Origin of the sequence: Pedobacter sp. Leaf194 (assembly GCF_001423945.1) — a bacterium.
Classification (GTDB): Bacteria; Bacteroidota; Bacteroidia; order Sphingobacteriales; family Sphingobacteriaceae; genus Pedobacter.
Genome location: NZ_LMPU01000003.1, coordinates 1 through 57,166, shown reverse-complemented (window position 1 = coordinate 57,166; position 57,166 = coordinate 1). Strand labels below are relative to the sequence as shown.

The window sequence follows — 57,166 nt, the reverse complement described above, 5'->3', positions numbered from 1 at the left end:
TCCTATAGACTTTATATATTAATAAATATATTTGTTCAGTTATCAATTTATAATAATAGATTTTGCTCAAAAACAATTAACATGTCGGTCGAGGTTCAATATTTTACCATAAGTGATTATCCAAACATCGATAATAAGTTTGATAAAAGGAAAATTGATGCTGAACAAGCCGAAGTCGAAACTTTAATAATGAAAGCAGAGCTAGATGATTTGAGCGCATTTTTAAACCTGAAACCTGTTTGAAAGCAAGGCCAGTTGACCGATTGGGAGGTTGAAGTCTCCTTTGACTTTATATAATGGTTCGAATCCATTACTAGGCCGCTAAGTGATTTGTTAGCACTTAATCCTGATTCTGCTCAATCAGGCAAGATTTGGTTATCTTATATTTGTTTTGTTGTTAGCAAAGGTTATCCGCGATGGATAACCTTTTATTTTAATCGACTTTCATGCTTGACTCAAACCTGGTTCGCGGGGAAAGTAATTGTGTTTGACCAACATTTCTGTGTTATCATCGTCCTTTTAAAAAGCAATCAAGTTGCAAGAAATAAAAAAATAAAAAATCTTAAAACATTTTTTCAACTTGTAGGTTATTTATACAATTCACATTATACTAATCTTTTACAGATTAATTTGTTTGGTTTAAAAAAGGGATTTATGGATATAAATCCCTTTTCTTTTACACAATATTTTTAAAGCTTATATTAGCCGTTCAAAACACACATCTTTAAGTTAGATGAACAGAAAATATTTCCTTTCTTCAATAATTGCTTCAGCAACACTCCTACCTGCATTTAAAGCGTTTTCGAAAAACGACAATGAGTTACCGGCATTTAAAATTCCTCCTTATTTAAAGCCTGGCGACACAATCGGAATAACCAGTCCTGCAGGTTACATTACCCTGGAACAAATCCAGCCAGCCGTGTTGCAAATGCAAAGTTGGGGTTTTCAAGTTAAAATTGGCGGCAGTATTGGCAAACGTGATTTTACTTATGGTGGAACTGATGAAGAAAGGCTGGCCGATTTCCAGCAGATGATTGATGACCCAGCGGTTGGTGCCATAATGTGCGCCAGGGGTGGTTATGGTTTCGTGCGGATAATTGATAAAATCGACTTCTCGATGTTCAAACGAAATCCAAAGTGGATTATTGGCTTTAGCGACGTCACCGTTTTGCATTGCCACCTTGCAAAAAAATACGGCATTGCTTCAATTCATTCTAAAATGTGTAACAGTTTTCCGGATGATTGGGCAAAGGCTGAACCCATTCAAATCGAAACCATCTTATCAATAAAAAATGCATTAACTGGCGAGGCAATGCGCTACAATGCTCCTGCTAATGTTAATAACAAACCGGGAAAAGCCGTTGGAATACTTGTTGGCGGTAATCTAAGCATTATAGAAACACTTGCTGGAAGTGAGTCTGACCTAGACACCAAAAATAGAATCCTTTTTATTGAGGACACTGGCGAATACCTTTACAGCATAGACAGGATGCTTTGGAATTTGAAGCGCAGTGGTAAACTGAAAGCTATACGGGGTTTAATAGTTGGGGGTTTCAAAGTTAAACCAGATGATGTTGGCGGGGAGTTTGGTAAAACCATTTATGAGATAGTTTTGGAAAAAGTAAAAGAGTACGATTATCCGGTAGCGTTTGATTTTCCGGTCGGCCATCAACGCAATAATTTTGCCCTCAAGTGTGGTGTAAACCATGCCTTAGATGTAAGCAAAAGTATTTCTACGCTCAACAGTCTTTAATTTGAATATACAGTTAATTTCTGTATAGTAGCAGAAAAAAGCACTTTACGCTGAAAGAAGGACGTATTTTTAAGCTCTCGCAATTACCAAACGCTAAACTGTCTTCACTTCATCGTCTGCATAATCTTCAATATCAGTAATGTAGCCATTTACTAGAAGGAAGTCGAACAGTGGTTTTGCCTCTGGAGTAACCGGCATATTACCGGTGGTAATCACTTCGTTGGTTTTTTTATCTAAAAAAGGATAAGCAAACAGGCGCACATTTGTGTTAAACATGTCGTTAACGTAACTCAGCAACTGACCCGAATAATTCTCACCCTTAAAGTTTGTTGAATTAAATACGAACTTCAAATTGTTGATATTCGTAGCCAAGCCAACACTTTTTGGTTTACAACGTGCTAAGTATTTTGCCAAACGGTTGTGGCGGGTAAAATTCGAAACGATTACAATATTTCCCGTATCACACATTTCCTGCGCACGTTTCGCAACCGCTTCCAAGTCAATATCATCGGGTGTTTCCTGGTCGTCGGTTAAAACATTTGTTAATAAAACCTCAATCATCACCGCCAGATTTCCATCTTCAACTTTGTTTGTACGTTTAAACTGGTCGGTCGCTTTATTAAATAAATTAAAGTTTGGTAACGATTTTTGTCCGTATTTCGTCCTTAAAATCATTATGTCCTTTTTATACAATAAGTCTTTTGCCTGTCTGGGATGCGCATCTGAATCAAAAATTGCAGCAGCAGAAAAATCCTTCATAATCATATAAAGATTAAGAAGAATATTATCAACGTCGGGAAATGCGGGGCCTTTAACTGAAATCAGGTCTATTTCTACCGAACCGATCGTTAAGTTATCTGCTAAAGATTCGACCATCAATTTCGGATCGCGATAATGGTAAAACGCCGCGTATAGCAAATTCACACCTATAATGCCCAATACACGCTGCTGCATGTTCACATCTGTATCAAGCAAGCGAACGTGAAAAAATATTTCGTTTGGTAAACCTCCCGGCTCGTTCTGGAAACGAATTCCAACCCAGCCGTGTGGCTCGTTGGTACGTTTATAATTCAGAGTAGTTACGGTATCGGCAAATGCGAAGAAAGTTCTGCTTTCGTATTTCTCGCCAGACAAACGCTCATTTAAAAGACCGAACTCATGGTCGAGCATTTGCAAAAGCCTGTTTTGAGATACATAACGCCCATTTGATTCTGCTCCGTAAATCGCATCACTAAAAGTCATATCGTAAGCCGACATCGTTTTAGCGACCGTTCCGGATGCTGCACCGGCGTTGAAAAAGTTTCTTGACACCTCCTGCCCCGCTCCAATTTCAGCGAAAGTGCCGTAAATTCTTGGGTCAAGATTTATCTTAAGGGCTTTACGTTTTGTATCCAAAATTTCTCTCTCCATGGCGCAAAAATAGTAAAAATCATTAGTTCAATCGCATCATTGGTTATTTGTTTAGTTACGATTTAACGTGAGCGGTTGCAAACCCCATACAGCCTAAAACAAAATAAGGTTAACGCTATCCAGCGTTAACCTTATAAAACCTAAACTTAAACTATTATGAAAAACCCTCTTTCGAGAATACTTTTATTACGATACAACAATTTCTTTGTGTTGTAATTTCGCATCGTCTTTTTTATTGATGTTAATGCTCAATATGCCGTCTTTATATTCAGCAGTAATTTTATCGCCATCAGCTGTTTCAGGTAAGTTAAATGAGCGGGCAAAAGAGCTGTAGTCAAATTCTTTACGTGTAAAATCTTTAGCAACCTGTGCTTCATCTTTCTTAACTTCTGCCCAAACAGAGAGCGTGTCTTTTTTCAAGTTGATTTGAAAATCTTCTTTTTTCAACCCTGGGGCAGCTAACTCGATAACAAATGAAGTTTCATTTTCATAAATGTTTACGTTTGGCGATTTATCAACCATTTTGTTTTTAGTTACTGCATCGCTAAACAATGAATCGAAAACATTGTTAAAATAAGGGGCTGTGTTACGGGTTCTGTTGTTAAAATTTACAAGTGTCATATCTCTAATTTTTTATTTTTTTTAATTGATATTAATCCTTATTCAACTTATATACCAAACCGAATTATTATGATATTTAAGACATTATGGCAAAATATTACCAAAACTAAAGACAAACTGGCAGATGTTCGAGAATTTTCAGCGCAATTCAACTATAAAACCAATATTCATACCCGTTTTATGGATTTTGATATGATGGGCCACGTTAACAACTCCGTTTACTTTACATACCTGGAGATTGCCAGATCCAAATATTGGGAGGAGATTGTAAAATGGGACTGGAAAAAGACCGGGATTGTAATTGCCCACGCTGAACTGGATTATATTTTACCTATTGTTATGAATGATAAAATCGCAGTGCATGTAAAAACCTCGAGAATTGGCAATACAAGTTTCGATTTGGAGTACCAGATTGTCAAAATAAAAGGTGCAGAAGAAGTGATTTGCAGCAAAGGAAAAACCGTCTGCATTGCGGTGGATTACGCAACAAACCGGCCAACGGCTGTCCCGGAAGCGGAAAAGCAGAAGATGCTTGGTTTTGAACAACTGGCGCAGTAAACCGTTATTAAATTTTAAGCCGGTTATTAAGAAACCGACATTTCTATAAAGTGATTGCTATTTTTAAATGTTTACAGCGTCTGGCATTATCTTGCCGGGATTGAGTATACCATTTGGGTCGAAAACATTTTTTATACCCCGCATCAGGTTCAAATGAATTTCAGAGTATTTAATTGGCATAAATTCCTTTTGTACTAACCCAATTCCATGCTCCCCGGATAAAGTGCCGCCTAACGCTGTAGTCAGTTCGAAAATCTCGGCAATCCCAAATTTGAGTTTGTCTTTCCAATCTCCATCACTCATTCCAGCCTTAATAATATTTACATGAAGATTTCCATCGCCTGCGTGTCCATAACAAACACTTTCAAACCCATACTTGCCACCAATTTGTTTTATTCCATTTATTAGTTTTGGCAAAGCAGCACGCGGCACAACTGTATCTTCCTCTTTGTAAACAGAGTTTGATTTAACAGATTCAGCCATCGTTCTTCTCATTCTCCAGAGCTCTTCTTTCTGCGCTGCAGTATCTGCAAACAAAACTTCAGTACATTTATGTTCTTCTAAAACGAGATTGGTTTTTTCACAGTTTTTAAAAATATCATCTAAATCATCACCATCAAATTCAATCATGAGCAGGGCGGCTACATCATCTTTCAAATCAAATTTTATATCATCGAATTGTATTACCCACTCTACCCCTTTCCGCTCCATAAATTCCAGCGCAGATGGTGTTACTCCTGCTCTAAAAATTGCTGAAACCGCTGCGCAGGCATCCTCATTTGTATTAAAAGAACCCATCATCAAAACCGACTGACTTGGTTTCGGCAATAGTTTAGTTACAATTTTAGTTACAACGCCTAAAGTGCCTTCAGAGCCAATCATCAATTGGGTCAAATTATATCCGGAAGCATATTTCAATGTGTTTGCACCAGTCCAAATGATTTCGCCATTTGGCAGAACAACCTCGAGATTCAAAATATACTCACGAATCGTTCCGTACTTCACGACTCTCGGTCCGCCAGAACCATGGGCGACATTGCCGCCGATAAAACAAGAGCCTTTGCTGCTTGGATCAACCGGATAAAGCAAGCCTTTTTCGCCAACGGCATTGATAAACTCTTCAGTAATTACCCCAGGTTCAACCGTGGCCTGCAGGTTTTCGGTGTCGATATCTATGATTGCTTTGAAACGCTCCATAGAAAGCGAAACGCCACCATATATCGGTAATGCGGCGCCGCTTAAGCCTGTACCACCACCTCGTGGCGTAACAGGAACGTGATGCGCATTACAAATTTTTAGTATTGCGGAAATGTCTTCCGGCGATACTGGTTTTACCACAATTTCTGGCTGATAACGTAAGTCTTCCGTTTCGTCGTGACTATAACTATCTAAGCTTTCTGCATCCGTAAACACATTTTCTTCGCCTATGGCTAACTTAATTTCTGCTAAAATATCTGGAGTAATTTTGGTAAAGTTCATTTTTTATTTGGCTGAAGTATAAGATAGTTTCACAAAAGAATGCCCAACTTGCCCTGGCATTGGCGGGTTAAGCTTTTTCAGGCTTACGGTAACATGATCTACAAAAGGGTAAAGTGCAATAACTTTCGAAATTATATTATTCAAAACTGTTTCCAGCAGTTTTTGTGTGTTTTTCATCTCGTCCTGTACAATTGTGTTTAAATGTTCATAATTCACAGTTTTTGCAAGTTGATCGTCAAAAGCCTGTGGCGTAAACTCCGTTTCTAAATCGACAACAAAGTGATTTCCTATCAATTGCTCTTCTGGATAATAGCCATGTAGTGCAAAACATTTTACATCTTTTAAAGCTACAGTTTGTTTGAATTGACTCATCTATATTTTGTAATGCTGCAAAATTAAATTTTTATTCATGAATTTAATGCCCCTTGCGGTAAATTGTTACCTTTGAAATGAACTCTTTTTCTTAACCAGATAACACGAAATTAAATGAGCAAATCAACAAAGAAAGACTTATACGAGGCACCAGACTATTATTTACTGGATGAATTGTTAACCGATGAGCACAAATTAATTCGTGCAACGGCAAGAGAATGGGTGAAAAAAGAAGTAAGTCCGGTTATTGAAGATTACGCTCAAAAGGCAGAATTTCCGAAGCATTTAATAAAAGGATTGGCGGATATCGGCGCTTTTGGTCCAACAATTCCAGTTGAATATGGAGGTGCAGGATTAGATTACATCGCCTATGGCATCTTAATGCAGGAAATCGAACGTGGCGATTCTGGTATTCGCTCTACGGCATCTGTTCAGGGTTCGCTGGTTATGTACCCTATTTACGCCTACGGAAGTGAAGAACAACGCAAAAAATATTTACCCAAGCTGGCCAGTGGTGAAATGATGGGTTGCTTCGGTTTAACAGAACCAGACCACGGTTCCAATCCAGGGGGGATGGTCACTAACATTAAAGACGCAGGCTCACACTATATTTTAAACGGTGCGAAAATGTGGATTAGCAATGCGCCCTTTGCAGATATTGCAGTAGTTTGGGGGAAAGATGAATCTGGCAAAATACGTGGAATGGTTGTTGAACGTGGAATGACTGGCTTTTCGACGCCAGAAACCCACAACAAATGGAGTTTGAGAGCATCCGCTACCGGGGAATTGGTTTTTGATAATGTTGAGATTCCAAAGGAAAATGTTTTCCCTGAGATTAGTGGTTTAAAAGGTCCGTTAGGGTGTTTAAACCAAGCCAGATATGGTATAGCATGGGGCGCTTTGGGCGCTGCAATGGACTGTTATGATACGGCGTTGCGTTATTCAAAAGAACGAATACAATTCGGGAAACCGATTGGTGGCTTTCAGTTACAGCAAAAGAAACTCGCGGAAATGGTTACTGAAATTACCAAAGCCCAGCTTTTGGTTTGGCGCTTAGGCGTCTTGAAAAGCGAAGGACGAGCCACGGCAGAGCAGATTTCGATGGCAAAAAGAAACAGTGTGGAAGTTGCGCTCGACATTGCCAGAAATGCCCGGCAAATGCTAGGTGGCATGGGCATTACGGGAGAATATTCAATTATGCGCCATATGATGAACCTTGAATCTGTGGTTACCTATGAAGGAACCCACGATATACATTTATTGATTACCGGCATGGATGTTACGGGCTTAAATGCCTTTAAGTAAGCATTATTACATGATAAAAAGATAGAAATTGAATGAAAGATTACAAAAAATATACCTACATCCCCGCTTCTCCTGAAGAGGTTTATTTAGCACTAACAAAGGATATTAGCATAAAATTATGGACTGGTGCCGAGGTTGAGTTTGAGGAGCAACCTGGCACAGAATTTTCCTTCTGGGATGGTGACATCGTAGGGAAAAATCTCGAGTTTGAGCCAAATAAAAAGATTGTGCAACAATGGTATTTTGGAGAAACTGAAGAGCCTTCAATCGTTACTATAAAGTTGCACGAAGATAAGAAAGGGACTTCATTAGAGTTTAAACAAACCAATATACCCGAAGCAGACTACAAGGACTTTACCGAAGGCATCGAAGAATATTTTATTGGCGGATTGGTTGATTTTTTTGACGAATAAAACATTAAGTGTGCGTTACTGTTTAGATTTTAACTAGAAAATGAAATCATGAACAGAACTGTAGGCATAATTTTAATGATTGTTGGTATCGCAATGCTTGTTTGGACAGGCTTCACGTATACCAAAAAAGAAAAAGTTGTTGATGCTGGTCCAATTCAAATATCGGCCGACAAGGAAAAATCTGTAAACTGGCCGCCTTATGCCGGGGGAATAATTTTGGTAGCGGGTGTTTTCGTTTTTGTTGCTTCCAAGCGGAAGTAAGTCAACAAAATTGCGAGGCTCGAGCTAATCATTCTTGTTAAAAGATTACTTCGAGCCTTGCAACACTTAAATTCTAGCTAAAGCTCATTACTGTAAACGGATCTAATTGCATCTCGCAAATTATATTTTGATGCCATTACTTCGCCATAAGCTCCGGCGCTTCTTATCGCGAACAGATCGCCTCTAAACGATACCGGCTGTTCTACTTCCTTGCCAAAACAATCCGTACTTTCACAAATTGGCCCAACAATATCATATTTGATTTCAGTTTGATTTCCACGGGTCAAATTTTCAATTTTATGGTAAGCCTGGTATAAAGCAGGGCGCATTAACTCCGTCATGCCTGCATCCAAAACAACGAAATTTTTCTTTTTCCCATTTTTGATGTACAAAGCCCTGCTAATTAATGAAGCAGATTGGCCAACCAACGCTCTTCCCAATTCAAAATGAACTTCCTGACTAGGTTTGATTTCGAGAAAATCACTAAAGATTTTGAAATAAGCATTAAAGTCAGGTATTTGATTATCAGGACTATAATAGTCGATACCTAAACCTCCACCCACATTTAAAACTTCTACTATAAAGCCTTTATCTTCAAACCATGCACAGAATTCGTTCACACGAACACACAGGTTTTTATAAACATCGAGGTTAGTGATTTGCGAACCAATATGGAAATGGATTCCAATGAATTTAAGGTTTTTAGCTCCTTTCAAAGTTTCTGCACATTCTGGCAAATCCCATGAATTGATGCCGAACTTGTTCTCGTCAAGGCCTGTAGTGATGTTGTGGTGTGTGTGCGCATCAACATTAGGGTTTATGCGGATGGCCACCTGTGCAACCTTACCCTTGGCTGCTGCAAGCTCATTTAATACTTCTAATTCCTGAATAGATTCGACATTAAAGCAGAAAATATCCAAATCCAGCCCTTCATTTATCTCTTTGTCAGATTTGCCAACACCGGCAAAAACGATTTTTTTGTTATCGAACCCTACTTCAACAGCTCTTCTCACCTCGCCTGCGCTTACACAATCGGCTCCAAAACCAATTTTTTTAATTTCCTGAAGCAAAACCGAGTTAAAATTTGCTTTCAAGGCATAGTGAATATGAAACTGATAAGGTGCAGCAGCTCCGGCACAAGTGCTCAATGTTTTCTGCAGCAAATCCGTATCGTAATAGTAAAAAGGCGTTTCTATATTATTAAACTTTGATATATCTTTATCGGCAAACATGTTCAAATTCCTTATTATAATTTTAATTTTATTCTTTGGGTTGGTTTATTGGGGCAATCACCTCGACTTAAAGCACGGAAGAATTACCCAGAAACAATACAACGGGAAAGTGCGGTTTTTCATCGTTTTGCTGCTTATTGTATTGTTCCTTTTATTTATTCGCAAATGAAAATTGTTGCTGCCGTATTTATCGTTACCATAATCCTTTTGGGTTTGTATAACTCTTACAAGAAATACAAAAACCAATTATTACCAACAAGCGTTCTGGTTTTTCATTTATTGATTGGTTTGCTGGTAATTGCCGGCAGCTTTTATTTTCTATTCGAATAATCTATTGTGCAGGCTTCTAAGTGCTTCAGTTTTATACTCGCTTAAAATCAAAAGAGAAACGTTATAATTACTACCTCCATAAGAAATCATCCGAATTGGAATGTGTTTCAAACCCTCTAAAACCCTGCTTGCGAAACCATGTTTTTCCGAACCAAAATCGCCGACTACACACACAATGCTATGGTCTTTATCAACTTCAACTGTGCCGAAGCTTTCTAATTCTTCAATGATTTTAGGAAGGTTGCCAACTTCATCTATCGTTAGCGAAACCGCAACTTCAGATGTTGTAATCATATCTATTGGTGTTTTATACCGCTCAAAAACTTCAAAAACCCGGCGTAAAAAGCCATAAGCCAATAGCATTCGGCTAGATTGTATCCGAATTGCTGTGATGCCATCTTTAGCTGCAATCGATTTAATTTTGCCTTTTTCACTATCGTGCGTAATCAACGTTCCTGCTGCAGAAGGCTCCATCGTATTTAATAAGCGAACGGGAATTTTATATTTCTGTGCCGGAAATACCGATTGGGGATGCAAAATTTTGGCTCCAAAATAAGCCAGCTCAGCTGCTTCATCGAAAGATAATTGAGCGATTGGTTTGGTTCCTTTTACAATTCGAGGGTCGTTATTGTGCATTCCGTCAATATCCGTCCATATTTGAACCTCTTCTGCCAGAATAGCTGCGCCCAATAATGATGCAGTATAATCACTTCCACCACGACGCAGATTATCCACTTCGCCAAAACTGTTCCGGCAGATAAAACCTTGGGTAATGAACAACTTATTTCCTTTATTCGCTTCTAATAATGGTGTTAAATGCTTCGTTGTAAACGGAATATCAGGCTCATTATCTTCATCCGTTTTCATAAAATCTAAGGCCGGTAATAGAACGGATTCTACACCTATGGATTTTAAGTAAATATGATATAATGTTGTTGATAGTAATTCGCCTTGCGCCAAAACAACTTTTTCTTCGATTGAAGTGAAAATATCATTGGTTAAAACAGCTAAGAAGCTGAAATGATAATCAATAACTTCATTACCCATTTCCTGAAAATCAGTAGCAGGTAAAAGTTCAATTACAAAATCCTTATATTTTTGATACAAATTTTCAACGCACTCGCTACCCTTCTTCTTATCTCCAGCTAAAAAATAATTAGAAATTTCTACTAAACTATTTGTAGTGCCAGACACGGCTGATAACACCACAATTTGTTCTTCATCTGGATTTATGATATCCAGTAACTTCGTCATGCGCTCGGGACTACCTACTGAAGTACCCCCAAATTTTAATATTTTCATCTATTAGTAAATTGTTTAGTCCATATTTAAGCTCACTTAATTTTATTGCTGGCTTAGCCATTTAAAAATCAAGCTGCTTTCACTTTAATACTGGATTTTCATTATTATTGTATCGGGGCGTGAAAATAAGCAAAAGCAGCTTAAAACCAACATCCTCAACAAAATAAAATTTGGGAGAATGCAAATAATTCGAATCTCGCCAAACTTCATTGCGTAAATTTTGTTCAACAGCAGATATTAAATTAAAAATACACCTCAATGCAATCAATTGACCAATCAACCCAAGCCACGATTAATCAGTGGTTAAGCGGAAATTACGACGAAAAAACAAAATCAGAAATCCAGGCACTTGTAGATAGCAATTCAACCACCGAACTTACAGACGCTTTTTACAAAAGCCTGGAGTTTGGTACGGGCGGTTTACGTGGTATTATGGGTGCGGGTTCTAACCGTATAAATAAATACACCATAGGCACAGCAACCCAGGGCCTTGCGAACTACCTCAATAGCAAATATCCCGGAGAAAAAATTAGTGTTGCCATTGCTCATGACAGTAGAAATAACTCTGATTATTTCGCAGGAATTACTGCTGATGTTTTTTCTGCAAACGGTATCCATGTTTACTTTTTCGAAGCATTGAGGCCTACACCAGAACTTTCTTTCGCGGTGCGTCATTTTGGTTGTAAAAGCGGGGTTATGTTAACGGCATCACACAATCCTAAAGAATATAATGGTTACAAAGCTTATGGTGCTGATGGTGGCCAGTTTACCTCTCCTGATGATAAACTCGTTATCGATGAGGTTAATAAGATTAAAAGTATTGATGAGGTGAAATTTGACCGCGTCGAAGCAAATGTAGAAACAATCGGCGAAGCTGTTGATAAGCTTTATCTGGACGGCATTACGGCGCTTTCGATTTCGCCTGATGCAATTAAGAGACAACATGATTTGAAAATTGTGTACTCTCCTATTCATGGCACTGGCATCACTTTGGTTCCAAAAGCGCTTGAGCAATTTGGTTTCACTAACGTAACGGTTGTTGAAGAACAAAGTAAACCGGATGGTAATTTTCCAACGGTTGTATACCCAAATCCTGAGGAAAAAGAAGCTTTGACCTTGGCCATGAATAAAGCTAAAGAAATTGATGCCGATTTGGTTTTAGCAACCGATCCTGATGCCGACCGTGTTGGTATTGCTGTTAAAGATAATGAGGGCGAATGGGTGTTGTTGAATGGAAATCAGACGGGAAGTTTGTTAATTAATTACCTGTTAACTGCATGGCAGGAAAGTGGTAAACTAGATGGTAATCAATTCATTGTGAAAACAATTGTAACTTCAAATTTGATTGAAGAAATTGCCAAAAAGAAAAATGTAACCTATTACAACACCTTAACAGGATTTAAGTATATCGGTCAGTTAATGACGGAGTTACAGGGTAAAAAGTATTTTATTGGTGGTGGCGAAGAAAGTTATGGCTACTTAATAGGCGATTTGGTTCGCGATAAGGATGCTGTAGTATCATCAGCATTTATTTCGGAAATGACCGCGTATTACAAAGATAAAGGCGCAAGTTTATACAACGCATTATTAGATATGTACGTTGAATACGGTTTATATAAAGAAGATTTAGTTTCACTAACTAAAAAAGGTAAAACTGGAGCCGAAGAAATTAAAGCCATGATGATAAAATTCCGTGAGAATCCACCGGCGACATTAGGCGGCTCAAAAGTTTCTATTTTGAAAGACTATGAACTGGGACAGGAAACTGATTTATCAACAGGAAAGGTAACGAAACTAGATTATCCAACATCGGATGTGTTGCAATTTATCACCGAAGATGGAAGCATCGTTTCTGCTCGTCCGAGTGGTACCGAGCCAAAAATTAAATTTTACTGCAGTGTTAATGCACCGTTGGCAAACCGTGCCGATTTTGCTAAAGTAAATGAAGAATTAGGCCAAAAAATTAAAGCTGTAATGACTGATTTACAAGCTTAAATTTTTACTAAAGGCTAATTTACAGGCACAGGTGGATAGTTCCATCTGTGCCTTTTTTTTAACATCGATTTATCTGCTTAATCAAGTGGAAAACAATCATTATCATTCTATTTATTTTTTCTTTTGCGGCAACCAATTTCTTTAATACTTTTGCAGCAATACATGTTCAAAAAAATCCTGATATATCTTTTGGTAATTTGCTCCGTTTCGAATGGCGCAATGCAGCTTATCGTTTATTCTGGTTACAAAATGAACAAAGAGTACATTACCAGTGTGTTCTGTATAAATAAGGAACATCCTGAGCTGCACTGCGACGGGCAGTGTTTCCTGGCTAAAAAGTTGAAAGAATTAGATGGCCGGAACAAGCAGGTTCAGGAAAACCTAAAGCGGGTTACAGAAGCTGACCCAAAATTTCAAACTATCGTACTCAATCATCAAATTCCATTTTTCATTTTTAAAGCAGAAAGCGGTTACTTCGAGAAACCGGTAAAGGACCTTTCTGTATCCATTTTCCATCCACCGAAAACGGTCTAAGTAAACTATTTTTTATACGACGCTCCTGCGTCGTAGGTTCAGGCAATTTGCCATTCTTAGCTTAGCGTAGAATCTTGTTGTTGCGAACCAAAAATTGCCTTTAATGTGAAATTTTCAAATTGGTTAATGCCATTTTTTGATTGTTTCATACTGAATGACAATGGTTTATCTTTTACTTATCACTATTCGAAAAAATGAAAATAGCTAAATACTTACTGGCATTTTTATGCCCAATCATACTTTTATCATCATGCAAAAAAAGCGATGATACACTTGCAGTACAAACAAAATCAAGCTTTACCATAGAATTTGAGCATCAGGTTAATGGTGCAGCTTTGGCTTTAAACACAGCAACCTACAAAAATGCAAAAGGCGAAGATTTTAAATTGAACATTTTTAAATATTATGTAAGCAACATCAAATTAAGCAAAGCGGATGGAACAGCTTATCTGGTGCCCGAAAGTTATTTCTTAATTGATGAATCGAAAAGTTCATCGAAACTGATTACAATTAACGATGTGCCGACAGGCGACTATACCAGAATTGAATACACTATTGGTGTAGATTATGCACGCAATTTTGCAGGTGCACAAACCGGTGCTCTTGACCCGATTAACGGTATGTTTTGGACCTGGAACAGTGGATACATCTTTGTCAAATTAGAAGGAACATCACCACAATCTACAGCGGCAAATAATGCGCTAACGTTTCATATAGGTGGTGTTATCGATCCAAATAATACGATTAGAACATTTTCTGCAGAAATTAATCCTGCCAATCCGCTACGGGTAAGAACTGATTCGAAACCCGATATGCACTTTATTGTTAACGCAGCAGCACTTTTTACAGGGAAAACTGATATCAGCTTTGCGACCCTGAATTTTACTATGGGTGGGGCAAATTCGGTTATCGTTGCAGATAATTATGCGAAGGGCTTGTTTCGTTTAGATCATATTCACAATTAATATGAGCAGGAAATTCACCGTCTTTGCAATGCTTTTTCTGAGCATTGCATTGATGTATGCCTGCAGCAAGGATGGAGACGAAATTGTTCCGGCAGCGGAAAAAATAACATTTTCAGTTCCGTCAAATTTTTCTGCCCCGGCTTACAATTTTGAAAATAACAAACTCACCAACGCAGGTTTTGCGCTTGGGAAGAAATTATTTTACGATGCTAGGCTCGCGGCAGATAAAAGTGTTTCCTGCGGAAGCTGTCATCAACAATTTGCTGCATTTGCAAACCTCGATCATAAAGTAAGTCATGGTGTAAATAATTGCCAGGGAAAACGAAATGCACCGCCGCTTTTTAATTTGGCCTGGCAAAAAGCTTTTTTTTGGGATGGAGGTGTGAAAAATATCGAAACTTCACCACTCAATGCAATTACGGATGCCTGTGAGATGGGAACGGATATCGAAACCATTATTACTCTCCTAAAAAATACGGCTCCTTACCCCGATTTATTTAAACAGGCATTTGGCTCAACAGAAATAAATTCGCAACTGGTTCTTAAATCGATTACACAGTTCACCGCAGTTTTAGTTTCTGCGAATTCGAAATATGATAAAGTGATGCGAAAAGAAGGTGCAGCAACTTTCACGTCTGCTGAGTTAACGGGTTACAATTTATTTAAAGAAAAATGTTCATCGTGTCATGCAGAACCTTTTTTTACTGACTTCTCTTATCGCAGCAACGGCTTAGACTTAGCAAGCGCAGACGAAGGCCGGTCGCACATTACAGGATTGAGCACCGATTTTGGAAAATTTCGTGTCCCAACGTTACGAAATATAGAATTTACCGGTCCATACATGCACGATGGCAGGTTTTACAGCCTTGATGAAGTGATGGAACACTATAACTCCGGCGTTAAACCAGCATCGAATTTGGATGTAAAGCTAAAAGGCGGAATCCAGCTTAGCACAACAGAAAAAGAACAAATTAAGGCTTTTTTAAAAACACTTACAGACAATGATTTTATCAAAAACAAATTATATAGCGAGTCGTAACCTTGTTGCAATCGTATTCATTTTCATGAGCAGCCAGGTTTTTGCTTGCGATATTTGTGGCTGCTTTATGGGCATTACACCCTATTATAATCGCAACAGCATTAGTCTACTATATCGCTACCGGTCATTTAATGGCTACAATGGACAATCACATTCGCTATTTCCTAACGGCGGGAAATTTTTTATTCCGGCAAGAAGCCAGAACTCGCCAATTACCAGTCATGCCGGCAACCCGGACGATTACGAACTCTATCGCTCGATGGAAATTAGAGGTAAATATTTTATTACTAGCCGATTGGAAATAAATGCCATCCTTCCCTATGTGTCAAATAGTGAACGATATAATGGATATACTTCATCCATTTCGGGAATTGGAGATGTAAATGTTTATGCGGGTTATCATCTTGTTCGAAAACTCGAAGATAATTTCAAACAACAATTAATAGCCGGTGCGGGAATTAAGCTCCCGACGGGGAAAAACGATTTCAAAAACAACTCAGGAATCCGGTATTCATCTCTTATGCAGGCCGGAACCGGAAGCACTGATGGTTTCGTTTACCTCAACTACCTGGTTGGACTTGGAAAATTCGGTGCAAGTTTAAATACTTCATATAAGGTAAATGGAACAAATAGTCGAGAAGAGGGAATTGCGAATAGCACAACCAGTTTTTTAAATGTCTTTTATACACAACGTATTGGTAAAGATGTGCAAGTGATGCCCTCTGCCCAGTTTTTTTATGAGTATTCTGGCGGCGAGAAGTACCAGGGTGTTAAAACCGGCGAGCACGTGATGAATAATTTAATGGGTGGCTTAGGTGCAGACATTTTCTACAAAATTGTGGCGTTAAATGCGGGCATCCAAAAAAACATTTGGGAGGGAGAAACTGACCATCCCATGAGCGCCGGAAAGGTCTATGTTGGTGTTACTTACAATTTTTAAAAACGAAAATTATGGAAAAATCGATAATCTCAACCATTTGCCTCATTATTCTTATCTTTTCTGCATGCAAGACAGAACCCGATTCAAGCGCCGTAAAAAAGGAGCTTCTGAATATACATGATAAACTTATGCTTGATGGAGAAAAAGTGGTTAAAAATAGAATGGCGCTGGATTCCCTATTGAAATCTGGCAAAATAAAAGATGCTAAAGATTCAACAGAATTAGCTGATTTGATAACCGGGTTGAATAAAGCTGATGAAAACATGATGGATTGGATGCACTTTTTTAAAGACGATTTTAAGGGGAAGGATGAAAAGGAAGCGCTGACTTATTATAAGTCTGAGATGGTGAAAATTAGAGGAGTTGAAGACAATTACATTAAGGTAACCAGAACATCTGATTCACTTTTGAAAATTTACAACGTTAAACCATTCCAGAAACCGGAGCGTCATAAGCATTAATTTCCTTTTCGCGGGCGGCACAGACAAACGCAGAAATAAAAAATCTGCGTTTGTCTTTTCAAGTCTGCAGAATAACTTAATCAGCGTAACAAAACCACAATTAATTCCCTCCTACAAAACAGAGGTTGTATATTTACCAAGTTAAAAAAATATCATGAACAAAATTATTTCTTTGGTAGCATGTTGTGTGCTATCGGCTGCCATACTTTCTTCTTGCCAACAAGATAAAAAACTTCCTTTTTATGGTGAGCGCCATGCAGAAACGGTTAAAGATGCTGATGGTACCGAAAAAGTTGACACAGTATATCAAACCATTCCCAACTGGTCGTTTCTGAATCAGGATAGTGTAGTAACCACCAATAAAATTACCGACGGCAAAATCTATGTGGCAGATTTTTTCTTCACTTCCTGTACTACAATTTGCCCCACTATGCATCGGAATTTAATGACCATTTATAAGGAATTTAAAAACAACCCGGATGTAATGTTTATATCACATACCATTGATTTTAAGTATGATAAGCCTTCTGCATTAAAAAAATATGCGCAGAAACTGGGGGTAGACGGACCTAAGTGGCAATTTTTATATGGCAGTAAAGACAGCGTTTATACTCTGGCAGAAAAAAGCTACCTAGTTGCCGTGGGTGAAGACAGCACGGCGAAAGATGGCTATATCCACCAAGGCTACCTGGTTTTAGTTGATAAAGACAGGCGAATTCGTGGCGCATATGATGGAACAAAGGAAGACCAGGTTGAGCAGTTGAAGAAAGATATTCCGGTTTTGTTGGCGGAGTATAAAAAATAGAACGTTTCTTCTTTCTTGAAAGCAAAGCGGCTAGCAAATTAATTTAAAAACGTACTGGTTACAATTTAGTTCGTTTGAAATTACGGATACTTTAATTAAACAATTATGCGCAAATACATTATATCTTGTGTTTTTCTTCTTTCCGTTATTTCTATAATTGTTTCCTGCCAAAACCAGGAAACAATTGATTTGCAGAACTACATGTCGAACGGCAAAGACATTTACAAAGCAAAATGCCAAAATTGCCATGGCCAAAACGGTGAAGGTTTAGGCCAGCTTGCGCCTCCTTTAACTGATTCGGTTTTTTTAAAAACGAACAAAAATCGGTTAGCCTGCATAATTAAAAACGGTGCAAATGAAACATTGGTTATCCACGGAAAAACTTATAAAGAGAAAATGCCCGCTTTTCCGGAGCTGGCCGACATTGATGTAGCACAGGTGATGGTCTTTATCACAAACTCGTTTGGGAATAAGCAGGGTTTTGTATTATACACTAAGGTTGCTTCGCAGCTGCAAAACTGCAAATAGGATAAAAAATTTATATTTTGAGGTAGTTGTGCATAAAAACAAGCATCTTTGCAAAAAATGCAGGTTGTTCTATCGCTGTTTCAAGTAAAATTGAGAGAGAGGAAAGTCCGGGCAACGCAGGGCATCCCGCTTTCTAACGGAAAGGAATGCAGGAATGAAAACCTGTATTACGGATTAGTGCAACAGAAAATATACCACCCGGCGCAAGTTGGGAAAGGGTGAAAACGTGCGGTAAGAGCGCACGAGCATTGCAGGCGACTGTAGTGTTTGTAAACCCCGGGAGTTGAAAGACCAAATAGGCTAACGTCCTGATTTTATTAGGATAAGGGCTGCCCGTCCGATGTTAGTGGGTAGGTCGTTAGAGGTAAACGGCAACGTTTACAGTGGATTAATGATAGAAAGCCTGAGTAATCAGGCGACAGAACCCGGCTTATAGACCTGCATTTTTTTTCTTTTCAAAACACGTTGTTTCTAAACCAGATGAAAATGGCAGCCCCCGATTTTTTCTATCGGGGCTACAATGAACAGCAGGGCTATCTTAGCCGATGAAATCCAGACTCCAGTTTTTCAATTAAAACTTAAAGCTTGGCTCGAAATACTAATTTTAGCCACAAATGGTTGTATAAAAAACTATACATTAACTAAAAAATAATATATTCGCATTTCAATTAGAATAAACAACTACCAAATGGCCAAACTGTTAATTATTGATGATGAGCGGGCGATAAGAAGCACCTTACGCGAAATCCTGGAATACGAAAATTACGACGTTGAAGATATTGACAATGGTATCGATGGCCTCGAAATGATTAAAAAAGGCAATTTCGACCTTGTACTTTGCGACATTAAAATGAATAAGATGGATGGTATGGAAGTGCTGGAGCAAGCACAGCTTATCAAGCCTGATTTACCATTTATTATGATTTCTGGCCACGGAACCGTTGAAACCGCTATCGAAGCGAGTAAAAAAGGGGCTTTCGACTTTATCTCAAAACCACCAGATTTAAACCGGCTGTTAATTACAGTTCGCAATGGTTTAGACCGCGGGAACTTAGTAACTGAAACAAAAGTATTAAAGCGTAAAGCAAGCAAAACACGCGAAATTTTAGGCGAATCTGAGAGTATTTCAAAGATTAAGGAAACTATAGAACGTGTGGCACCTACTGAGGCACGAGTTTTAATAACCGGCGCAAATGGTAGCGGAAAAGAACTCGTTGCACGCTGGTTGCACGAAAAATCAAATCGTGCCGATAGCCCTTTAATTGAAGTAAATTGTGCTGCAATTCCATCAGAATTGATTGAAAGTGAGTTGTTTGGTCATGAAAAAGGATCATTTACTTCGGCTGTTAAACAACGTATTGGCAAATTCGAACTTGCTAACGGTGGAACTTTGTTTTTGGATGAAATTGGCGACATGAGCCTTTCTGCCCAGGCAAAAGTTTTGCGTGCGCTACAGGAGCATAAAATCTCTCGTGTAGGGGGCGAAAAGGAAATAGACGTAAATGTTCGTGTTCTTGCTGCAACAAATAAAGATTTGCTTAAGGAAATTGAAGATGGTAATTTCCGTATGGATTTATATCACCGGCTAAATGTAATTAATATTCATGTTCCTCACTTAACGGAGCGTACAGATGATATCCCGGTTATTGCACAGAACTTTTTGGAAAGTATTTGCAATGACTACGGCATGCCGGTAAAGAAAATAAATGATAATGCTATGGCGGCGCTGCAAGCGCTACCATGGACCGGTAACGTTCGTGAATTACACAACATGATTGAGCGTTTGATTATTTTGAGTGATAAAGTTATTACAGAAAACGATGTTCGTGCATTTGCAAATCCGGGCGGTGGTACCAATATTGGAGCTGCCACAAGCACACAAATTGCGGGTTCAGGTGGAGTTTCGGGGATGGCTTCATCCTTTGATAGTTTTAGCAATTTCCAGGATTACAAAGACCATGCGGAGAAAGAATTTATTAAATTTAAACTTGAAAAAAATAACTGGAACGTTTCAAAAACTGCTGATGAAATTGACATTCAAAGAAGTCACTTATACAGCAAAATTGAAAAATTCGGTTTAAAAAGAGAGTAAGTTGAATTTACAACAGGTTGTAAGTTTTAAGTTTTAGGGCTTAGAACTTACAACTTAATTAACCCATGTAATCATTCTGCCTCATTAGCAAGGCCCTGTATTTGTTAAATATGGCTGTTTTCGAAACAAAACCTTTGTATTGATTTTCGCTGTTGATAACTGGTAGTATCCACGCATTTTCCTGCTCCATTTTTTCGAGCACTAATTTCAAGTTATCGTTTTCGTTGATGGTGTTCGATGCTTGCTGAACCAAATGTGATGCAGTTAAAGAATCCTTTTTTTCGTTCTTCATCATCTCGTTAAATACTTCTTCAACGTAAATTACGCCTTTGAAATCCCCTAATTCATCGATAACAGCACAGATATTTTTATGAGATTGAACGATATCGTTCATCCTTAATGAAACTAAATCATCCATAAAAAGCGTTGGATAGTTCTTTTCAATGAGGTATTTTAATTTCATCTGACTCAACACTGTTGTGTCTTTATCTTCATGCGAAAGCAACTCGCCTTTATCTGCAAGTGCTTTTGTATAAATAGAATGCTTCTGAGAACTTCTGTTAACCGCATAAGAAATTGCAGTTGTAATCATTAAAGGAACCATTAAAATATAGCCTCCTGTAATTTCCGCAATCAGGAAAATGCCCGTTAATGGGGCATGCATAATAGCGCCGAGTGCAGCGGCCATGCCGGCTACGATAAAATTGGAAACATTTAATTGTGCGATTCCTGTTAAATTAACCACGTATGCGAAAATAAAACCAATTAACCCGCCCATAATTAAGCTGGGCGCAAAAGTTCCACCATTTCCACCAGCACCTAAAGTTACCAGTGTGGCAATCGATTTCATGAAAATAGTAACAACTGTAAAAAGGATTACAAGTGCAGGAAATGTGTTATACTCAGAAAAAATGCTGTTGTTAATTAGTGCGAGGTAATCTCCCCGCAACAAACTCTTAATGGTTATGTAACCTTCGCCATATAAGGTCGGGAAAAGGAAAACCAGGGCACCCAACATTAAACCGCCAATAACGACCCTACTATAAGGATGTTTTATTTTATAAAAGAATCCTTTTACCGCGTAGTTGGCCTTAGTGAAATAGATAGAAAATAATCCAATCAGTACCGCCAAAATTACGTAGTAGAAAAGCGCATCTACCCTCCAACCTTCTGTAACCAAAAAAAACAATTGTTGGGTATAAAACAGCCGGGCAACTACAGCGGCTGTTGCCGCTGAAAGCAACAGCGGAATAAACGCGGGTATAGTAAATTCGGGAAGCAATATTTCAATGGCGAACACAATGCCGGCAACCGGGCTGTTAAAAGCACCTGCTATTCCTGCAGCTGCCCCACAAGCAACCAGCATTGTTATCTCCCGGTACGATAAACCTAAAACTCTTCCAAGGTTTGAGCCAATAGCAGAACCGCTTGTTACAATTGGCGCCTCTAATCCTGTAGAACCGCCAAACCCCACTGTAATTGCGGCAGAGATAATTTGCGAATAAATATTATGTGTTTCTACCCTACTCGATTTTTTGGAAATAGAATACAACAATGGGGTTAAACCAGTCTCGAACTTGCTCCTTCTGATGAAGTATTTAATATATAAAACTGTGAGGAAAATACCAATCATTGGAAAAATGAAATACAAGTAGTATTTATATTTCCAGTGCCAGTCAGACTGCAAAAATTCTTCGATATGATGGGTTAAACTTTTTAAAACTGCGGCAGCCAAACCAGCAAGAATACCAACAATAACAGCAAGGATGATTAAAAAATTACGGTTTGATAGCTTTGATTTTCTGTACTGGTTAATTTTATCAAGGTAATTTACAAATCGGATATACATACTATCGGGATTTTTAAGCCGGGTTTAGGGTTTGCAGATTTAGGCGTCGAACTTCTCTAAGAGCTTAATTAGTGTTGCAAAATCTTTCGGATATGGCGCCTCTATAATAATTTCCTTATCATCTAAGCCTTTAAAAATTAAGTGCCTGGCATGTAGCGCAAACCGTTTCATAATCGGCTGCTCCTCTTCTCCCTTCGTTAATTTATAACCTCTTTTAATAGATGAAAGAAATACCGGCTTTCCTTTGTACATATCGTCGCCCACAATAGCAGCCCTTTGTGTAGCCAGGTGAATGCGAATCTGGTGCATTCGGCCCGTGATGGGTTTGCACTCAACCAGCGTGTAGTGTTTATAATATTTAAGCGAGTCGAAAATGGTTTCGGCCCTTTTACCTTCAGCCCTATCGATGGTTACACTTTTATTTCCGTCATTTAAAATTGGTAAATCAACCAACAACTTGTCGAAAATAACGTGGCCATCAACTACGGCATGGTAGGTTTTATCAACCTTTCGGCGTTCAAACTGCATAGACGCATGCCTGTAACCCTCGGGGTTTTTAGCGATAATTAGTGCCCCTGATGTTTCCTTATCTAAACGGTGACAAACCTGTGCATCATCGCTATATTGTTTAGCCAACCGTAAAACGTTGGTTTCGCCAGAACCACCCCGCTCATCAAGTGAGGCAAGAAACGGAGGTTTGTTGATTACAATGAAATCGTTGTCTTCGAAAAGAATGAGGTCTTTAAAATTTGGGTACTTCAAACTGTGGTGTAATTAATGAAGCGCAAAAATACGGATTTATTTTTTTACGACTAAGCCTGGAAAGGTTTTATTTAAGTAAAGTTGTATGCAACATCACTGATTTTTAATTTCGACTTGCCAAGCTAAAATCAATTATTTTAAAGAGCTAACTGATAAACCCTCGTGTGTTAGCTCAAGCATTTCGAGCGCAACTTCACTATCATCTGAAATTAAAATTGGACCGATGTATTTGATTGGAAAAGCACTTTTCACTTTCCAGGTAAAAATCGGTACATGAGCTTCATCCAGAAGATTAACTGTAATATCCCTTCGCTCAATATTGCCGTTCGATTTTGTATTAATCCAATTAAAGAAATCGTTGTCGCCTTTTACTATACCGCGTTTTAAAATTATGTTTGAAAACTTACGTATTCCCGGAACTTTTCGGCCACTATCTATTGCACTGGAGCCATCTCGAACAGAAACAACTTCGATTTCGATGTTCAAACCAGATACTTCCGCGAAACCAATTCTCGTTCCGCCCCAATCAACAGAAAAGTGATAACGATTAAGAGCACTTTGCGCCATATATTTTATTTTTTAAGGGATTGAATAACAATATAATAACTAAAATTTAAAGCAACAAAAAAACCGCATACTTTCTGATTAATCAGGAAGTGTGCGGTTCGAAAAGTATTGTTTTTTGCTATGAAAGTTCGAACTTGTAACCAACACCTTTTACCGTGGATACATAAGTTTCGCCTAGCTTTTCTCGCAGTTTACGAATGTGAACATCTATTGTACGGTTGGTAACCACAACTGAATCTTCCCAGATATTTTTAAGGATAGATTCGCGGGTATAAACTTTTCCTGGTTTTGAAGCCAAAAGGTAAAGCAACTCAAATTCTTTCTTTGCTAAAACGACCTTATTACCACCTTGAAAAACTAAATATGCTTCACGGTCAATCACTAAATCGCCAATTTCTAATTTATTTTCAGAAACTTCCTCGGTACCGCTATTTCTGCGCAATATCGCATTGATGCGGCTAACCAAGGCCCGAGGCTTAATCGGTTTTGCGATATAATCATCAGCGCCAACATTGAAACCAGCAATTTCTGAATACTCCTCGCTCCTTGCAGTTAAGAAAACCATAAAGGTATTTTTAAACTCAGGAATGGCTCTCATCAGTCGGCAAGCCTCGATTCCATCCATTTTAGGCATCATAATATCCAAAATAATTAAATCCGGATGAACTTTCTTGGCTACAGTTATACCCTCCTGCCCATTTGATGCTGTAAATACCTGATAACCTTCCTTCTTTAAGTTGTATTCAATTAATTCCAGAATGTCTGGTTCATCATCAACAATTAATATTTTCTGACCTGCGTTGTTCATAGTTAAATATTTGTTACGAAAGTAGTGTCTCTGATGTAATTTTCAGTTAAGGCTAAGTTAATAAATTGTTAACGACTTAAATTAGTTTAACATTGAGTTTCTTTTATCGTAACGTTTTCGCTAAAAATGCATCTAGCTCGTCACCACGAAGGTTTTTCGCTGCAATTTTTCCCGCTGGGTCAATTAAGTAAGAAGTTGGAATGGCTTGCACCTGATATTTTTTTACCGTTTCGCCGTTGAAATCTTTTAATTCAGAAACATGAGTCCACGTTAAGCCGTCTGCCTTAACAGCACCTAACCACGCAGCTTTATCCGTATCAAGTGAAATCCCCAGAACATCGAAATTATTATTCTTGTACTTGTTGTACATTTTAACAACATTCGGATTTTCCTGTCTGCAAGGCTGGCACCACGAAGCCCAAAAATCAACTAATACATATTTTCCTTTGTAATCCGACAAGCTCACAGCTTTTCCATCAGCCGTATTCGCAGTAAAAGCTGGAGCAACCTGGCCAATCTGAACTGTCTTCAATAAAGCCATCTGCTTAACAAATGTGTCAACCGTTGCATTTCCCTTGATTTCGTCTTTCACCTCATCGGCAAATTTCACCAGTTCTGCCTCAAACTCTTGCGGACTCAAAGTATTCATGGCATAAAAACTAGCCAGTGTACCTTTATTATCTGCAGCAAATTTTAAAATTTGACTATTGAGCTGTTTAATGTAAGATTCATATTGTGGCTTCATCTCCTCTAAAATGGCTGCCCTGTTTTGAGGCTGCGATGCCACCTTCGATTCAAAATTTGCCTGAAGCTTTTCAACCTGTTTTGCAAAATTATTTCTAATCGCGTTCAATTCCGAAAGCTTTTCAACTTCGTTGGCGCCAGAAATTTTGTAAGCCATGGTTTTATCGGCTAAATCGGCTTCTAACTTAATTTCATCGCCATTTTTTGCAATCAGCATAAATTCGTGGTTTCCTACCGAAACCCTAAAGAAATCTACCGACGGCGTTTTACGGATAAACTTAAACTCACCTTTTTCTGATAAGTTTGTAGAGTCGATAGCAACCATCTGGCTGCTTTGCATTCCGTAAAGAAAAACCTTTTTCTCCGCACCGGGATTTTGGAAAGTTCCATCAATGGTAAAGCTATCTTTAGGTTTGCATGCGGTAAAAGCAATCGCGATTAACACGATAAGGCTTAAGTTTTTTAATCTCATTATTTTAATTTTTCAAGTATCAATTCATTTATTTTCTTTGCATCTGCTTTGCCTTTTGCCAGTTTCATTACCTCGCCAACAAATAAGCCCAAAACACCTTTTTTACCTTTCTTATACGCTTCAACCTGTTGTGAATATTTTTGCAACGCCTCATCAATATAGCCATCTAAATCATCACTATTTGTTGATATTAACAAGTTTAATGACTCTGCCAGCTTTACAACATCTTCAGTGTCATGGTTTTCAATAGCAGGTAATAACTGCTGAATGGCAATTTGTTGTGTAAGTTTCTTCTCATCAACAAGGTTTAAGGCCTCGGCTAACTGTTCAGGTTTTACCCCGAAGTTGGCTATGGAAATTCCTCGCTCGCTTAAAATGGCTCTTACTGGTCCAACCAGCCAGTTTATCAGGCTTTTTTTGTTTTTAACATTTGGTAAAGCCCTGTTAAAATAGGCGAGTAAACTTAAATCTTCTGCAAATAAAGCTGCATCAGCTTTGCTAATGCCAAAGTCCGCAACCATTTGCCTCCAAATTTCGTTGGGCAAGGCTGGCATTAACGACTTAATTTCAGCGAGCCAGGCATCAGAAATTGAAACAGGCGGCAAATCTGGGTCGGCGAAGTAACGGTAATCATTTGCTTCCTCTTTGGTACGCATTGGAGACGTTGTACCTTTGTCGGCATCAAAATTCAACGTGCTTTGAATAATTTTTCCTCCGGCTGATACCACTTCCACCTGCCGACTGAACTCGAAATCCATTGCCCGGCGAACATTGCGCATGGAATTCAGGTTTTTAACCTCGCAACGTGTTCCAAAATCTGTAGCGTTTTTTGGGCGTATAGAAATGTTTGCATCACAACGTAAGCTACCCTCCTCCATATTACCATCGCTAACATTTAAATGCCGAACCAGTTTTCTGATTTCAGTTAGCAATGCCGACGCTTCTTCCGCACTTCGAATATCCGGCTCAGTAACAATTTCAATTAACGGTACGCCTGCACGATTTAAATCAACAAGAGAGTAATTTTCATCCTGATCATGAATGCTTTTACCAGCATCTTCTTCCAGGTGAATTCTATTAATCCCGATTTTCTTTGTGGAGCCGTCAGCCAGTTCTACTTCCAGAAAACCGTTTATGCAAATAGGTTGACTATCTTGTGTTATTTGATATCCCTTTGGTAAATCTGCATAGAAATAGTTCTTTCTGTCGAAATGATTGATTTGGTTTATCGTACAATTCAAAGCCAGTCCAATGCGAACTGCTTTTGCCACTACCTCTTTATTTAATTTTGGCAATGAACCTGGTAAAGCTAAAGAAACGGTTGATATATTTTGATTTGGCAAAGCTCCGAAAGATGCGCTATCAGCAGAAAATATTTTAGTGTTGGTATTGAGCTGAACGTGTATTTCCAGTCCTGAAACGAGTTCGTAATTGTTTTCGGATGTACCTAAACTCATATAAAATGATGCCTTTGAATGTAATGTGATGGCAAATATAGTTAAAGAATGTTAAAACAGATTGCGGGAACTAAACTACTGTGTAATGGCTTTGTCTATTTCCATAATTAACACACGAAAGAAACCTTAATTTCAAAGATTATGAAAAAGCTAGTATTATTTGCTGCAGTTCTGATGGTTTCATTATTCAGCATAAAAAAGGCACAAGCACAAGTTAGGTTAAATATAAACATCGGTGCTCAGCCCGCCTGGGGCCCAACCGGGTATGACCACGTAGATTATTATTACCTCCCGGATATCGACTCATACTACTATGTTCCAACCGGCCAATATATTTATTCGAATGGCGGGCGTTGGATATCGTCGAGTAGTTTGCCTTCGCAGTTTAGGAACTTCGATTTGTACAGGGCATACAAAGCTGTGGTAAATGAGCCAAAACCATATTTAAGAAATAATGTGTATGCTGCGAAATACAGAAATTTTAAAAATTATAATGGTCGCCAAACCGTTATCAGAGATAGCCGGGACACAAAATATAACGTAGTTAAAGGGCATCCAAGTTATATCGTAAACAAATCGATTATCGTAAATAAAAACAGACCGGCTCGAAGTGAAAAAACTGTTTTAAGACTTGATAGAAACGAGAGCTCGGCACGAGTTAATGGCGATAGATACCATGATAAAAGTAGCCGTTTGGAAAGAAACGATGGCGAACGAGGTGCTAATCGTCACTAGCCACAGTTGTAACTGTAAAAAGGGAGTTCCTGTTGGAGCTCCTTTTTTATTTTCTTTTCTGGCACGTGATTTGGAATGTAAAGTTAATCATACAAATTAATCCAATATGAAAAAGTTATTATTAGTTGCGGCAGTAACGATTAGTTCGTTACTAAGCATGCCTGCAAAGGCTCAGTTAAATGTTAATGTTAACATTGGCTCACAACCCTTATGGGGACCAACCGGCTACGACCATGTAGATTACTATTATCTGCCTGATGTTGAAAGTTACTATTATGTTCCAAAGAAGCAATTCGTTTATTTAAATGGCAATGACTGGGTTTTCGGAAATAGCCTGCCTTCAAGATATGGAAACTATGATCTATATAACGGATACAAGGTTGTCATCAATTCTCCTAAACCATACTTAAATTTCAAAAACGATAAGGTTAAATACGGAAAGTTTAAAGGTAATAAAGGGCAGATGGTAATTAGAGATAGCGACGATAGCCGATATTATGTTGTTAAAGGCCATCCGCACGGAATGCCGCCGGGCCAGGCTAAAAAAATATATGGCAAACAAAATAATGGAAAAGGCCACGGAAATGGCAAAGGACATGGCAAGGGAAAGCATTAGTATTTCAAAATCTTATTAGGAGTTTCAGCAGAAACTCCTTTTTTTATATCTGTGTTACAATAGAAATTTTGGCACAGCGTTTGAATTTATAATTGTACACACAAATAGAAACAATTATGAAAAAGTTATTAATCATCTCCGCGATTTTAGGTATCGTGGCTTTCACATCTAATCAATCTAGCGCACAGGTAAGTTTAAATGTTAATATTGGAACACAACCCGCCTGGGTTCCTGTAGGTTATCAAAACGTAAACTATTATTATTTACCCGAAGTTCAGTCTTATTATTACGTTCCGCAAAGGCAATTTGTTTATTTAAATGGGAACCGGTGGACGAGGTCGAGGTATTTGCCAGCTCGGTATAGAGGATATAACTTAAACCGCGGAAGAAAAGTGGTGGTATATGGTAGCAGTCCGTACCGCAGTTACAACACCCACCGGGTTAGGTATGCAAATCATTCAAATTATTATCGTTCCTCATACGGTGGTCGTGGGCCGGTAAGATATAACTCACCAAGAAATAGCTATAGACCACAGCATTTCGATTACAGACGTCACGACCAGCGGGTAAATTCCAGTTTATTTTCCCGAGGACACAGAGAAAAACACGGACGACACTAAAATAAAAAAGAGGCTTAAAAGCCTCTTTTTTATTTTTGAATTAGTTCAACTAAATCTCAGTCAGATAATAATTTATCAGCCAATAAAGCTTTCCGCTTTATCTAAAACTGCATTTAATCCGGCAGCATTTTTTCCGCCAGCAGTTGCGTAAAATGGTTGTCCACCGCCACCGCCTTGAATTCCTTTCCCTAATTCGCGAACGATATTTGATGCATTCATTCCTTTTTTCACTAAATCGTCTGAAAGAATAACCGTTATGCCGGGTTTGCCATCAATTTCAGTAGTGAAAACCAGGAACAAATTATCAATCATATCTTTTAAAGAGAAAGCCAGATTCTTAATGGCATCAGCACTTTGTAAATCGATATGTTTTGCGATTAAGTTTACGCCGTTTATTCCACGAACGTGATGCACAATTTCATGCTTTAAGATATTTACACGTTCCAGAGTAGATTTTTCAATTTCCTTTTTAAGCTTTGCATTTTCATCAAGCAAAGCTTGCACAGATGCCGACAAATCCTTCGAGCCGTTTAACAAAGCTTTTAAGTGACCAAGCTCTTTACGTTGCTCCAGAAAATATTGTTCTGCTTTATCTGCTGTTATAGCCTCAATTCTTCGAACGCCTGCAGCAACCGCACTCTCAGAAATTATTTTAAAAGAACCGATTTGCCCCGTCGCTTTTACATGTGTGCCACCACAAAGTTCTTTTGAGAAATGATCATCAAAAGTAATCATACGTACATAATCACCATATTTCTCACCGAATAAAGCAGTAACGCCACTTTCAATAGCATCCTGGTAAGGAACGTTTCGCTGTTCTTTCAGCTTAATGTTCTGCCTTATTTTCTGATTCACGATCACCTCTATCTGTGCCAGTTCTTCTTCGCTGACTTTGGCAAAGTGAGAGAAATCGAAACGCAAATAATCGGAATTTACAAGGGAGCCCTTTTGATTAACATGTTTACCTAAAACTTGCTTTAAAGCCGCGTGTAATAAATGGGTTGCTGAGTGATTGTCTTCCGTTAATACACGCTTATCCTCATCAACTACCGCCCAAAATTTTCCTTCCAGATTATCAGGCAAGATGTCTGCAAAATGAACCGTTAAGCCATTTTCCTTCTTAGTATCTGTTATATCAATCCAGAATTGGCGGCTGTGATCTTCCAGGCGACCAGTATCTCCAACCTGACCACCACTTTCGGCATAAAAAGGTGTTTGACGCAAAACGATCTGATATTGTTCTTTTCCTTTTGCCTTAACCTTACGATACTTTAAAATTTCCGTTTCGATTTCTAAATCATCGTAGCCAACAAATTCGCTTTGTTCATCGGCATTCACCGTAACCCAATCACCAGTATCTATTGCGGTAGCAGCCCGGCTATCATCTTTCTGTTTCTTAAGTGCTTGCTCGTAGCCAGTTAAATCGACACTCCAACCCTTCTCTCTCGCCATTAACTCCGTTAAATCAATCGGAAAACCGAATGTATCAGATAATTCAAAGGCAAAGCTTCCTTCAACGATTCCATTTTGAGCCTGGTATTTTTCAAAACGCTGTATTCCTGTAGATAAAGTTCGTAAAAATGAAACCTCTTCTTCCAAAACAACTTTTTGCACAAAATCCTGCTGAGAAATTAGTTCATCGAAAACACCTTTAAATTGCTCAGCCAATAAAGGAACTAATTGATTTAAAAATGGCTCTTTGAAATTTAAGAAGGTATATGCGTAACGTACCGCACGACGTAAAATTCTGCGAATAACGTAACCCGCTTTATTATTCGATGGCAGTTGTCCATCGGCGATTACAAATGAAATTGCACGAATATGGTCGGCCATAACACGCATTGCAATATCGGTCTTCTCATCAATACCATATTTGATTCCGGATTTCTCAGCAATAAACTGAATCATTGGCTGGAAAACATCGGTATCGTAGTTAGAAGTTTTTTCTTGTAAAACACGAACCAGGCGTTCAAATCCCATACCTGTATCCACGTGTTTTGCAGGCAATGTCTGTAGCGAACCATCCTTTAAACGGTTAAACTGCATGAAAACATTGTTCCATATCTCAATAACCTGCGGATGATCCGCATTTACAAGTGTAGCGCCGTCCACCAATGCTTTCTCGTCATCGGTACGACAATCTACGTGAATTTCAGAACAGGGTCCGCATGGGCCAGTATCCCCCATCTCCCAAAAGTTATCTTTCTTGTTGCCAGGCAAAATATGACTTTCATCAACATATTGTTTCCAAAGATCATAAGCTTCCTGGTCTTTTTCTAAACCTTCTTTCTCATCACCCTCAAAATAAGTTACATATAATTTTTCCTTCGGAATTTTGTAAACCTCTGTCAATAATTCCCAGCTCCATGCAATAGCGTCTTTTTTAAAATAATCGCCAAAACTCCAGTTGCCTAACATTTCGAACATGGTATGATGATAGGTATCAATACCTACTTCCTCTAAATCATTATGCTTTCCCGATACACGCAAGCAGCGTTGCGTATCGGCAACTCTCGAATATTTAATGGCCGCCTCGCCCAAGAACAAATCTTTAAATTGATTCATTCCGGCATTTGTAAACATCAAAGTTGGGTCGTTTTTAACCACAATTGGTGCCGATGCAACAATATGATGCTGTTTCTGTTCGAAAAAATTAAGGAATGCTTGTCTTATTTCTTTAGCTGTCATTATTTTAATATTGGAGGAACAAAATTAAAACTTTATTGCGTTAATAAGGAAAAATCGAGCTACATTTGAGTACTTTAATTAGCCGTTGTAAAACCTTAATAATCAAGCACAAGTTATGCCGTATAAAGAAAGAGACATCAATAAAATGTATTATACCATGGGCGAAGTGACTGAAATGTTTAATGTTAACGCATCACAAATACGTTTTTACGAGAAGGAATTTGATATACTCCAGCCAAAGAAAAACAAAAAAGGCAACCGGTTATTTACGCCGGAAGACATCGAAAACCTAAAAATTATTTTTAACCTGGTAGATGAAAAAGGCTTTACATTAAAGGGTGCGAAAGAATACCTGAAGAATAACAAATCAGATGTTAAAGAGAACCAAAAAATTATCGATTCTTTAGAGAAGCTAAAAGGCTTTCTGGTAAACCTGGCTCAGGAATTATAAATGTTATCCAACCACCTTTCATTAGGTTTTCCTAATTAATTCCAATTTGCTGCTTAGTAATCAAATGTTTTGCTTATTTTAGAATAACCAACAACAATCACCCCTATTTATTTACTGGTTTAACGCCTGCTAATGAAAATATGGACTGTATTTTTAATCTCCCTCACGCCTTCTTATCTATTTGCTCAGAACAATTTGGGCCCGAGGTTAACCGCCCTGGGAAACAATGGTGCAGCTGTTACCGATATCTGGTCACTCCAGGCTAATCCGGCAGGCGTTATTTCGCTAACAAAAGCGACTGTTTCGTTGAATTATACCAAACATCTTTTCAGCGATGAAATTAGCACGCAAGCATTGGTTGCCGTACTCCCATTCAAAAATAACTACGTCGGTGCAAGTTTTCAGCAGTATGGCTTTGCCGAATACAGCGAAAGTAAAGTCGGCTTCGCATATTCAAAAACCTTTGGTAAAAAGCTGTCGTTTGGCTTAAATGGAAACTATCATCAACTAAAAATTACTAATTACGGAAGTTCTACAGGATTCTCCGTAGACGTTGGTGCGCTTTACAGGTTAAATAAAAATTTTACTTTCGGTGGATTTATAAGCAATCCTACAAAGCAAAAATTCAACAGTAGTGAGATAAGCGCTCAAATCTCAACATCCTTTAATGTTGGCGTCAGTTATTATCCGTCTGACAAGGTTTTGATTGCAACAGCAGTTAGTAAGGTGCTAAACAATCCGTTAATGTTAGCTTAGGCCTCGACTACAGGATTGTAAATTTACTGAGTTTACGTGGTGGTTTAAGCACTTCAACATTTAAACAATACGCAGGTTTTGGATTGGTTTTCAGGAATTTTATCCTTGACATGGCAACTACCTATGATGCTAACCTTGGCTATGCGCCGCAAATTGCACTCGGTTATGCGTTTTAAGCTAATTACACTGGTATTGGTGGTGATGGGTTTTACCGCCGGTGCACAAATTACAGAGCAGGAGACAGATGTGAAGGATATTTTAGAAAGCGTAGCTGAAAATCTGCCAGACGATTATGACATGACAGAATTAATCGACGTTCTTACTCGTTACCATAAACGTCCCATCAACTTGAATAAAACTACTCCGGAGGAATTGAAGACACTGGTGTTTTTGTCTCCTCTACAAATCAGCAACTTTTTCGCTTACATTAAGGAAAACGGCAACCTCGTGGATGCGCTCGAATTGCAAAGCATCGATGGATTTGATGTTAAAACAGTTCAGAGTTTACTTCCGTTTGTAACCCTAAACACGGCTACGGAATATGAGAAACTGAGCTTAAAAAATATTCTTAATAACGGTGAAAATGATTTGGTGATGCGTTTTGTCAGAACTTTGCAAACGCAGAATGGTTTTAACGATTTGCCGGGTAATCGCTACCTGGGTTCGCCGGAGCGGTTTCAAGCACGTTACCGATACCACTATAGTACGATTGTTTCTGCCGCAATCACTTTAGATAAAGATGCTGGCGAAAAATTTATTGGCAAACCTTTCGATTTCTATTCAGCGAATGTTGCTCTTTTCAAATTAGGGCGTATCAAGAAACTAATTTTCGGCGATTACACCTTACAATTTGGGCAGGGTTTAACTATGTGGTCTGGCTTTGCGTTCGGCAAAGGTCCGGATGTTACCAGCGTAGCGAAGAAAGATTTAGGTCTGCGTCCATACACCTCGGCAAACGAATATTCCTTTTTAAGAGGCCTTGCTGCAACTGTCAACATCTCAAAAGATATCGACCTCACTCCTTTTGCGTCATTCAGAAATCTTGATGCGAGTCAGGAACTGTCCGTTGATGGCAATCTGGTTCAGGCAACGATAAATCAGAGTGGATACCACAGAACTCCAACTGAAATTAAAAACAAAAATTCTTTAAGTCAGCATGTCTTTGGAACAGCGATTCAATACAGTAAAAATGAACTCACGATAGGCGCCATCGCCTATCAAAGCAAATATGGCAATCAAATTATAACCCAAAAAGCCGTGTACGATAAGTTTAGTTATACAGGAAATTCACTAACAAATATCGGCGCCTATTACAATTACACTTATAAAAACATTTACTTTTTTGGCGAGGTTGGGAAAAGTTCAAATAGTGGGCTGGCTTACGTAAGTGGTGCTTTGGTTAGTCTTTCGCCAATCGTTTCGGCGGCTGTAACTTATCGCAGTTACGATAAAAATTACCACAATTTTTTTAACCAGGCTTTAGCCGAGGCAAGTGATGCCGTAAATGAAAAGGGTCTATATGGCGGTTTAAATATTACGCCAAACAAGAAATGGTCGTTTGCATTTTATGGCGACTATTTTCAGTTTCCCTGGCTAAAGTATCGGGTCGATGCACCATCAAAAGGATATGAAATATTGAGCCAGGCGATCTATTCACCAAGCAAAACGCTTAAGTTTTTAGCCCGGTTTAAAACTGAGAACAAGCAGCAAAATACAGATTTAGCTGTTCCAATAAATTATCTTGATGATGTAAGGAAAGGAAGTTATCGATTTGATGTAAGCTGGCAAGTCAACAAAAAATGGAGTTTTCAAAATCGTGCAGAAATTTCTCAATACAAAAAAGGAACTGCTGTACGCGAATTCGGTTACCTGATTTATCAGGATGTAATATATGCTCCAACATTTTCCAAAATTTCCGGCAATGTTCGAGTGGCATATTTTGACACACCTAGCTATAACAGCCGAATCTACGCTGATGAAGATGATGTTTTATATAGTTTCGCTTTCGGGATGTACAGCGGAAAAGGCGTGAGAACTTACCTTAATCTAAAATACAACCTATCGAAAAAGCTTAATATCTGGGCTAGGTATGCGATGTTCGTTTATAAAGATGTGGAAAGCGTTGGGTCATATTTAGATGAGATACAAGGAAATAAAAAGTCAGAAGTCAAGATTCAGTTAAGGTATCAATTTTAGAAATGTTTAAAGCAGAATACATTTTTGTAAGAATCCTCTTTCCACTATTAATTGGAATTGCACTGTCGTATTTTTATCCGGTTTTAAAAATCCTCAGCGCTTTAGAACTCGTTGCATTGTTGCTTTTTCTCATAATATCATTACTCAATTTTACTTACGGCAAGTTTAGTTTTTACAAGTTTAAGGGGATTGTAGGAATTGTTATTTACCTGTTCTTCATTGTTTTAGGGGGATTATTATGCCTGCTAAACAACGAGACGCTCAAACGAAATTATTTTGGAAAGAAAAGTTACCCCTATCTAAAAATTTGGGTCAATGATGAGCCCGAGCAAACAAACGATATCTTAAGGTTTAAGGCAAGGGTTCTTTCTGGCTATGAAGCTACACGGCAGGTTAAACTGAGCGGACAGCTGCTCGTAGCGCTAAAGCTAGATAGTATCAATCCTATTCACCTAGTTTACGGAGATGAATTAATTGTATCAGCAAAATATTTAGAAGTTGAGCCAGCCTACAATCCCGCTGAATTCAATTTTAAAAAATGGCTTGCTGGTCAGAATATTTACCAGCAGACATTTGTTAATCAAAAACATTTACTTAGAACCAGCAGAAATATAGGCAACCCGATAATAAAATTCGCGTTGAATTTAAGAGAACAACAAATTGCGAAATACCGCAAATTGATAAAAGATGACGAGGCGTTCGCGGTGGCGTCGACACTAATTTTGGGCTACCGGGCAGATTTAAGTAAAGAAACATTAGCGGCATATTCTAAAACAGGAACGATACATGCACTTTCTGTTTCTGGCAGCCATGTTGCAATAATCTTCTTTGTACTCGATTTTTGCCTGGGCTTTTTAAACAGAAAAAGATATTTTTTGCTTCTGAAGTTTCTGATTATTTGCAGTTTAATCTGGACTTATGCGCTAATAACTGGCCTCTCCCCCTCAGTAGTTAGGGCCGCCATTATGATTACTATTTTTATTTCGGCGAAAACATTTGCTAAAAACAAAAACAGTTACAACATATTAGCTTTTGCGGCATTTTGCCAACTCATTTATAATCCGTTTTTAATTTGGGATGTCGGTTTTCAGCTTTCGTATATTTCCGTTTTTGGATTGATTTATCTGCAACCGAAAATATATAAATGGATTTATATTAAAAACAAGTGGCTTAATAAAGTTTGGGAACTGGTAGCGCTCTCTACCGCTGCTCAATTGGTCACCTTTCCACTTTGTATATATTATTTCCATCAATTTCCGGTTTATTTTCTTTTCGGAAATCTATTTATTGCTATACCGCTGCTTTTAATTATGATTTTAGGAATCGCTGTACTTATCCCAATTGTCGACAAAATTTCGCCCGTTTTCGAGTGGATTATTGTGAATACAAATAGTGTATTAAAGTGGATTGCCGATTTACCTTTTTCAACATTTTCATCTGTGTGGATTAATACGCCCGAATTAATTTTGCTTAGCCTTGCTTTGGCACTTTTAATATATTCCCTGGTAAAGTTTTCCAAGAGATTTCTTAGTGCATCAGTTCTCGTTTATGGCGTGTATGTTTCAATGGTTGCATACGATGATTGGCAGGCCACCAAGCAAAATAAAATTATCTTTTTTACGCTGCGGAAAAACTATGGACCTGCGTTTATAACAGGTAGAAGTGCTGTTCTGGTTACTGATTTGAAGGTAGACGACCGGAATTACCAATTCTTTATGGCACCTGCTCTCGAGCAATCGCGGGTGAATAAAATTGATGTAATAAGCTTAAAGCAAGACACGATCACATCACACTTTATCAAAAAAGACAATCAAATCGTTTTTAAAACTTACAACATATTAATCATTGATGAACAGTTAAATCATAAAAAGCTTAACGCAAAAGGCAAATTCTCAAGCGTTTGGTTAACCGCTAACAACTATTTTAGAATTGAGCGTCTCCCTCAAGAACTCCAATATAAAAATATGATTGTTGATGCCACAAACAGAGATTACAAAATACAGGCACTTAAAACTTTTGCGATGAAAAATGGAATTGAGCCACACGTTTTAAAGAAAAATCCTGCATATTTGATTTACCTAACCCAATAATATGGAAAACCTGGTATTGTACAGCGTAGAAAAACGAATTGCAACCATAACCATCAACAGACCTGAAAAACGGAATGCCCTAAATCCACCATTAATTTCCGAATTAACTGAAAAATTTATTCGTGCATCTGAAGATGATGATGTAAAAGTTGTTGTGTTAAATGCAAACGGCGCTAGCTTTAGCGCAGGCGCTGATTTAGAATATTTGCAGCAGTTGCAGCAAAATTCATTCGAAGAAAATGTAGCCGATTCGAACAATTTAAAACGGCTGTTCACAACCATCTATTACTTGCCAAAAGTTGTAATTGCTCAAGTTGAGGGACATGCAATTGCCGGCGGCTGCGGTTTGGCAACCATATGTGATATTGTGTTTGCTACCCCCGAAAGTAATTTCGGTTACACCGAAGTTAAAATTGGTTTTGTGCCGGCAATAGTTTCTTGTTTTTTAAAACAGAAAGTTAGCGAGACCGTGGCAAAAGAATTATTGTTAACAGGAAAAACCTTTCCTGCAGTTAAAGCCCTGGAATACAAACTGATAAATTTTGTAACAAATTCATCCGAAATTAATCAAACTGTTAAAGAATTTGCACTAAGTTTGTGTAACGAGAGTTCTGGAAATTCATTGATGATTACAAAACAATTAACTACGCAAACTACGAACCCCCTGCTCGAAAAAAGTTTAGAAATCGCGGTACAGATAAATGCACGTGTACGCGAAAGCGATGACTTTAAAAGGGGAATAGCTTCATTTTTAAAGAAAGAAAAAATTAACTGGTAACTAACACATTAACTAAAAATAAGAACATGTTCAAATCAATCAAAACAAGCGTTGTCGCTTTGATCCTGGTAAGCACGGCTATCATTGCCCATGCGCAAAAAAAGATAAATGAAGGTACACTGGTTTATGGAATGAAATACAAAATTGACGCTCCGGGTGCTCCGGCAGAACAAAAGGTGAAATTTAATGGCGACATATCAAAATTAGAGCTCGACCTTGGTCCTGCATCAGTTGGCATTTTTATGGATAATAAATCAGGAAATGGTTTGTTATTGGTTGATATTCCGGTTGCTCAAAAACAGTTGGCTTCTAAAATGACAAAAGCAGATATGGAGGAGCAAAACGCTGCAAGACCAAAGTATTCTGATTTTAAAGCTACAGGCGAAAAGAAAATTGTTGGCGGTTATAACGCGGAGAAATATACTTTTAAAGATGACAAAGGTGGTACCGGAGAGCTTTGGGCAACAACTGATGTAGACGTTCCAGTAAACATTGCAACAGCAGATTTTAAAGAAGTTAAAGGCTTTATCGTATTAGTAGAAACTTCTGCTGCAACAGTTACCTTAAAATCTGTAACTGAAGGTAAAGTTGGAGAACTTTCTGTAACCAAAATTCCTGCTGGCTATGATGAAATTACCTATGCTGAAATGAAAGCATTACAACAGCAAGGCGGTGGCGAATAAGTAACCATTTTCTGATAAATTAAGGCTTTTTAACTGCCGGCTTTTTATTTAAATTAGCCCGAAAGTTAAAAAGCTTTTTTTATGACCTAACCATATGATTAAACACTTACTTTTAAAGGTATCAATTACCTGCCTGTTTTTACTTGCGATAATTAATTTAAAAGCTCAAACCATAAACTGGGCTAAAGATGGCAATTCTTATTATCAGATTGCTGGCGGAGAAATCGTTTCTGTTATGCTTCCTAAAAATGATAGGAAAACAATTATTTCTAGGTCTCTGCTCACTCCGGCTGGCAAAAATGCACCTATTGCAGTTAGAAGCTTCCAGCTTTCTGCAGATGGAACCAAAGCATTAATTTACACAAATAGCAAAAAAGTTTGGCGTTATGATACACGCGGAGATTATTGGCTTGCCGATTTAACATCCAATAAAATTACACAGATTGGTAAAGATAAACCTGCATCATCATTAATGTTTGCAAAACTATCTCCGGATGGCAATAAAGTAGCTTATGTAAGTAAGCACAATTTATATGTGGAAAATGTAGATGGCACAAATGCTAAAGCGCTAACCACAGATGGCACCGATAGAATGATTAACGGAACCTTCGATTGGGTTTACGAAGAAGAATTCGATTGCCGAGATGGTTTCAGATGGAGTCCAGACGGGAAATCTATCGCCTACTGGCAAATTGATGCGACCAAAATCAAAAATTTCCTGATGATTAACAATACCGATTCAATTTACCCATATACTATTCCGGTAGAATATCCGAAGGTAGGAGAAAATCCATCGGCGTGTAAAGTTGGGATAGTTGATATTGAAACTGCAAAAACAAACTGGCTGAATGTTCCCGGCGATAATATACAACATTATATTCCTCGCATGCAATGGGTTCCTGCCAGCAACGAAATTATTTTACAGCAGCTTAATCGCGAACAAAATGAGAGTATTGTTTTCATTTGCAATGCCGCTACAGGTACCGCTAAAGCAATTTACTCAGAAAAAGCAAAGTCGTGGATTGATGCCCAGGACGAGTGGAAATGGTTAAACGAGAATAAAGAATTTACAATACTATCCGATAAAGATGGATGGGCACACTTGTATAGAATTAGTCGCGATGGCAAAAAAGAAACGCTGATAACAAAGGGTAATTATGATGTGGTTGATGTAAAACTGATTGACGATAAAAGCAACTATGTTTATTTTATGGCCTCGCCAACCAATGCTACGCAAAAATACCTGTATAAAACTAAGTTAGATGGTAAGGGTAAGTTAGAACAAGTTACGCCGTCTGTTTTACCGGGAACACATAGTTATGATATCTCGCCCAATGCCGCGTTTGCCCGTCATAGCTACAATAGTTCAGTAGTAAGGCCAGTTACCGAATGGATGAATTTTTCAACCGGCAACCCTTTCACGATGGACGGTAGCGTTACCACGCAATTATCAAAACAAGAAGCGCCAAAAAACAAAGTTGAGTTTTTCAAGGTAACTACCGAAGATGGAATTGAAATGGATGGCTGGATGAAAAAACCAGATAACTTTAATCCAGATAAAAAATATCCGGTTGTATTTTATGTTTACGGTGAACCCGCCTCAGCAACAGCTGCTGATACTTATGGTGCCGGTAGAAATTTTCTCTATGCTGGTGATATGGCCAAAGATGGCTACATCTATATCTCGATGGATAATCGTGGTGCGCCAGTACCGAAAGGAACGGCCTGGAGAAAAGGCATTTATAAAAATATCGGTGTAATTAACATTCGGGATCAGGCTATGGCCGCTAAAAAATTGCTTGCTACAAACCCATTTATGGATAAAGACCGTGTAGCCGTTTGGGGCTGGAGTGGTGGTGGTTCGTCTACGCTGAATTTAATGTTTCAATATCCTGAAATTTACAAAACCGGCATTGCAATAGCAGCAGTGGGCAATCAGCTAACCTACGATAATATTTACCAGGAGCGTTATATGGGCACTCCTTTCCCAAGTAAAGAGGCTTACATTAAAGGCTCTCCTATTACGTATGCTAAAAACCTGAAAGGCAATTTACTTTACATTCACGGTACAGGCGATGATAATGTCCACTATCAAAATGCCGAAATGTTAATTAACGAATTGATTAAAAACAAAAAGGTGTTTCAACTGATGAGCTATCCAAATCGCACCCATAGCATTTCTGAGGGCGAAGGAACGAGCGAGCACTTATCTTTAACTTATACTAAATTTTTGAAAGATAACTGTCCGCCGGGAGCGAGATAGATTTATATTTTGAAAAGCAATTTCAGCGGGGAATCGGTTTCGATAGCCCCGCTTTTCATTTCAATCTTTTAAAAAAGTATTTCGATTTCAATCGGGTTTACTGTGCAGTTGTGCTACAGCTATTAGCGTCTGTTTAGCATATTGCCCTATAGACAACGAAAGGTTACTTAATTAAGCCCGAAACCATTAAAGAAACCACAATAGCAATTCCAAAGCTGAGCAGGGTTCCAATGAGCACGTATTCGGTTAACTTTAAATCTTGCGCCTCTTTCAAATCGCCGAATCGAAAAATAGATTTAGCTGCCAATAGAAATCCTACCGCTTCAAAATGATTGGTCAGGATGAAAACAAATATTAAAACCCGTTCTAAAATTCCAATGTATTTCCCGGCGTTTTGCAGTGATTTCGGACTTTCATCATCACTTTCCGGTAGCCATTTAGCAATAATTACTTTCATAATAATTGATGTTGGAATTGTTAAAAACAACAGTCCGGATATCAAGATCCAATATTTAGCTTCATTTATAAAACTGATGTTTAGGTAGCCCTGGTAAAAAATATGCCATACCAAAACAATTGAACTGAAATGTAAAATCTGGTCGACAAAGAACAATATCCTTGCGTTCTTCTTCGTTTGAAGTACCGATTTCAATGCATCAATAACAAAATGCAGCACACCAATTGTTAAGGCTGTTTTCCATACTTCGAAACTCATGAAAATAATAAAAATTAAAACCACATGTACCAGAACATGCAGGTACAATTTCACAGATTTCAGTTTATTTTTTGCCTTATCCTTAACCCATGAGTCGGGCTGAAGAAAGAAATCTCCAATTAAATGTGCAATAAGTATTTTGATTAAATAGATTTCCATTATTTCGAAAGCATTTGAGTTAATTTTTTACGGTAAAGTTTATCCATTTCCATTAATTCGGAAAAATGAGCACGTTTTAAAGCTTCGCTAACCGATGATTGTGTTCTTCCGGAAAGCAATGCAAGCTCATTTTGAAGAATGTTTTCGTTTTCTAAAGCCAGTTTTACCATTTCAGCCGCAACCACACCCCAGCTATCCATCGAAATTAACGATAACTTAATTAATACATTAATTTCTTCATCAAAATCCGGGAAATCGGTTTTGATTGCTAAATTAACTTTAGCCTGCTTCAGGCTATCAAAAGCACCACCAGAGTTTATAAAAGCATCTCCGCTAGATTCCGACAATTTTTTTCGTTTGTTTTTCAAATCGCCAATACCAATGCCCATTCTTACATCTGCAGGTTTATTTATCCGGATACAAGCTTTTAAATATGCAGCTGTTTTAATTGCATTTTCTGGCGCCACTTCTAATTGAAAGCTGTCGCCCCTATAAATTTCCCATTTGTTATTCTGGTCTGAAGCAAATTTTAAAGCGTTTTTCAGGCTTGTTAGCCAGCTATCTTTAATCTTCCTTGAACCTACGATATCACCTGTTATAATGCCAATCATGCTACAATATAAGATTTAATTAGCAAAATCAAAAAATATTATCGGGCAATTAGCCGATAATTCAATTTATCGGGTAATTAGCCGATATTTAAGATTATCGTGTAATTACCCGATATTACCGTAAAACTTAAACCTAAGTTTATTGTTTACTACTCATGGCATTAATCGAATTTACTAAAAGAGGCATTTACTGTAAGCAAGGCGATTTCTATGTGGACCCATGGTGGCCTGTGGATTATGCGGTAACCACACATGGACATAGCGACCATGTACGCTTTGGTAATAAACATTATCTCTGCCATACTTTAACAAAACCAATAATTAAACGCCGTATTAGCGAGGATTTAGATGTTGAAACATTAAATTATGGCGAAAGTATTGTTCGTAATGGCGTAAACATTTCATTTTATCCGGCTGGCCACATCATCGGTTCAGCACAGGTAAGGCTGGAATATAAAGGCGAAGTGTGCGTTATCTCTGGCGATTACAAAACAGAAGATGATGGTATTAGTGATGTTTTCGAGCCTGTAAAATGCCATTCATTCGTATCAGAAAGCACCTTTGGCTTGCCTGTGTATAAATGGCAAAAGCAGGATATCGTTTTCGATAAAATTAAAAGCTGGGTTAACGATAACATTCCACAACAAAAAACGAGCGTGCTAATTGCCTATAGTTTGGGTAAAGCACAACGCTTGATTAAAAATCTTGCCGGCGATGTTCCAATTTACGTGCACAATAGCATTGCCAACCTAAATGAGGTAATTATAAATGCCGGAGTAAAGCTACCCGAAGCCATCAGGATTACCCCGGAAACCACTAAGGATGAACTGCAAAAAGGAATTGTAATTGTGCCACCAGCTATGCGTGATAGTCGTTGGATTAAAAATTTATCGCATCCGGTAACGGGAATTTGTTCTGGTTGGATGCAGGTTAGGGCACACCGCCGCTGGCAAAGCGCCGATGCAGGCTTTGCCTTAAGCGACCATGCCGACTGGACAGGATTAATGGATGCTATAACCGCAACTGGTGCCCAAAAAGTATATGTTACACACGGCTTTACGGCCGCATTTAGTCGTTTTCTAAATGATGAAGGCATAGAGTCGGAAGAAGTAATGACTAAGTTTGGGCAGGAAGACGATGAAGAAAATAAAGTGGATTTAGCAGATACTGAAACCAATAATTCTGAAACCAAAAATCAAAAATCAGAATGAAACGTTTCGCCAAATTAATCCAGCAGCTCGAACTGAGTAACAAAACAAACGATAAAATTGCGGCTTTGGTTGATTATTTCAACTTTGCTGACGATAGAGATAAGATTTGGGTAGTTGCCTTGTTTACCGGTAAAAAGCCCCGCCGGCCAATAAAATCAGCGCTGATAAAATATTGGGCAATCGAGATTACGCAAACGCCCGAATGGTTATTTTCGGAAAGCTATTCTAATGTTGGCGATTTAAGTGAAACCATTGCATTACTCCTGCCGCCTGCCGAAAATACTTCCGATTTACAATTACACCAATGGATTGAGGACTTACATCACTTAGAGGGCAAAGACGATGAAACCAAAAAGAGCTTCATCTTAAACGCATGGAACACACTAGAAACTCAGGAAAGGTTCATTTTCAATAAATTGATTTCAGGAAATTTCCGGATTGGGGTTTCTAATAAAATGCTTGTAAACGCTTTGGCTAAACAAAGCAGTTTGGATAGTGCGCAGATAATGCACAGCATTATGGGTAAATGGAATCCCTACGAAATCACCTTTAATGAACTGATTAACGGAATACACGTAAACACAGATAACTCATGGCCCTACCCTTTTTGCCTTGCGTATGCATTGGAAAACGAACCGGAGACATTAGGCGATATTGCAGATTGGCAGGCAGAATGGAAATGGGATGGCATCCGCGGACAAATCGTTAAACGTAACGGAGAACTGTTTATCTGGAGCCGGGGCGAAGAGTTGGTGACTGATCAATTCCCAGAACTTCACTTTTTGAGCGAAGTTTTACCTGATGGGATTGTTCTAGATGGCGAAATATTAGCCGTTCAGGATAAGCAGGTTCTATCTTTCAGTACCTTGCAGCAACGCTTAAACCGAAAATCTATAAGCAAAAAACAGTTGGAAGATGCGCCAATTGGTTTCTTTGTTTACGATATTTTAGAATTCGAGACTGAAGATATCAGGGAAAAACCTTTGAGTGAGCGACGTAAAATATTAGAGCCGACGATAGGCGGCCTAGAGGAAAGCCCGGTAATTTTATCGCCGATTATAAATTGTAACACCTGGGCAGAACTGGCTGAATTAAGGCAAACATCGCGTTCGATAAACAGCGAGGGCATAATGCTCAAAAAAATGAGTTCGCATTACCACAGCGGGCGTAAACGAGGCGATTGGTGGAAATGGAAAATTAATCCTTATACGGTTGATGCCGTAATGATTTACGCCCAAAAAGGTAGTGGCAGGAGAGCGAATTTCTTTACCGACTATACTTTTGCAGTTCGCGATGGCGAAAATTTAGTTACCATTGCAAAAGCATATTCTGGTTTAACGGATAAGGAGATCAAAGAGGTTAACTCATTCGTAACTAAAAATGCCATCGAAAAATTTGGCCCGGTTAGAACCGTAAAACCCGAACTTGTTTTCGAAATTGCTTTTGAAGGAATCGCGGAAAGTAAACGCCACAAAGCAGGATTGGCGCTTCGCTTTCCGAGAATTTTACGCTGGCGAAAAGATAAAAAGGCTGCCGAAATTAATACATTGGAAGATTTGAGGCAATTGCTCGCATCAACATTATAAACACTACATAAGTCGAAGCTCAAAGCAAAGCTAAAGCTCGTGTGTAGAATTTTGATTTTTAAACCCCGAATTACTATAATAAATTAGCCGTCAGGCAAATGAGTTTAAAACATGGACCAAACAAAAACCAAAGGCTACAAAAAAATTAAGCAATGGCTTAAAGCCAATGGTCGCAAGCCGTTCAAATTCCAAGAAGATGCCTGGCAAAACTACCTTAACGGTTACAGCGGATTGGTAAATGCACCAACAGGCTTCGGGAAAACATTTTCTTTGTTTCTGGCAGTTGCCATTGAGGCCATAAATGCATCCGAGGCGAGTAATAAAAAAGCGAAAGACCGCTTGCAGCTAATCTGGATTACGCCACTCCGCTCACTTGCAAAAGACATTGCCAGGGCCATGCGGGAAACACTTACCGAACTGGAACTTGATTGGCATGTGGGTGTGAGAAACGGAGATACTTCTCAAGCTGAAAAAGTACAGCAAAAGAAATCGATGCCTGAAATTTTACTGATTACTCCCGAAAGTTTGCATCTTTTACTTGCCCAAAAAGGTTCATCAACATTGTTTAAAAATTTAAAATGTGTGGTTGCCGATGAGTGGCATGAACTTTTAGGTAGTAAACGCGGCGTTTTGGTCGAGCTTGCAATTTCCAGGATTAAGGGTTTGCAAAAAACTGAAAAAAATCAATTCCTACGTGTTTGGGGAATTTCGGCTACTATTGGAAATATTGAGGAAGCGCTTGATGTTCTTGAACCAGATTTTAACGCTCGGCGAATTATTATAAAGGCAGACCTGGAAAAGAAAATCGTCATCAAATCTATCCTACCCGATGATATTGAAACTTTACCCTGGGCCGGGCATTTGGGATTGAAACTAGCCTATAAATTGCTGCCAATTATTGAGAAAAGTAAGACGACCTTAATATTTATTAATACCCGTGGCCAGTCAGAAATGTGGTATCAGCATCTGCTTAATCTAGATCCCGAACTTGCCGGCAGGATTGCAATTCATCATGGGTCGATAGACTTTGAATTGCGCAATTGGATTGAAGATGCCTTGCATACGGGGCAGTTAAAGGCTGTAATTGCTACTTCATCCTTAGATTTGGGGGTAGATTTCAAACCTGTTGATACCGTTGTACAAGTAGGTTCGCCAAAAGGTGTAGCCAGGTTTTTACAGCGTGCAGGGCGTTCCGGCCACTCACCACATGAGGTATCAAAAATATATTTTTTGCCAACGCACGCTTTAGAGCTTGTAGAGGCAGCAGCAATAAAAGAGGCCGCCAAAACAAATAATATCGAAAGCAGAGAACCTTTTATTATGGTGTTTGATACACTTGTCCAATACTTGGTAACGCTGGCCATTGGCGACGGCTTCGACGACAAAATCATCTACGAAGAAATCAAAAACACACATGCTTTTAAATTAATTTTACCTGAAGAGTGGACCTGGGTTATGCAGTTTATTACTTCTGGCGGCGACAGTTTAGGCGCTTACAACGAATTTAAAAAAGTAACAAAAGATGAAGATGGGTTGTGGAAAGTAAAAAGCCGGCAACTCGCCATGCGCCACCGTTTACATATCGGCACTATTGTTAGCGACGCAATGCTGAAGGTGAAATTCCTGTCTGGCGGCTACATCGGCATGGTAGAAGAATACTTTGTTACCCGTTTAAAAGCAGGTGATAATTTCCGTTTGGCTGGCAGGGTTTTGGAATTTGTTCACGTTAAGGATATGACTGTAATTGTTCGCGTGAGCAAGCAGAAAAATGCAATTTCGCCGAGTTGGAATGGTGGCCGCCTGCCATTATCTTCTAACTTGGGTTCGGTACTGCGTAAAAAATATAATGAAGCTTTAGATAAAACCCATCAGGATGAAGAGCTGGATTCTGTTTACCCTCTGTTTCTCCTGCAAGAAGAACGTTCCCATGTACCCAGAAACGATGAATTATTAATTGAATTGATCAATAATAAAGAAGGTTTTCACCTTTTTGCCTACCCTTTTGAAGGGCGCCTGGTGCACGAGGTTTTAGCTGCATTGGTTGCATTTCGATTGAGTAAACTTTTACCAATTAGTTTTTCTATCGCCATGAACGACTATGGTTTCGAATTGCTTAGCGACACTGAAATTCCGATGGATGAATCCATTGCCTATGAGGTTTTCTCGCCAAAAAATCTCACGGAAGATATTACGCTAAGTATTAACTCTACAGAGATGGCCCGAAGAAAATTTCGGGATATTGCGTGTATTTCTGGTTTGGTTTTTCAGGGTTATCCCGGAAAATATGTTGCAAATAAGCATCTGCAGTCATCTGCAGGTTTGTTTTTTAATGTTTTTAGTGATTACGACAAACATAATTTACTTTTGCGGCAAGCTTACGATGAAGTGTTTTACCAACAACTGGAAGAACCCAGATTGGCTACAGCTTTGGAGCGGATTCAAAATGGTGCGGTAATTATTACTAACCCTAAGAGTTTTACGCCGTTGTCTTTTCCGATTAAGGTTGATAGCTTGAGGGAAAACATGAGTTCGGAAGAGCTCGAGCAACGAATCACGAGAATGAAAGCCGAATCGGAGAAAGTTAAATAAATAATCCTATCCATAGAATGGACGGATTGCATGTAAATAAACTGGTTAATGACGATTACAAGCCACGGGGAAGAACTGATTTTAGACAAGGAAAGGGCTTTATACCTACCAAAACATCAATTATTAGCAATTAGCGATCTGCATTTGGGTAAATCTGCCCATTTCCGTTCAGCAGGCGTTCAGGTGCCTTCTACAATTGCACAAAACGATTTACAACGCCTAACCCTACTTATCGAAAAATACAAGCCACAAACCTTGTTAATCAATGGCGACATGTTTCATCATGGCCTAAATACCGACATTGATGAATTTGGGTCCTGGAGAAGGCAGTTTAATGAATTGAAATTATTATTGGTAAAAGGGAATCACGATCGGCTGGCAAATGCAGATTACAGTTCAATGCAAATTGAAATCCACGAACCAAGTTTCTGTCTTGGCCCATTCTGCTTCATTCATGATGCGCCGAAATGTACAGAAGAAGAACTATATCCGATAAGTGGCCACATTCATCCTGGCGTTACAATTGTGGGCAAGGCAAAGCAGCGTTTAAAGTTTCCTTGCTTCTATTTTGGAAAAGAGTACGCAGTTTTACCCGCGTTTAGTACGTTTACTGGCTTGTACAATATATATCCTAAAACAAACGAACACATCTTTGCGGTAACGCCTAACAATGTTTTGCAAGTTTAATTAGGCGTGCGAATCGATGATTTGTTTCAGCTGGGCTGCTTGTAAAACACCGCTTTGGCGCCAAACTTGTTTGCCTTGCTTAAACAACATTAAAGTTGGCACACTTTGAACGCTGTAGGCCGATGCGGCAGCCTGATTTTTATCAATATCCACTTTGATAATGGAGACCGTATCGCCAACCTGCGATTTCAGTTGTTCCAAAATTGGCTTCATCATTTTACAGGGGCCACACCACTCTGCGAAAAAATCTACTAAAACAGGTTTCTCACCGTTTATTAATTCAGAAAACTTAGCCATGATTTATATTTCTTTAGAAACAGATTGCAAGCGTTATGGTTTTAAAAAAGGAAGTCAGGCTTTGTAGAACCTGACTTCACGTATTTAATAAATATCTAAATTTCTCTGTTAAAATCCCAGTTTTCCAGGTAATCTGCCACTCTGCGAACAAACATTCCACCCAACGAGCCATCAACTACCCTATGGTCGTAAGATAAGGACAGGAACATCATGTGGCGGATTGCGATTACATCTCCATGTTCAGTTTCTAAAACTGCAGGCTTCTTTTTAATTGAGCCAACAGCCAGAATAGCAACTTGTGGCTGGTTAATAATTGGTGTTCCCATTACGTTCCCGAACGAGCCAACGTTTGTTAATGTAAAAGTGCCGCCTTGTGTTTCGTCTGGTTTAAGTTTAGAGGTACGTGCTCTAACCGCTAAATCGTTGACAGCTTTAGTTAAACCAACCAGATTAAGCTGATCTGCATTCTTTATAACTGGAACAATTAGGTTACCACTTGGTAAAGCAGCAGCCATACCAATATTAATGTCGCGTTTCTTAATAATTTGTGTTCCATTAACGGACACATTAATCATCGGGAAATCTTTAATTGCTTTCGCAACCGCTTCAACAAAAATTGGTGTAAAAGTGATTTTCTCATTTTCGCGTTTTTCGAAGGTGTTTTTTACCTTGTTGCGCCATAAAACCATATTCGTCACGTCAGCCTCTACAAAAGAGGTTACATGCGGAGAAGTGGTTTTACTCATCACCATGTGGTCGGCGATAAGCTTACGCATTCTGTCCATCTCAATAATTTCATCACCACCAGAAACTGATGTGGTAGATGTTTTACTCGGCACTGCAGCTGGTGCGGGCGAAGTCTTTACTTCTGCAACCGGTTGTTGTTGAGGTGTCGCTTCTGCTGGGGCAGCATTTATCTTGTTGCCAGTTCTATTTGCAATGTAACTCAGTAAATCGTCTTTATTTAAACGACCATCTGCACCCGAACCCTTGATGGAATCAAGCTCCTGGACAGAAATATTTTCTTGTGATGCAATGCTTTTAACTAATGGAGAATAAAAACGGTCGGTTGAGCTAAAATCTGCTTGTACTTCAGCCGGTTTTTCTTCAGGAAGTTGTTCCAGACCTGGTATTGTCTCCTCTTTCCCCTCCGTAACGGCAGCTGCAGGTTCTTTTTCTTCGGGAGAAGCTTTACTTTCGGTTTCAATAATTGCGATTACATCTCCAACCTGTGCTACCTCATCAGCAGCGAATAACTGCTTTACCAATTTACCCGCAACAGGAGATGGAACTTCAGAATCGACTTTATCGGTTGCGATTTCCAACACGGTGTCATCTAAATCAATAGTGTCTCCAATTTGTTTAACCCATTTAATTACGGTTGCTTCAGCAACACTTTCACCCATTTTTGGTAACAATAATTCGTATTGAGCCATATTAAATTACAGTATTATATATTGGTATAGCGACAAAAATACAGTTTTTATTCTTTGTGTTGGTCTTCTTTTAGTAGATTTAATAACATCACCAAAGCGGAAACGGCAGATCTTTCAATGTTTTGAATGCGTTTGTTGCTGAAATTAAACACTTTAGCTAAACTTTTATTTTTAGAGGCAATGGCAATCCAAACAGTGCCTACCGGCTTATCTCCTGTTCCGCCATCCGGTCCTGCAATACCGCTTACCGCGATTGCATAATCAGTTTTAAAATGCAGGATAGCACCTTCTGCCATCTCAAGAACGGTTTCTTCGCTAACTGCACCGAATGTGTTAAGTGTGCTTATCTTTACCCCTAAAATGGATTCTTTCAGTTCATAAGCGTAAGCGACTGCCCCGCCCCAGTAAACCGACGAACAACCGGGATGCTGCGTAATCAGGTGCGCAATATAGCCACCGGTACAACTTTCGGCTGTAGATAAGGTTAATCCTTTTTCTTTCATCAGATTCAAAACCGCTTTTTCAAGTGGAATATCATCATCAACAACAACGAACTTTTTAATTTTTTCGATAATAAGCTTTGCGGCATTATCTACTTCATTTTTTAGCAAGGCCTCATTTTCGCCGGTAGCCGAAAGGCGTAAGCGTACCTGGCCCAATTTTGGCAAGTAAGCAAGTTTTATGTGCCGTGGTAAACCATCTTCAATTTCTTCGATCTCTTTGGCTAAAAAAGACTCTCCAATATTTGCTGTAAGAATGGTTTTATGAATAATGGAAGGCAATTTGAATTTCGCCTTTATTCTCGGCAAAATCTCGTCATCCATTAAATACATCATCTCGTAAGGAACACCAGGCATTGAAACGAAAATCTTTCCGTTCTGCTCAAACCACATACAAGGTGCAGTTCCATTTTTGTTTACAATTACTTCGCAACCATCGGGAACATCTGCCTGTTGCATATTTATATCGATTAACGGTCGCTTGTATTTTTCAAAAATTTGACGAACCATTTCCAAAGCCCCTTCATCTCTTCGAAAACCCATATTGAAATACTTCGCTAAAGTCTTTTTGGTAATGTCATCTTTGGTGGGCCCCAAACCACCCGTAATGAAAATGATATCTGCCCGTTTTTCTGCGTCGGCGAGGCTTTGTATAATGTGATCTTCATTATCAGAAACTGAGGTGATTTGCTTTACAGAAACACCGATAGCGTTAAGTTGCTTAGCCATCCAGGCTGAATTGGTATCTACGATTTGGCCAATGAGAATTTCATCACCAATGGTTATGATTTCGGCTAACATATTAATATCCTGTACTGTAAAACCCTTGTCTTTTACTCAATTTCAAATCCTGCAATATTGATGCTTTAACTTTTATAGTAACTGAATAACTCTTATAGGCACCATATGGAATCCAGTTCACACTCATATCCCAGCAATGTAAATCGCGATAAATTGCCAAAGTCATAGGCGTTAATCCTTGATTCTTAAAGTCATACCCAGAGTTGAAAGTAAACTTCCATTTTGGCGTTAAGTTAAAATCGCCATTGAAGTTTAATGTATTGGTAACGGTTTGAACGCCCAAAATGTTTGAATAATCGAATCTATAAGAAAATGCAAAGTTCCATGGGATGTTAAAGTCAACGAAAGCATTCGGATCGCGGTTAACTGCATTTAATTGCTCCGATTGTAATGGAGTCATTCCCTGCTTTTCAATCTGTTCTTTGGTTTTATCGTAGGCTGCATTTTTCTTTTTAAGAGCATCTGCATTGAAATTGTAATCAAAAGAGAAACCAATATTCTGTAACCTTGGAAGTACGCGTTTATCCTGCCAAAAATAACGGTCGATTTCTACTTTTGATCTGATTCCGTTGCTGATGGTATCCCGAAGTACGTACGGATTAAATGTTCCATTGTAGGAGATGCCCAACTTATCGGTGAATTGTGAACGACCACTAAAGCTAATGTCTGAAAGTTTTCGCCTTGTAGCTAAAAAATTGTATGACCCATTAAAAGTTAGACCCTGAATTATCGGAATTTTCCTTTCGCCAGTGCCTGTAGTGTCTTTTTTCGAACGAACTTTAAGTTCTGTCGTGTTATCTAATGTAAAACCTATCGCAGCCTGCCTGCCAGAAAAAGACCCCGGAAAAGCCATCCCTTCAAATATCGAGTATTTCAATGGATTGCCGGAAGCGTCTAATAAATTAACCTTTCTTCCGTTTGCGTCTGTTGCTTCGGCATACTTATAAACGCCGTTTGACGGGTCTGTAAAATCTGGCGAGTAGGTAAAGCTAACGGATGGTGTCATCACATGCCTCAACTGCTTTATGTTCCCTAGATTTTTGAATTCTTTGGTTTTACCATAAATTTTTGTCGACATGCTTGTTGATAGATTGTAACTTCCACCGCGTTTAAAACCACTAATGGTATCTAATCTCGATGTATACGAACCATCAGTAAATGCGGTGTATCTTTTCTGAATACTTTGAAAATTCCAAACTTCATTATAGGTTCCACCCATGCTAAAAGTTAAATATTTTAACAGCGTAAAGTTTATTCCAAGTGGAATTGTATGATTAAATCCTGTTTGCAGTTTTCTTAATCCGGCAGGTTTAAACAATATACTATCTACAGTATTGATGTTGTTATTTGCGATTAAGCTATAACCCACGGTAAGTTTCTGATACCATTTTTGCTCGCCGGTACGGTTTTTAGAATCGAACGGACTGATGGTAGACATGTTAAGGTTTAATGTTGGTAGCTGTAAGGCAATAGTTCCGGCACTAAAATCCTGCGTAGCACTCAACGCGGTACTGAAATTAAATAAACCACCCGCCAAAACTTTCGAATATGCAATACTACTGTTCGAACTGTTTTGCGCAATTGCTCGCTGATCATAAGTGGCGTTGGCGGCTGTTGCTTTATAATAAGAACTGGAGCTCAAATTAACACTCGCCGTAAATGTAGAACCCGGACTTGCATTTGGATTCTGACTATGATTCCAGCCAATCCTGAAGTTTTTACCAACGTCTTCTAATCCCTGTATACCGTTTCGCGTGCTTGCGTAATTGATATTTATACCGCCGTTAAACTTGTATCTTTTCGTATAATTACTTTGCAAAGAGCCTTCGTAAGAACCGTTGGTATAAATTGTACCCAGTAATTTGGCGTCCCAGTAATCGTTTAGGCCAAGGTAATATCCAAAATTTTGAAGGAAAAATCCTCTTGTAGCATCCTCACCTGGCGTGGGCAACATAATGCCCGAAGTTCGTTTGTTTTGTTTTGGAAAAAACGCAAAAGGTAAGGCAAAGGGCGTTGAAACATCCTCAATTTTCATGTAAACCGGACCGGTGATAATTGTTTTTTCTGTCGCGATACCTTTGCTAATCATTAACCCGAAATGCGGATGTGGCAAGTTACAGGTACTGTACATCATATTCTTGATATGCACCTCATCATCAGCCTGTTTTTTACTTTGTCCGCCGGAGAAAAATCCACCCTCTTGTTCAGAGAAAACACCAAAAACCTTTGCCCTGGTCGTTGCTGAATTATAGTAAAGTGAATCGGCCATGGCTGTGCCTTCAGCGCCAGATTTAAATATCGGTTTTCCAACGTATCGCTTCGATTTAGGGTCTGTTCTTCCGCTGGCGAAAATTATATTGTTTTTTTGGTCGTATCTAATGTAGTCTGCATCCAACTCAAAGTCGCCATAGGTAACCCGGGCATTACCATACATGTATATGATGCTTTTATCTTTACTCATTTTCACAGAGTCCCGGGCTTTGTACTCTACTTTTTTATCCAGGTCGCTGTTATTTTTAGTTATTACTTTAGAAGTATCCTTCTTGATTGTGTCTTGTTGAACCACCTGCTGCAATGAAAATGCCGAAAATGCGTTAGCTTTATTAACGTTGAGTGTTAATAAAATGACAGAAAATAGTAAAATAGAGTTGCTAAGAAGTTTCAAATTCGTATTTGAATGTTATTTTTGCACAAATGTTTAATCAAAAACGTTCAAAATTAGTGAAAAATATACCATTGATGTATCTTAAAAACCTTTTAACACTTATTATTTGTTTAGTACTATTCAATACAATTGATAATCAGGCAATTGCGCAGGAATATAAAATCAAAACAATTGTAATTGACGCCGGCCATGGCGGTAAAGATGGCGCTACCCATGGCGTATATTCCAGGGAAAAAGATGTTGCGTTAAAAACAGCGCTCAACCTCGGCAAAGCCTTACAAGATAGTATTAAGGATATTAAAATAATTTACACCCGGCAAAGCGATGTTTTTATTCCTCTTTACGAGCGAATAAACATTGCAAATAATGCCAAAGCAGATTTATTCATCTCCATACACTTAAATGATATGCCTGTTCGGGTATCAAGAGTGGTAGATTATTACAAAAAAGTAAAAGGAAGAAAGGTTCCTGTTTATAGAACAGTTACTTCAAAAAGTACATCAACCCGCGGAACAGAGACTTTTGTTTCTGGTATGGGCCGGATGGACGAACAGGACGAGGTTATCAAAAGGGAGAATGCTTCGATGTTTCTGGAGGATAATTACCAAAAGAACTATGAAGGTTTTATCGCCAATACTCCGGAAAATGATATCATGGTTTCGATAATGAAACAAACCAACAGAGACAGGAGTTTGAAGTTCGCATCGATGATTCAACAGGAATATATAAGTGCAGGCCGAATTAACAGAGGCGTGCAGGAAAAGAGTTTGGCCGTTTTGGCAAGGGCATCTATGCCGGCGGTGCTTACCGAAATTGGCTTTGTTAGTAATCCGGAAGAAGAAGATTACATGAATTCTCCAGAAGGACAAAACGAAATTGTAGGTGGCATTATCAGAGCAATAAAAAATTACAAACGCTTGGCAGAAACATCCTTCTAAAACATCCTAAATGAGTAGTAAGCTCTTAACAGTACTTTTTCTTGGTCTAATCTATAGTCACATAGCCTCAGCTCAAGGCTATAAAATAAAAACGATTGTTATTGATGCAGGGCATGGCGGCAGAAAACCGGGCGCCTCTGGTAGCTTTTCTACTGAAAAGGATATTTCATTAAAGGTGGCTTTAAAACTTGGTGCAAAGCTAAAAGACGAACTTCCTGATATTAAGGTGATTTATACCCGTACAAAGGATGTAGATGTGGATTTGTACCGAAGGGCGGAAATTGCCAACAATGCAAACGCAGATTTATTCATCTCTGTACATTGCAACTCAATGCCACCTGGAAACAAACACATAAAAGGAGTAGAAACTTTAGTGGCAGGTTCTCATCGATTGAAAGAACAGGATGCAGCCATCAGGGAAAATGCGGATATCAAGCTGGAAAAGAACTACAAGAGCAAGTATGATGGCTACGATCCAAATAACCCTGCCTCTTCCATCCTTTTGTCGCTATTAAAAAATGCCTTTCGCGATAAAAGTATTAAGTTTGCAAAATTAATTCAAAACAGCTACATCAGCAGAGATGAACGTTTAAGTCGCGGCGTTAAAGAGCAAGGCGTTTTAGTATTACAACGATGCGGCATGCCTGCAGTTTTAACCGAAGTAGGCTTTATCTCAAATAAGGATGAAGAAAGATATATCAATTCTGAAAAAGGGCAGAATGAAATTGCAGCATCCATTTTGGCAGCGATAAAAACCTACAAGAAAAATATAGAGGTTAATTAACTGGCATTATAAATGTAGACCATTTTAGAATTTTATAAAAAATACCAAACAAAACTAACGATGTAAACATTATGTAATCGTAATTACATATTTAACCGTCGAAAATAAACTATAGCGCTCTTGCAAGTATTAATTAGTAATTTTAGCACTTGTAGCCATTAAATAAAAACACTCATGAAGATTAAGAACGAAACCAAAGTAGGGATTTTAGCTGCATTTGCCATTGCTTTGTTAATTATTGGATACAACTTTTTAAAAGGAAATTCAATTTTCTCTAGTGAAACTACACTACTTGCCAGATATACCAGGGTTGATGGACTTACAGTTTCTAAGCCAGTTTTGATTAACGGTTACCAAATCGGAAGGGTAGCGAAACTCCAATTAGAGCCCGGAGGGACAATTCTGGCAACACTAAGCATCAATAGCAAATACGAAATTCCAGAAAATAGCATAGCAAGGCTGGAAGGTACCGACCTTCTTGGTAGCAAAGCGATCGTCATGTCTTTAGGTAATTCTAAAAAAATGGCCGAAGATGGTTTCACACTCAACGCAAATGTTGAGAAAGGTTTAATGGAGCAGGTGCAACCCGTTCAAAAGAAAGCAGAGCTAATCATCGGTAAAATGGACTCTATTTTAAGCAGCGTAAACTCTATACTTAATCCAAACTTCCAAAAAAATGTTGATAAAAGTTTCAATAGTATCGCCGGAACGTTAGCATCATTAGAAACCACTTCGAAAAAGGTTGACGGATTAGTAGGTTCTGAAAGTGCACGTATCGAAGCTATCTTTAAAAATGTTGAAGGAATTACAGCTAACCTAAATAACAATAACAAGAAAATCAGCGATATATTGACGAATATAAATACTGTGACAGATAAATTTGCTGCAGCGAATTTCAAAGAAACGCTCGATAACGCCAACAATGCGATAGCAGATTTGCAAAGCGTTATTTCAGGAATCAAAAGCGGTAAGGGAAGTTTAGGTTTATTATTGAATGATGATAAAATGTACAATAACTTAAATAGCGCTTCTAAAAACCTTGACGAGTTAATGATTGATTTGAAAGCCAATCCTAAGCGTTATGTTCATTTCTCTGTATTTGGAGGTGGCAATAAGAAAGATAAGTAATTGTTAATCGAATAATAAAATAGAAAGGCTTCTAAAAATGAAGTGCACCCGAAAAGTTAGACAAATTTAATTTAATTAATAATATGATGAGCTCGGTATTTAACCGGGCTCATTCCTTTTAGATTAAGT

51 protein-coding genes and 1 other RNA gene are annotated in these 57,166 nt (G+C 38.5%); 33 read left to right on the top strand and 19 right to left on the bottom strand.

What is annotated here, in order from left to right; all coding sequences use genetic code 11:
- A partial coding sequence (locus tag ASG14_RS20220) for a hypothetical protein (protein WP_235528536.1) occupies positions 1-243 on the top strand: 243 nt, incomplete at its 5' end.
- Between the two features lie 490 nt (positions 244-733).
- On the top strand, positions 734-1,753 hold the full coding sequence (locus tag ASG14_RS07175) for an LD-carboxypeptidase (RefSeq protein WP_056870396.1): 1,020 nt from the start codon (positions 734-736) through the stop codon (positions 1,751-1,753).
- Between the two features lie 93 nt (positions 1,754-1,846).
- On the opposite strand, the gene ASG14_RS07170 is transcribed toward ASG14_RS07175, so the two are convergent.
- Positions 1,847-3,163: a hypothetical protein gene (locus tag ASG14_RS07170; protein WP_056870395.1), complete on the bottom strand. Its 1,317-nt coding sequence runs from the start codon at positions 3,161-3,163 to the stop codon at positions 1,847-1,849.
- Between the two features lie 186 nt (positions 3,164-3,349).
- Positions 3,350-3,784, bottom strand: a complete 435-nt coding sequence (locus ASG14_RS07165) for an Hsp20/alpha crystallin family protein (RefSeq protein WP_056870394.1) — start codon at positions 3,782-3,784, stop codon at positions 3,350-3,352.
- 69 nt (positions 3,785-3,853) lie between these two features.
- On the opposite strand from ASG14_RS07165, the gene ASG14_RS07160 reads away from it, so the two are divergent.
- The gene (locus ASG14_RS07160) at positions 3,854-4,342 is read left to right on the top strand and encodes a thioesterase family protein (protein ID WP_056870393.1); all 489 of its coding nucleotides are present in this window, start codon (positions 3,854-3,856) and stop codon (positions 4,340-4,342) included.
- A 63-nt stretch (positions 4,343-4,405) separates the two neighbouring features.
- Here ASG14_RS07160 and ASG14_RS07155 read toward each other — a convergent pair whose 3' ends face one another.
- Together ASG14_RS07155 and folB are read right to left on the bottom strand one after the other, a co-directional pair.
- Positions 4,406-5,821: an FAD-binding oxidoreductase gene (locus tag ASG14_RS07155; protein WP_056870392.1), complete on the bottom strand. Its 1,416-nt coding sequence runs from the start codon at positions 5,819-5,821 to the stop codon at positions 4,406-4,408.
- 3 nt (positions 5,822-5,824) lie between these two features.
- Positions 5,825-6,193, bottom strand: a complete 369-nt coding sequence (gene folB, locus ASG14_RS07150) for a dihydroneopterin aldolase (RefSeq protein WP_056870391.1) — start codon at positions 6,191-6,193, stop codon at positions 5,825-5,827.
- Positions 6,194-6,307: 114 nt separating this feature from the next.
- Here folB and ASG14_RS07145 point away from each other — a divergent pair, with 114 nt between their 5' ends.
- From ASG14_RS07145 to ASG14_RS07135, 3 genes are read left to right on the top strand one after another with little or no spacing between them, the layout of a single operon-like run.
- The gene (locus ASG14_RS07145; protein WP_056870390.1) at positions 6,308-7,498 is read left to right on the top strand and encodes an acyl-CoA dehydrogenase family protein; all 1,191 of its coding nucleotides are present in this window, start codon (positions 6,308-6,310) and stop codon (positions 7,496-7,498) included.
- Between the two features lie 32 nt (positions 7,499-7,530).
- Positions 7,531-7,911, top strand: a complete 381-nt coding sequence (locus ASG14_RS07140; protein ID WP_056870389.1) for an SRPBCC domain-containing protein — start codon at positions 7,531-7,533, stop codon at positions 7,909-7,911.
- A 48-nt stretch (positions 7,912-7,959) separates the two neighbouring features.
- Positions 7,960-8,172, top strand: coding sequence for a hypothetical protein (locus ASG14_RS07135; protein WP_056870388.1), 213 nt, complete (start codon positions 7,960-7,962; stop codon positions 8,170-8,172).
- A gap of 77 nt (positions 8,173-8,249) precedes the next feature.
- Here the strand turns inward: ASG14_RS07135 and lysA are convergent, their stop codons facing one another.
- Both lysA and ASG14_RS07125 read right to left on the bottom strand, forming a co-directional pair.
- Positions 8,250-9,404 carry a diaminopimelate decarboxylase gene (gene lysA, locus ASG14_RS07130; protein WP_056870387.1) on the bottom strand — a complete coding sequence of 385 codons (1,155 nt, stop codon included), beginning with the start codon at positions 9,402-9,404 and terminating at the stop codon, positions 8,250-8,252.
- 318 nt (positions 9,405-9,722) lie between these two features.
- On the bottom strand, positions 9,723-11,036 hold the full coding sequence (locus ASG14_RS07125; RefSeq protein WP_056870386.1) for an aspartate kinase: 1,314 nt from the start codon (positions 11,034-11,036) through the stop codon (positions 9,723-9,725).
- Positions 11,037-11,294: 258 nt separating this feature from the next.
- On the opposite strand from ASG14_RS07125, the gene ASG14_RS07115 reads away from it, so the two are divergent.
- The 10 genes from ASG14_RS07115 (at position 11,295) to ASG14_RS07075 (ending at position 20,395) form a co-directional block, all read left to right on the top strand.
- Positions 11,295-13,031, top strand: coding sequence for a phospho-sugar mutase (locus ASG14_RS07115; protein ID WP_056870384.1), 1,737 nt, complete (start codon positions 11,295-11,297; stop codon positions 13,029-13,031).
- Positions 13,032-13,193: 162 nt separating this feature from the next.
- On the top strand, positions 13,194-13,565 hold the full coding sequence (locus tag ASG14_RS07110) for a hypothetical protein (RefSeq protein WP_056870383.1): 372 nt from the start codon (positions 13,194-13,196) through the stop codon (positions 13,563-13,565).
- Positions 13,566-13,759: 194 nt separating this feature from the next.
- Positions 13,760-14,530, top strand: a complete 771-nt coding sequence (locus tag ASG14_RS07105) for an MbnP family protein (protein ID WP_056870382.1) — start codon at positions 13,760-13,762, stop codon at positions 14,528-14,530.
- 1 nt (position 14,531) lies between these two features.
- On the top strand, positions 14,532-15,569 hold the full coding sequence (locus ASG14_RS07100; RefSeq protein ID WP_235528535.1) for a cytochrome-c peroxidase: 1,038 nt from the start codon (positions 14,532-14,534) through the stop codon (positions 15,567-15,569).
- Positions 15,532-16,509, top strand: a complete 978-nt coding sequence (locus ASG14_RS07095; protein ID WP_056870381.1) for a transporter — start codon at positions 15,532-15,534, stop codon at positions 16,507-16,509. The genes ASG14_RS07100 and ASG14_RS07095 overlap by 38 nt, the downstream gene beginning before the upstream one ends.
- A gap of 11 nt (positions 16,510-16,520) precedes the next feature.
- Positions 16,521-16,970, top strand: coding sequence for a hypothetical protein (locus tag ASG14_RS07090; protein WP_056870380.1), 450 nt, complete (start codon positions 16,521-16,523; stop codon positions 16,968-16,970).
- A 154-nt stretch (positions 16,971-17,124) separates the two neighbouring features.
- Positions 17,125-17,775, top strand: a complete 651-nt coding sequence (locus tag ASG14_RS07085) for an SCO family protein (RefSeq protein ID WP_056870379.1) — start codon at positions 17,125-17,127, stop codon at positions 17,773-17,775.
- A gap of 105 nt (positions 17,776-17,880) precedes the next feature.
- Complete coding sequence (locus tag ASG14_RS07080) at positions 17,881-18,303, top strand: cytochrome c (protein WP_056870378.1); 423 nt, start codon at positions 17,881-17,883, stop codon at positions 18,301-18,303.
- 56 nt (positions 18,304-18,359) lie between these two features.
- Positions 18,360-18,752: RNase P RNA component class A (gene rnpB / locus ASG14_RS07185), an RNA gene on the top strand.
- 239 nt (positions 18,753-18,991) lie between these two features.
- Complete coding sequence (locus tag ASG14_RS07075; protein WP_056870377.1) at positions 18,992-20,395, top strand: sigma-54 dependent transcriptional regulator; 1,404 nt, start codon at positions 18,992-18,994, stop codon at positions 20,393-20,395.
- A 58-nt stretch (positions 20,396-20,453) separates the two neighbouring features.
- On the opposite strand, the gene ASG14_RS07070 is transcribed toward ASG14_RS07075, so the two are convergent.
- The 6 genes from ASG14_RS07070 to gatB all read right to left on the bottom strand — a co-directional run bounded on the left by ASG14_RS07070 (position 20,454) and on the right by gatB (position 27,054).
- Entirely contained in the window at positions 20,454-22,244 is a 1,791-nt protein-coding gene (locus ASG14_RS07070) for a chloride channel protein (protein ID WP_056870376.1), read from the bottom strand.
- Positions 22,245-22,283: 39 nt separating this feature from the next.
- On the bottom strand, positions 22,284-23,006 hold the full coding sequence (locus ASG14_RS07065; protein ID WP_056870375.1) for an RluA family pseudouridine synthase: 723 nt from the start codon (positions 23,004-23,006) through the stop codon (positions 22,284-22,286).
- A 132-nt stretch (positions 23,007-23,138) separates the two neighbouring features.
- The gene (locus tag ASG14_RS07060) at positions 23,139-23,573 is read right to left on the bottom strand and encodes a phage tail protein (RefSeq protein ID WP_056870374.1); all 435 of its coding nucleotides are present in this window, start codon (positions 23,571-23,573) and stop codon (positions 23,139-23,141) included.
- 118 nt (positions 23,574-23,691) lie between these two features.
- Entirely contained in the window at positions 23,692-24,381 is a 690-nt protein-coding gene (locus ASG14_RS07055; protein WP_056870373.1) for a response regulator transcription factor, read from the bottom strand.
- Positions 24,382-24,484: 103 nt separating this feature from the next.
- Positions 24,485-25,597, bottom strand: a complete 1,113-nt coding sequence (locus ASG14_RS07050) for a TlpA disulfide reductase family protein (protein WP_056870372.1) — start codon at positions 25,595-25,597, stop codon at positions 24,485-24,487.
- The gene (gene gatB / locus ASG14_RS07045; protein ID WP_056870371.1) at positions 25,597-27,054 is read right to left on the bottom strand and encodes an Asp-tRNA(Asn)/Glu-tRNA(Gln) amidotransferase subunit GatB; all 1,458 of its coding nucleotides are present in this window, start codon (positions 27,052-27,054) and stop codon (positions 25,597-25,599) included. Before gatB ends, ASG14_RS07050 begins: the two co-directional genes overlap by 1 nt.
- A 141-nt stretch (positions 27,055-27,195) precedes the next feature.
- Here gatB and ASG14_RS07040 point away from each other — a divergent pair, with 141 nt between their 5' ends.
- The 3 genes from ASG14_RS07040 to ASG14_RS20215 all read left to right on the top strand — a co-directional run bounded on the left by ASG14_RS07040 (position 27,196) and on the right by ASG14_RS20215 (position 29,025).
- On the top strand, positions 27,196-27,789 hold the full coding sequence (locus ASG14_RS07040) for a hypothetical protein (protein ID WP_157274859.1): 594 nt from the start codon (positions 27,196-27,198) through the stop codon (positions 27,787-27,789).
- Between the two features lie 106 nt (positions 27,790-27,895).
- The gene (locus ASG14_RS07035; RefSeq protein WP_056870369.1) at positions 27,896-28,405 is read left to right on the top strand and encodes a hypothetical protein; all 510 of its coding nucleotides are present in this window, start codon (positions 27,896-27,898) and stop codon (positions 28,403-28,405) included.
- A gap of 116 nt (positions 28,406-28,521) precedes the next feature.
- A complete protein-coding gene (locus ASG14_RS20215; protein WP_157274858.1) occupies positions 28,522-29,025 on the top strand; it encodes a hypothetical protein in 504 nt (167 codons plus the stop codon).
- 75 nt (positions 29,026-29,100) lie between these two features.
- Here ASG14_RS20215 and alaS read toward each other — a convergent pair whose 3' ends face one another.
- Entirely contained in the window at positions 29,101-31,713 is a 2,613-nt protein-coding gene (gene alaS, locus ASG14_RS07030) for an alanine--tRNA ligase (RefSeq protein ID WP_056870368.1), read from the bottom strand.
- Positions 31,714-31,828: 115 nt separating this feature from the next.
- On the opposite strand from alaS, the gene ASG14_RS07025 reads away from it, so the two are divergent.
- The 7 genes from ASG14_RS07025 to ASG14_RS06995 all read left to right on the top strand — a co-directional run bounded on the left by ASG14_RS07025 (position 31,829) and on the right by ASG14_RS06995 (position 40,930).
- Complete coding sequence (locus ASG14_RS07025; RefSeq protein ID WP_056870367.1) at positions 31,829-32,164, top strand: MerR family transcriptional regulator; 336 nt, start codon at positions 31,829-31,831, stop codon at positions 32,162-32,164.
- Between the two features lie 132 nt (positions 32,165-32,296).
- The gene (locus ASG14_RS07020; RefSeq protein WP_056870366.1) at positions 32,297-32,920 is read left to right on the top strand and encodes a hypothetical protein; all 624 of its coding nucleotides are present in this window, start codon (positions 32,297-32,299) and stop codon (positions 32,918-32,920) included.
- 165 nt (positions 32,921-33,085) lie between these two features.
- Complete coding sequence (locus tag ASG14_RS07015; RefSeq protein WP_056870399.1) at positions 33,086-35,116, top strand: helix-hairpin-helix domain-containing protein; 2,031 nt, start codon at positions 33,086-33,088, stop codon at positions 35,114-35,116.
- A gap of 2 nt (positions 35,117-35,118) precedes the next feature.
- Entirely contained in the window at positions 35,119-37,206 is a 2,088-nt protein-coding gene (locus ASG14_RS07010; protein ID WP_056870365.1) for a ComEC/Rec2 family competence protein, read from the top strand.
- Position 37,207: 1 nt separating this feature from the next.
- Positions 37,208-37,984, top strand: a complete 777-nt coding sequence (locus tag ASG14_RS07005) for an enoyl-CoA hydratase/isomerase family protein (protein ID WP_056870364.1) — start codon at positions 37,208-37,210, stop codon at positions 37,982-37,984.
- A gap of 26 nt (positions 37,985-38,010) precedes the next feature.
- Entirely contained in the window at positions 38,011-38,667 is a 657-nt protein-coding gene (locus ASG14_RS07000) for a hypothetical protein (RefSeq protein ID WP_056870363.1), read from the top strand.
- Between the two features lie 94 nt (positions 38,668-38,761).
- Positions 38,762-40,930, top strand: coding sequence for a S9 family peptidase (locus ASG14_RS06995; RefSeq protein ID WP_056870362.1), 2,169 nt, complete (start codon positions 38,762-38,764; stop codon positions 40,928-40,930).
- A gap of 163 nt (positions 40,931-41,093) precedes the next feature.
- Here the strand turns inward: ASG14_RS06995 and ASG14_RS06990 are convergent, their stop codons facing one another.
- Together ASG14_RS06990 and ASG14_RS06985 are read right to left on the bottom strand one after the other, a co-directional pair.
- Positions 41,094-41,804, bottom strand: a complete 711-nt coding sequence (locus ASG14_RS06990; RefSeq protein WP_056870361.1) for a DUF3307 domain-containing protein — start codon at positions 41,802-41,804, stop codon at positions 41,094-41,096.
- Positions 41,804-42,415, bottom strand: coding sequence for a SatD family protein (locus ASG14_RS06985; protein WP_056870360.1), 612 nt, complete (start codon positions 42,413-42,415; stop codon positions 41,804-41,806). The genes ASG14_RS06990 and ASG14_RS06985 overlap by 1 nt, the downstream gene beginning before the upstream one ends.
- Positions 42,416-42,570: 155 nt before the next feature.
- Between ASG14_RS06985 and ASG14_RS06980 the strand changes: the two genes are divergently transcribed.
- From ASG14_RS06980 to pdeM, 4 genes are all read left to right on the top strand, one after another.
- Positions 42,571-43,626, top strand: a complete 1,056-nt coding sequence (locus tag ASG14_RS06980) for a ligase-associated DNA damage response exonuclease (RefSeq protein ID WP_056870359.1) — start codon at positions 42,571-42,573, stop codon at positions 43,624-43,626.
- On the top strand, positions 43,623-45,212 hold the full coding sequence (locus ASG14_RS06975) for an ATP-dependent DNA ligase (protein WP_056870358.1): 1,590 nt from the start codon (positions 43,623-43,625) through the stop codon (positions 45,210-45,212). Before ASG14_RS06980 ends, ASG14_RS06975 begins: the two co-directional genes overlap by 4 nt.
- A gap of 111 nt (positions 45,213-45,323) precedes the next feature.
- Positions 45,324-47,801: a ligase-associated DNA damage response DEXH box helicase gene (locus ASG14_RS06970; RefSeq protein ID WP_056870357.1), complete on the top strand. Its 2,478-nt coding sequence runs from the start codon at positions 45,324-45,326 to the stop codon at positions 47,799-47,801.
- Positions 47,802-47,849: 48 nt separating this feature from the next.
- Positions 47,850-48,488 carry a ligase-associated DNA damage response endonuclease PdeM gene (gene pdeM, locus ASG14_RS06965; protein WP_056870356.1) on the top strand — a complete coding sequence of 213 codons (639 nt, stop codon included), beginning with the start codon at positions 47,850-47,852 and terminating at the stop codon, positions 48,486-48,488.
- Here pdeM and trxA read toward each other — a convergent pair whose 3' ends face one another.
- The 4 genes from trxA to ASG14_RS06945 form a co-directional block, all read right to left on the bottom strand.
- The gene (gene trxA / locus ASG14_RS06960) at positions 48,489-48,785 is read right to left on the bottom strand and encodes a thioredoxin (RefSeq protein ID WP_056870355.1); all 297 of its coding nucleotides are present in this window, start codon (positions 48,783-48,785) and stop codon (positions 48,489-48,491) included.
- A 95-nt stretch (positions 48,786-48,880) separates the two neighbouring features.
- On the bottom strand, positions 48,881-50,221 hold the full coding sequence (locus tag ASG14_RS06955) for a dihydrolipoamide acetyltransferase family protein (protein WP_056870354.1): 1,341 nt from the start codon (positions 50,219-50,221) through the stop codon (positions 48,881-48,883).
- 47 nt (positions 50,222-50,268) lie between these two features.
- Positions 50,269-51,522: a competence/damage-inducible protein A gene (locus tag ASG14_RS06950; protein WP_056870353.1), complete on the bottom strand. Its 1,254-nt coding sequence runs from the start codon at positions 51,520-51,522 to the stop codon at positions 50,269-50,271.
- Between the two features lies 1 nt (position 51,523).
- On the bottom strand, positions 51,524-54,187 hold the full coding sequence (locus ASG14_RS06945) for a putative LPS assembly protein LptD (RefSeq protein WP_056870352.1): 2,664 nt from the start codon (positions 54,185-54,187) through the stop codon (positions 51,524-51,526).
- A gap of 74 nt (positions 54,188-54,261) precedes the next feature.
- Here ASG14_RS06945 and ASG14_RS06940 point away from each other — a divergent pair, with 74 nt between their 5' ends.
- The 3 genes from ASG14_RS06940 (at position 54,262) to ASG14_RS06930 (ending at position 57,037) form a co-directional block, all read left to right on the top strand.
- Positions 54,262-55,125 (top strand): N-acetylmuramoyl-L-alanine amidase, encoded by an 864-nt coding sequence (locus ASG14_RS06940; RefSeq protein ID WP_056870398.1) that lies wholly within the window; start codon positions 54,262-54,264, stop codon positions 55,123-55,125.
- 10 nt (positions 55,126-55,135) lie between these two features.
- Positions 55,136-55,909: an N-acetylmuramoyl-L-alanine amidase gene (locus tag ASG14_RS06935; RefSeq protein WP_056870351.1), complete on the top strand. Its 774-nt coding sequence runs from the start codon at positions 55,136-55,138 to the stop codon at positions 55,907-55,909.
- Between the two features lie 174 nt (positions 55,910-56,083).
- Positions 56,084-57,037, top strand: a complete 954-nt coding sequence (locus ASG14_RS06930) for an MlaD family protein (protein ID WP_056870350.1) — start codon at positions 56,084-56,086, stop codon at positions 57,035-57,037.
- Positions 57,038-57,166: the final 129 nt, after the last annotated feature.

What these genes read in the sequence shown, in the direction of transcription:
- folB (WP_056870391.1), bottom strand. Translation starts at nt 6,193, where the DNA reads ATGAGTCAATTCAAACAAACTGTAGCTTTAAAAGATGTAAAATGTTTT.
- trxA (WP_056870355.1), bottom strand. Translation starts at nt 48,785, where the DNA reads ATGGCTAAGTTTTCTGAATTAATAAACGGTGAGAAACCTGTTTTAGTA.
- ASG14_RS07105 (WP_056870382.1), top strand. Translation starts at nt 13,760, where the DNA reads ATGAAAATAGCTAAATACTTACTGGCATTTTTATGCCCAATCATACTT.
- ASG14_RS07160 (WP_056870393.1), top strand. Translation starts at nt 3,854, where the DNA reads ATGATATTTAAGACATTATGGCAAAATATTACCAAAACTAAAGACAAA.
- ASG14_RS06980 (WP_056870359.1), top strand. Translation starts at nt 42,571, where the DNA reads ATGGCATTAATCGAATTTACTAAAAGAGGCATTTACTGTAAGCAAGGC.
- ASG14_RS07025 (WP_056870367.1), top strand. Translation starts at nt 31,829, where the DNA reads ATGCCGTATAAAGAAAGAGACATCAATAAAATGTATTATACCATGGGC.
- pdeM (WP_056870356.1), top strand. Translation starts at nt 47,850, where the DNA reads ATGACGATTACAAGCCACGGGGAAGAACTGATTTTAGACAAGGAAAGG.
- lysA (WP_056870387.1), bottom strand. Translation starts at nt 9,404, where the DNA reads ATGTTTGCCGATAAAGATATATCAAAGTTTAATAATATAGAAACGCCT.
- ASG14_RS07145 (WP_056870390.1), top strand. Translation starts at nt 6,308, where the DNA reads ATGAGCAAATCAACAAAGAAAGACTTATACGAGGCACCAGACTATTAT.
- alaS (WP_056870368.1), bottom strand. Translation starts at nt 31,713, where the DNA reads ATGACAGCTAAAGAAATAAGACAAGCATTCCTTAATTTTTTCGAACAG.
- ASG14_RS06990 (WP_056870361.1), bottom strand. Translation starts at nt 41,804, where the DNA reads ATGGAAATCTATTTAATCAAAATACTTATTGCACATTTAATTGGAGAT.
- ASG14_RS20215 (WP_157274858.1), top strand. Translation starts at nt 28,522, where the DNA reads ATGAAAAAGTTATTAATCATCTCCGCGATTTTAGGTATCGTGGCTTTC.
- ASG14_RS06950 (WP_056870353.1), bottom strand. Translation starts at nt 51,522, where the DNA reads ATGTTAGCCGAAATCATAACCATTGGTGATGAAATTCTCATTGGCCAA.
- ASG14_RS07090 (WP_056870380.1), top strand. Translation starts at nt 16,521, where the DNA reads ATGGAAAAATCGATAATCTCAACCATTTGCCTCATTATTCTTATCTTT.
- ASG14_RS07140 (WP_056870389.1), top strand. Translation starts at nt 7,531, where the DNA reads ATGAAAGATTACAAAAAATATACCTACATCCCCGCTTCTCCTGAAGAG.
- ASG14_RS06975 (WP_056870358.1), top strand. Translation starts at nt 43,623, where the DNA reads ATGAAACGTTTCGCCAAATTAATCCAGCAGCTCGAACTGAGTAACAAA.
- gatB (WP_056870371.1), bottom strand. Translation starts at nt 27,054, where the DNA reads ATGAGTTTAGGTACATCCGAAAACAATTACGAACTCGTTTCAGGACTG.
- ASG14_RS07125 (WP_056870386.1), bottom strand. Translation starts at nt 11,036, where the DNA reads ATGAAAATATTAAAATTTGGGGGTACTTCAGTAGGTAGTCCCGAGCGC.
- ASG14_RS06940 (WP_056870398.1), top strand. Translation starts at nt 54,262, where the DNA reads ATGTATCTTAAAAACCTTTTAACACTTATTATTTGTTTAGTACTATTC.
- ASG14_RS07075 (WP_056870377.1), top strand. Translation starts at nt 18,992, where the DNA reads ATGGCCAAACTGTTAATTATTGATGATGAGCGGGCGATAAGAAGCACC.
- ASG14_RS06970 (WP_056870357.1), top strand. Translation starts at nt 45,324, where the DNA reads ATGGACCAAACAAAAACCAAAGGCTACAAAAAAATTAAGCAATGGCTT.
- ASG14_RS07095 (WP_056870381.1), top strand. Translation starts at nt 15,532, where the DNA reads ATGATTTTATCAAAAACAAATTATATAGCGAGTCGTAACCTTGTTGCA.
- ASG14_RS07000 (WP_056870363.1), top strand. Translation starts at nt 38,011, where the DNA reads ATGTTCAAATCAATCAAAACAAGCGTTGTCGCTTTGATCCTGGTAAGC.
- ASG14_RS07055 (WP_056870373.1), bottom strand. Translation starts at nt 24,381, where the DNA reads ATGAACAACGCAGGTCAGAAAATATTAATTGTTGATGATGAACCAGAC.
- ASG14_RS07135 (WP_056870388.1), top strand. Translation starts at nt 7,960, where the DNA reads ATGAACAGAACTGTAGGCATAATTTTAATGATTGTTGGTATCGCAATG.
- ASG14_RS07020 (WP_056870366.1), top strand. Translation starts at nt 32,297, where the DNA reads ATGAAAATATGGACTGTATTTTTAATCTCCCTCACGCCTTCTTATCTA.
- ASG14_RS06935 (WP_056870351.1), top strand. Translation starts at nt 55,136, where the DNA reads ATGAGTAGTAAGCTCTTAACAGTACTTTTTCTTGGTCTAATCTATAGT.
- ASG14_RS06930 (WP_056870350.1), top strand. Translation starts at nt 56,084, where the DNA reads ATGAAGATTAAGAACGAAACCAAAGTAGGGATTTTAGCTGCATTTGCC.
- ASG14_RS07015 (WP_056870399.1), top strand. Translation starts at nt 33,086, where the DNA reads ATGCGTTTTAAGCTAATTACACTGGTATTGGTGGTGATGGGTTTTACC.
- ASG14_RS07070 (WP_056870376.1), bottom strand. Translation starts at nt 22,244, where the DNA reads ATGTATATCCGATTTGTAAATTACCTTGATAAAATTAACCAGTACAGA.
- ASG14_RS07115 (WP_056870384.1), top strand. Translation starts at nt 11,295, where the DNA reads ATGCAATCAATTGACCAATCAACCCAAGCCACGATTAATCAGTGGTTA.
- ASG14_RS07175 (WP_056870396.1), top strand. Translation starts at nt 734, where the DNA reads ATGAACAGAAAATATTTCCTTTCTTCAATAATTGCTTCAGCAACACTC.
- ASG14_RS07165 (WP_056870394.1), bottom strand. Translation starts at nt 3,784, where the DNA reads ATGACACTTGTAAATTTTAACAACAGAACCCGTAACACAGCCCCTTAT.
- ASG14_RS07110 (WP_056870383.1), top strand. Translation starts at nt 13,194, where the DNA reads ATGTTCAAAAAAATCCTGATATATCTTTTGGTAATTTGCTCCGTTTCG.
- ASG14_RS07040 (WP_157274859.1), top strand. Translation starts at nt 27,196, where the DNA reads ATGAAAAAGCTAGTATTATTTGCTGCAGTTCTGATGGTTTCATTATTC.
- ASG14_RS06955 (WP_056870354.1), bottom strand. Translation starts at nt 50,221, where the DNA reads ATGGCTCAATACGAATTATTGTTACCAAAAATGGGTGAAAGTGTTGCT.
- ASG14_RS07085 (WP_056870379.1), top strand. Translation starts at nt 17,125, where the DNA reads ATGAACAAAATTATTTCTTTGGTAGCATGTTGTGTGCTATCGGCTGCC.
- ASG14_RS07170 (WP_056870395.1), bottom strand. Translation starts at nt 3,163, where the DNA reads ATGGAGAGAGAAATTTTGGATACAAAACGTAAAGCCCTTAAGATAAAT.
- ASG14_RS06985 (WP_056870360.1), bottom strand. Translation starts at nt 42,415, where the DNA reads ATGATTGGCATTATAACAGGTGATATCGTAGGTTCAAGGAAGATTAAA.
- ASG14_RS07050 (WP_056870372.1), bottom strand. Translation starts at nt 25,597, where the DNA reads ATGAGATTAAAAAACTTAAGCCTTATCGTGTTAATCGCGATTGCTTTT.
- ASG14_RS07035 (WP_056870369.1), top strand. Translation starts at nt 27,896, where the DNA reads ATGAAAAAGTTATTATTAGTTGCGGCAGTAACGATTAGTTCGTTACTA.
- ASG14_RS07010 (WP_056870365.1), top strand. Translation starts at nt 35,119, where the DNA reads ATGTTTAAAGCAGAATACATTTTTGTAAGAATCCTCTTTCCACTATTA.
- ASG14_RS07060 (WP_056870374.1), bottom strand. Translation starts at nt 23,573, where the DNA reads ATGGCGCAAAGTGCTCTTAATCGTTATCACTTTTCTGTTGATTGGGGC.
- ASG14_RS07100 (WP_235528535.1), top strand. Translation starts at nt 14,532, where the DNA reads ATGAGCAGGAAATTCACCGTCTTTGCAATGCTTTTTCTGAGCATTGCA.
- ASG14_RS07155 (WP_056870392.1), bottom strand. Translation starts at nt 5,821, where the DNA reads ATGAACTTTACCAAAATTACTCCAGATATTTTAGCAGAAATTAAGTTA.
- ASG14_RS07005 (WP_056870364.1), top strand. Translation starts at nt 37,208, where the DNA reads ATGGAAAACCTGGTATTGTACAGCGTAGAAAAACGAATTGCAACCATA.
- ASG14_RS07080 (WP_056870378.1), top strand. Translation starts at nt 17,881, where the DNA reads ATGCGCAAATACATTATATCTTGTGTTTTTCTTCTTTCCGTTATTTCT.
- ASG14_RS06995 (WP_056870362.1), top strand. Translation starts at nt 38,762, where the DNA reads ATGATTAAACACTTACTTTTAAAGGTATCAATTACCTGCCTGTTTTTA.